The sequence below is a fragment of the Mesorhizobium sp. M7A.F.Ca.US.011.01.1.1 genome (assembly GCF_003998295.1).
Taxonomy (GTDB): domain Bacteria; phylum Pseudomonadota; class Alphaproteobacteria; order Rhizobiales; family Rhizobiaceae; genus Mesorhizobium.
Window position 1 is genome coordinate 1 of record NZ_RZRT01000005.1, and the last position, 54279, is coordinate 54279.

Sequence of the window (54279 nt, forward strand, 5' to 3'; positions counted from 1 at the left end):
CTATTCCCCTATTTCCTCACCCCATCCCCGTGACATGGCGCAGCCAGAAGGCCAGCGCGATGAAGCCGATGATGGTGGTGACGCCGGTCCAGTCGACATTGGCCTTCTTCACATCGCTGATGATCTTCACCAGCAGCATCCAGGCCACGAAGATGATCGGGAGAATGATGACTAATCTGATCATGCGACACCTCTGCGCAAAGCGATTGCACCTTCCCTAGATGTAGGAAGCAATCTAGGGCTTTTCAGGATGCCCTGCCCCGACAGCGCATGGGACATGCCGGGAAAAAATGGAGTTTTGTCTTTACTGGCGCAACAAATATGCTAACCGGAGCGCCGTGCCCTTGTAGCTCAGCTGGTAGAGCAGCGGTTTTGTAAACCGAAGGTCGGCGGTTCGATTCCGTCCGGGGGCACCAGCACAGTGCGAATGGCAGCGCCGCGCGTCCGCGTGCAACCATTGATCGCTTTCTGCATTGTTACCCGCATAACGAGCGGAGATAGCAACAATGTGGATCTTGGCGGCTGTTTGTATTGGGTTCGCGTTAGCCTTGTCTCTGGGGTGGGCTATGGGGCTTTCGAAGTAGGTGCACATAGTGATCCGCCCACTGAAGCAGTGTTCGCCTTCCAATACGCGGACTTGCTCTAATGAGAGGGGTCGCCTCCGTTCGCTGCTGTTGGGTGTTGCTGATTGAGCAGTGTCGACAGCGCCGTAATAATCTGGGGAGGAAGAATGGCTTGACGATCATCACGCTGTCTGGGACGCCTTCAGACCCCCACAAATCCGCACTATCGCCGCTGATGTAGACCACAGGTAGGCTTGAGTTGCCTCGCCTTACATGCCTGGCTATTTCCCACCCAGATTCTCCTGAGCCGAGGCGAATGTCCGTAAGGAGGCCGGCGAACTTGCTTGGATCCTCATCAAACGCCTCCACGGCGGCTTCGGCATTCGGCACTCCTACGACGAGAAAGCCAGCTTCCTGCAAAGCTGTTTCAAGGTCGAGCAGGATCAGGGGTTCGTCTTCGACGACCAGAATAGCAATGTCGCTCATGAGGCCCCCTACGTCGGCCAAAGCAACGGCGGGACAGAACTTTAGTTCCATCTAAAGGGTAACTTGGATGTGATATGGCTTGGTATGAAACCAACCTACGCCTCGCTTTTGACCCGCCTATGAACGCCATTGACACCGTGCTGAATGACCTGGAGCTAGCACGTGCCCTGCGCGCCAGCCTTGCGCATGAGAGAACCCGAATGCGTGCGCTGCTCGACGATATTGCTCATGTTCGCATGGAAGTCAGAGACGCCGCCGCAATCCGGTCTCATGTGCGTTCTTCACCCGACGACAAAAAGTTCTTACGGTTTGAAGAGGCCAGCGCGCCGTGTCTCTTCCCGCCCGCAACATAGCAACGGAGCCATTGTACGAATCGTACCCAACGGCTGGTTTGACGTTTAAATGTAGCCTCTGATCGGTTTCAGGAGGATAAATCTCCATCGCCTGCTAACTTTTTGGGCGCAGGCGACTGAGAGATAGCTGAGATGCGGTGCTCTTGCCCCAAACTGGGAGGCGAGAGCGTGGCTCAGCTTCATCAACCGCACATCCGTAATCGGCTACTGACGTCTTTGTCGCCAGATGACTTCGCGCTCATCGCGCCGCATCTCGAACCGGTCACGTTGGGGGTCCGCGAACACTTGTTCAAAGCGGAGCAGCAGATCACGCATGTAACCTTCCCGGAACGAGGGATTGCCTCGATTGTCGCCGACACCGAGGAAGGACGGTTTGAGGTAGGCATGGTCGGATCAGAGGGCCTCGCGGGAATTTCTGTCGTGCTCGGCGTCGACCGCACGCCTCACACCTGCATGGTTCAGGCTGCGGGTGAAGCATTTCGTATTGGGGCGGCCGAGTTGCAGGCGGCGATGGACCACAGCCCCACGCTGCGCGAGCTTCTTCTTCGCTTCGTGCATACCTTCATCGTGCAAGTCAGTCAGACCGCGTATGCCAATGCTGGCTACTCCATCGAGGAGCGGCTGGCGCGCTGGCTGCTTATGACCCATGATCGGCTGGAACAGGACGACATGCCTGTAACTCATGAGTTCATGAGCATCATGCTGGGCGCGCGTCGCCCCGGTGTGACCCTTGCGGTGCAGATGCTGGAGGGCGTCGGTGCGATCAAGAACACGCGTGGTCAGATCCTGCTGAAGGATCGCGCCAAGCTGGAATCGATCGCAGGACAGGCCTATGGTTATGCCGAGAGGGAATACTCGAACGTGTTCCAGTTCCCCATCAAGCGAGAGCAATGAGAGGGGCACTTGCGCTACTTCATGAACGTGCGCTGCCGGGGAAGGCTAATCCCCGACCACGAGGGCGACGAACTGGCCGATGACAGCGCCGTGCACGGCCATGCATTGGCGAACGCGCGTGATCTCGTTTTCAACACTCGCATGGACACGATGCGCAGTTGGTTCGACTGCAGCTTCGAAGTCACGGACGAGAGCGGCAGAACGGTGCTCGTGATGCCGTTCAGCGAGGTGGTTGAGGATCGGTTCTGAACTGCCACCCGCTGCCCCATTCACGGCAGCAGCGGGCGTGTCCAAGGAGGACGTGCCGGGAGGGCGGTCCCTGCCAAGCCATAACCATTAGCATTACCTGATGTTCCATCAAGTAGGCCCGGACCACTTGGGTGAGTACCGATGCGGGTCCGACCAAGGTTGCCCTTTCTTCGACCAGCAGCGCGGGGCGCGCTGCCGCTAAGAACCCCTAAATCATCGGGCAGCCCTCATGTCCCTTCATTGGTAAGCGGTCTCGGCCGCACAATGTTCAAATCAAACTTGGTTGGCAGGTCGGGTCCCGTATTGTGAATGGCGGTGGTCGTCATTCGATGGACGGGCGGGATGATTACCATCCGGACGTTTCGTTCAGGCCAGAGCGGCTTTCCGAAGATCAGGAACGCGACTGCTATCAGGACGGCGACCAACCCCGCTGCAAATGCGTTCGCAATGATCTGGCCAAGCTGCATGCGCTCTCCGTGAATGATTACCCGCCACGCCAAGCGAGCCGTGGCGGGTAATCAACGAACCGGCGATGAAGGGACGATGATCGACGGCCACGTTCCCAATGTCGAAAAGGCTGTGTTGTTTCAGGGGTCAGACCTTTGCGCCTCGGCATCGGGCTTTAGTCGGACCCAAACAAGGCCTTCGCGGTTGCGTCATTGGCAGAGGGTTGGCGTAGCAGCGTCAACGCGAAGGGCCGTCACTGATCAGCAATGACGAGCCCAGCCTCGAGACCACTTGGCGGGGGGCTAAGCCAAGCTAGCAACCAAACTTCATTTTCAGAACCAGGTTCCCTTGACCTGCAAAAATCGGAGTTTCAGTGGGGCCGCCCCCACTTCCGGGCAGAGGCGGACCGGCCGAGGCTTGGGTGCCTCGACCGGCTGCGGGCACGCTGCCGCTTTTTCCAACCCGCATTGGCAGCTCGTCGAGCTCCCGCCTCCTGTCCTGGATGACATCGCGCTAAGGGCGCCCATCCACAGCGGACCGGAACTATTGCCGAGTCCGCCGCGTTGCCGGTCATGACTGACTACAACGAAACCACAAACCCGATCCTGACCGGTTTCAAGGGCCAGTGCCCACGATGTCAGCAGGGACACCTGTTCGCAGGTTACCTGAAGCTTGCTCCACGTTGTGATGTCTGCGGGCTCGATTTTTCCTTTGCCGACCCGGCTGATGGGCCTGCATTTTTCTCAATGTCGATAGTTGCATTCCCGGCCCTTGCCTTTGCTCTTTGGCTTCAGTTGCGGTTCGAGCCACCTTTCTGGATACACATTCTCACAAGCCTGCCCCTGACCATCGGGGCATGCATATTGTTGCTTCGACCGCTTAAAGGCTGGCTCGTGTGCTCTCAATATTTCCACAAGGCAGCAGAAGGTTCGATTGACCGAGATTGGCATGCCGCTGAGGCCGACCGCCAAAGGTTGGAGCCGCACGGCAAATAGATGAGGCATTGGCCCCTGCCGCGTGATATCAATCACTCGCCCCGCAGCACGCGCCAGATATCGGCCCAATAGGCTGTGACATGCGAGGCCGGCGCCGCCGCAGCCATGCCAGTGACGCCCAAGGCCCCCAGGCCCATCAACTTCCAACGGGTGACCTCGGCAGTTACAGGCTTCACGCCCGTAATATCCCGTTGAGCTTGGTAAAGCGGATATCATGAGCGAGCGCGAATGCACGTCTTGCTTGAACAGCTTGCTCACGTCCGAATGCTCGTTAGAGACGCCGCCGCCGCGATCCGCGCCCATCTGCGCCCGGCCCTTGCGTATCAAACCGTACGTTGAATCCTTCTTGGGTCACGCGTGAGAAGAGAGTAAATAAATCCTTGCGAGGAAGGGAGGCCGCGATGGTTGAAACGCATATGGAAGTCGCACGTGCGGCTATAGAAACCAGCTTTCGGTTGCGGCACCATTCCCTGGCCGGAACTGCCTCATTTCGCCGTGATATGGATCACTCCCGGCGCGCAATCGAGGCCTCGCGCGAACTGCTCAAGCGCCTCCGCCAACGTCACCGCGATGACATGGCCCGAGGTTGGGAAGATCCGGACCCGACTCCTGCTTCCGTCTCCGCCTTCGATGCTGATATTCTTCGCTCTGCATTTCGAGCCCTGGTCAGGGATATGAGCGTGCCTGAATGTCAATGGCGCGATTTGGCTGAGAGCCTGGTCCGCGAATATGTCGGGTGCGAGCAGATCGATGTTGGCTTGTTGGATTGGATCACCCACAAGTAGTCACCAACGCAAAACAGCCCGTCCCGCCCACATTGCCGGTGACACGAAACGGGCTGCAGAAGCCGGCATGCGGTGCTTCCTGCAATCCAACTTTGTGCGCGCACGGTTGTTCCGTCAGCTTCTGCTGAAAAGCGGGTACATTCTGCTGCCGTGGCCATTCGACAGTCGCTGGTAGAGTAGACCCGCCGCTCCATTTGCGAAGCGACGGGCTCTCGCCCACCCCATACCTGTCAGAGCAATTTAGATGCCAAACTTTTTGACCCGTTATGGGGCAGCGTTTGGCGCGATGGTTCTAATGTGTGACGATCGGGTCCACGGCGAACGCCTTGCGGTCACCCATGAGTTTCTCGCCGTCATGCTTGGAGCAAGACGGCCAGGGGTTACAGTTGGGCTGCAAGTGCTGGAAGGACGTGGTCTCATCTATTCTCGACGTGGCGAAGTGCATATCAGGGACCGTAGCGGCCTTGCGGGCCGCGCAAATGGCACCTACGGCAAGCCAGAAGCCGATTACGTTCGGCTATTTGGATTATAGCGCCCCCTAAGCATGCCGGACGTAGACCACTACAATAGAGTGCTTCCAGACACCTGCGCCCCGCGCCAGCAAAACAGCCCGTCCCCCCAATTGCCGATGACACGAAACGGGCTGCGGGAGCCGCGATGCGATGCTTCCTGAAATCCAACTTTGGACGCGCACGGATGTTGCGTTAGCTTCTGCTGAAATGACGGGGTGCCGCGATACCGAAACAGTCGTCGCTCATATCCCGTGGGTCAGTACAAGGTAAATCGCCGGGACTAACATCAACCAGCCGCCCATTCCAAGAACCACCAAAATGGCCATGCGCTCTGTTCGCCTGACAAGGTCGGCGATGTTTTCCTCTTCCGGCAAGGAGACGGCGTCCACAAACCAGGGCGCATGATCATCGTTGTCATTCCCCGGTTGGTTTGCGCTGCCACTCTCATTCGATCTTTGGAGCAATGTCATTGTTATCGTTCACCAAAAAGAATCTAACCGGCCCGCTCTCGGCGCGTGAGCCGGAACGGGCCAAGGCGGAAAACTAGTTAAAATCGAAGGACGACCGAAGGACCACGTCGGCGATAGCACCGGACGCGACGGCGGCCATGCCGCCAGTAACTGCGGCAGACCCGTCTCCAGCCCCGCCGGCGGCGGTGGGGACGGTGGTGCCAGTCCCGATGGTAGACTTGCTGCACTTCTGCCTGTGCATCTTCGTCAAAGGCCTCTGTTTGTGGCGTCTCAAGTTCATCGAGGATGCCGCGCCCGGCTCCTGGAACACCCGCCATTGCGTCAGTTGGCCGGACAGCGCTTGCAAGGGCCGCTGCCCCGGCAACACCAAACATTGCAGTCAAGAAGGATCGCCGATCCATAATAAACCTCCCAAGGTGCATGAGCTAAGAAGGCGCCTAGGCTGCCGAATGAGCAGGCTCAGCGCATGGTGAAATACAGGACCCGCAGCCGCCGAAGCGGCTCACGGGTCCTATCAGCGCAGGAAGGGACGTAGCTGCGCCGATCCACGCCATATCAGCCAAGGACTATTCCCATCACCAGGAAGGTGATGGCTGTTGCGAAAATCGGTGCGAGCAACCATCGCGCCTGGCCGACACTTTTTTCCACTGTCTCTCTCCGAATTTTGAGAGACAACAACCTTTAGGCCTAAGCCGTTCCGCCTACTCCCAACGGGTAAGACCATTGCGTTTTCCAATCAGACTTTGGTCTTGCGCGGATTCAGACAGAAGCCCGTATCAGGAACGTTTGGCCTGGCGACGTGTTCGGTGGCTGGCGCGCAGCCGATCGTGCTGCCGCTAGGTTACAAGAGGAGAAAAACAATGAGGATGCACCTAAGCAGCGCCGCTGCGGCGCTGTTGCTGTTGGCCAGCGTCGGCGCGGTTGCGGCACAGGATGTGGTTATCACACCGGAACAGGACACCGTCGTGCGCGAATACGTGAAGAAGCAACCCTTGGCTTCTGTGAAGCTTCCAGGGGTGGAGTTGAATGTCGGCACGGCTCTGCCAGACACGGTCGAACTCCACGAGGTTCCCAACGTCAAATACCGCTATACTGTGGTCGACAACCGAACGGTTTTGGTGGACCCGAGCACACGCAAGATTGTGAAAGTCTACGACTGAACCATCGAACCGACACGCCCGCCGGCAGGGATGGCGGCGGGTTGAGCTCGTCAAATCGCCCCTGAATCGGACAAATAAAATGATGAGCCCTGAAGTCGAGACGTTGCAAGCCCTTGTGGCGCGCCTGGCTGATCTTCAGGCGAGAGCGCGGGCAGCACGTATAAACGAGGCCGAAATAAAGACCTCCCAAAAGCTCGCAGCCGTCACGGAGGACGGTTGCGGTCGGCCGGCTCGGGATCTGGCCGCTCAAGGTTCGACGACGACATAGTGGTGCGCGAGGTCACACCCCAATCGCCGCCATCAGAATCCGGTTCTGCCTCCGGATCGCCGCGCGTAGCTCCGGTATCTTCGTTGCGTCGTCCTTCACGAACTCGATGACATCATGTTCATGTTGTTGGAGATCAGTTCGCCTAGCCCGTGATGCTCCGAATATTCCAAGTTTGCTGTATTCTACGAGGCGCTCGCGACCTGGGTGGATGCCCCAACCCTGGTGAACGTGTTTCTTACCCTGACCGACTTGTGGACGTAAGCAGCCCAGATACCGGTTCCCACAAACGAGGCTATGGGGGCCACCAGCGCATCGCCTGCGAGCACCAGGCTCACCGGAACGCCCAGAACTGACGCAACCCAGATCGTGTCCAGGATGAAAACGACAGGGATCGCCAGCCACTGGAGCAGAAACAATTGCGGAAAGCGGTGGCTTCGCCGCAGCATCGAAACGAGCACAACCAGCTGAAGCGCCAGAAATGCCAGATTGAGAGCAAGTTCGCCATACACCGCCAGAGGGCCATTCGGGAGCGTCATGAGTTGCTGGTAGCCGTCGGCCGAATTGGCGAAGTCGGCAAGCGTGCGCAATGGCGACAAGGTCTGGCCGATCGCCAGCAGCATCAGCCAGCCGCCGATGCCTACAAGAGCCGCAGGATTCTGTGACGGCTTCGTGGCTGATCGAACAGCAAAGAAAACAGGCACGCCGATCAACAGCAGCACGATCGCCCAATGCCAGATGGAAAACGCCGCCATTTACCCCTCCCCCTATTAATGCCCCTCTAAGTTGTATCAGATTTCAAATTCAACTCAAGAGGCGAGCCTTCGTGTGAAATGGCAACTTGCCGAGCGGACGATTTCTCCTGTCTGCTCCTGACTCCCTCAAACCCCAATCGCCGCCACCAATATCCTATTCTGCCTCCGGATCGCCGCGCGCAGCTCCGGTATCTTGGCCGCGTCGCGCTTCACGAATTCGATGAACATCATGTTCATATTGTTGAAGATCAGTTCGCCGAGCGCCGCTCCGTCTATGTCCTGCCGCACAAGGCCGAGCGCTTGCAGGCGGACGATCAGGGCGCGGATCTGTCCGGTTAGAGCCCGGTCGAGCGCAGAGTAAGCCTGGCCGAACGGGCTGTCGGGCAGTTGCGTCGAGATCGCCATCGCCTGCCGCCACATCTCCTTGCTGAGGTAGTGCAGCGAGTGCTCGATATAGATGCCGATCAGCGTGTCCAGCGCATCGCCGACATTGGCCGGCGGCCTGGCGACGACGCCCTGCCCGGCATTGAGCACCTCGTTAATCTCCAGCGAGACGATGGCGCCGAGGATGTCGCCCTTGTTTTCATAGTAATTGTAGATGGTGCCGACCGAGACCTCGGCCTGGGCGGCGATCGCCTCGATCTTGGCGCCTTCATAGCCGGCCTCGCGAAACAATTCCGCGGCCGCCTCGATGATGCGTCGGTGCCGGTCTGCCTTTTGCCTTGCCCGCAATCCGCTCATGTCAGCCTCTTGCCATAAAAACAGAATTGACTCAATTTTAGAATTGGTTCAATTTTTTGCAAGAAGCCACAAAGGCAAGGGAGAACACTCGATGTCACACACAGCTAGCAATCCTCTTTCTATCCTGAAGACCCGTTTGCGCACAGCTGCCGCAGCCGCGGCGCTGCTGCTTTCGACGGGCGCGCAGGCCGCCGATCTCAACGCGCTGATCTGGTGCGATCATGCCGATCCGGCCTTGCTGCAGCCGTTCGAGGAGGCCAATGGCGTCAAGGTCAACGTCAAGGAGTTCGAGGGCACCGGCGCTGGCCTGGCCATCGTCGAACAGTCTCAGCCCGGCGACTGGGACGTGATGGTGATCGACAGCATCGACGTGCCGCGCGGCGTCGAGAAGGGCCTGTTCGAGCCATTGCCGGAAGACAAACTGCCGCTGGCCGATCTGTTTCCGCAGGTGAAGATGGACGGCTCCACCGTCGTCGGCGGCAAACGCTACGGCATCACCGAAAAGTTCGGCTACAACACGATCGGCTACAACAAGACCAAGGTCGACCCCGCCGACATGCAGTCGATGGCGGCACTCACCGGCGACAAGTACAAGGGCAAGGTCGCCATCTACGACTACTATCTGCCGGTCATCGGCATGGCCGCACTCGCCATCGGCAAGAAGACGGCCGAGCTCACCGAAGCCGACCTGCCCGCCCTCAAGGACGAGCTTCTCAAGATGAAAGCGAACGCCAAGCTGGTCGGCGAAGTGACCGCCAGCCAGACGGCGCTGGCGACCGGCGAGGTCGACATACTGGTCGGCGGCGGCGAATGGGTGACGGCGGGACTGGCCAAGGAAAACCCGGCGCTCGACTTCTCCATCCCCAAGGAGGGTGCGGTGCTGTGGTCGCAGTCGCTGGCCATGTTCAAGGATTCCAAGAACAAGGACATGGCGCTGAAGTTCATCCAGTACATTATGGGCCCGGAGGGCCAGGCGCGCCTTGCCACCTCCTCCTGCTACTGGGGCATGCCGGCCAACACCAAGGCAGCGCTGACCGACGACCAGAAGAAGATTTTGCGCTTCGACGAACAGCCGGGCTTCCTTGCCCGCGCCCAGGCCTATCCGGCGCCGAATGCCGATCTCGACAAGAAGATGCAGGACATGTGGACCGAAATGCTGCAGGCAAAATGAGCAGATCCCGCTCATGAGCACGTCGGCCAAGGAGGGAAACGCCCTACCCCGGGCGAGTTCTGCTCTGCCCCGGGCGGGCCATGCCCTGCCCTGGGCGCTGGTCACGCCGGCGCTCGGCTGGACGTTGCTGTTCTTCGTGCTGCCCTTCATCGCCATGGGGTTTTCCAGCCTGACGGCGCATGAGGGCGGCGGCTTCACGCTGTCCAATTACAGCCAGTTCTTCACCAACCCGTCCTACTGGCGGGCGATGGTGAACTCGCTGCAGGTGACCGTAATCGTCACGGTGATTTCGGTGCTGCTCGCCTACCCCTTTGCCTGGATCCTCGCCGAACAGGTGCCGGAGCGCTGGCAGCGGCTGGCGCTGATGCTGGCGGTGCTACCGTTCTGGACCTCCTATGTCGTGCGATCCTACTCCTGGCTGCTGGTGCTGGCGCAGAACGGCGTCGTCAACCGGGCGCTGACCGGCTCTGGCCTGATCAGCGAGCCGCTGCAACTCGCCAACACGCGTTTCGCCACCGTCACCGGCTTCGTGCACTTCTTCGTCATGCTGTTGACGCTGACCATCTTTGCCAACCTCAAGCAGCTCAGTCCGAGCTATCGCAAAGCCGCCGCCGATCTCGGCGCCGGGCCGGTGCGCACCTTTCTGCATGTCGTGCTGCCGCTGACCTTACCAGGCATCATGGTCGGCGCCTTCCTCACCTTCGTGCTGTGCATCGGCGACTACATCACGCCGCAGATCCTGGGCGGCAACAACGAGCTGCTGATGCCGCAGTTGGTGATGATGCAGATCGGCCGGCGCGGCGACTTTCCGCTGGCCTCGGCGCTGTCGATCATCCTGATGGCGGTGGTCACCATCGCCTACCTCGCCTGCGCCCGCTGGCTGAAGATCGAGCGGGCCTGAGATGCGCAGGATCGTCCGCATCGCCTCGTGGCTTTACGCGATCGCCGTCTACGGCTTTATCTTCCTGCCGGTGGTCGTGCTGGTGCTGTTTTCTCTGCAGGCGACGTCGTTCCCGATCCCGCCCTTCACCGGGCCATCGCTGCGCTGGTACGATGCGGTTCTTTCGGACACGCGGCTGACCTCGGCGCTGGTCAATTCGCTGCTGGTGGCGTCCATCTCCTCGCTCGCCGCCGTCACGCTCGGCTTCCTCTCCGCTTGGGGCTTTGCCCGTTTCGTCCTGCCGGGCTCCGGCCTGTTGCGCGGGCTGATCACGCTGCCGCTGACGGTCAGCTATCTCATCATCGGCATGGGGCTGCTGGTGCTGTTCAACTGGGCCGGTGTACCGAAATCCTTGCTTGCCGCCGGCATCGGCCATGTCGTGATCAACCTGCCGCTGTGCTTCGCCATCATCTACAGCCAGATGGGCGATCACCAGATCAACATCGAACGCGCCGCGCGCGACCTCGGCGCGCCGGAACGGAAGGTGCTGCTGCTGATCACCGTGCCGGTCATGGCACCTGCCATCTTCGCCAGCTTCTTCCTGTCGATGACCTTCTCCTGGGACGAGTTCGTGATCTCCTTCCTGCTCACCCGCTTCGACACCACGCTGCCGGTCGAAATCTGGAACCTCTTGCGTTCCGGCCTCAACCCGAAGACCAACGCCGTCGGCTCGCTGGTTTTCGCCGTTTCCATCGTGCTGGTCGTGCTGTTCGAATTGACATTGCTGCGCAGGAGAAAGGCATGACTGCGCCTTTGGTCGATATTCGCTCCGTCTCGCATCGCTTCGGCCAGCATACGGTGCTGAAGGACGTTTCGCTGCAGATCGAGCCCGGCAGCTACACGATCCTGCTTGGGCCCTCAGGCTCCGGCAAGACGACGCTGCTGTCCATCCTGGGCGGCTTCGTCACCCCCAGCGAAGGCAAGGTGTTCATCCGTGGCGAGGACTGCACTTCGGTACCGCCGGCCAAGCGCCCGACGACGACGGTGTTCCAGGACTATGCGCTGTTTCCGCATATGAGTGTCGGCAGCAATGTCGGCTTCGGCCTGCGCATGCAGGGTGTCGACGGCACGACGCGGGCGGCAAAGGCGCGCGAGGCGCTGGCGCTGGTCGGATTGGCCGCCGCCTTCGACAAGAAGCCGCATCAGCTCTCCGGCGGCCAGCGGCAGCGCGTGGCTCTGGCGCGGGCGCTGGTGATCGAGCCGGCGGTGCTTCTGCTCGACGAGCCGCTCGGCGCGCTCGATCTCAAATTACGCCGGCAGATGCAGGACGAGTTGAAAGCAATCCAGAAGCGCGTCGGCACCGCCTTCATCCACGTCACCCACGACCAGGAAGAAGCGATGGCGCTGGCCGACCATTGCGTGGTGATGAATGACGGGCGCATCGAGGACGAAGGTCCGCCCGAGCGCGTCTATGCACGGCCGGCGACGCGCTTTTCCGCCACCTTCATGGGCGAAAGCACGATCCTCCCCGGCACGGTCACGGAGGCGAAGGAAAGGACAAGCACCGTCGCCACGCCCGTCGGGCCGATCTCGCTGCCCGGCGCCTTGCCGGTGGGTTCCGCCGTTGCGCTGGCCATACGGCCGGAACATCTTGCCCTCGGCGCGGCCGCTGGCAGTGTAAAGCTCGGCACGGCCGAGGTGAGCGACGTCGTCTTCCAGGGCAGCTTCAAGCGCGTGCTTGCCGTCTCCGTCGAAGACCCCTCGCTTCACTTCATCGCCAGGCTGCCCGCGACAGCCACCGCCCGGCCGGGCGACACAGTTGCCGTTTCGTGCGATACCGACCAGATCATTCTGCTGACGGATTGAAATGGGCACGCTCGCAGTCATCGAGGCACCAGACTGGTACGAGACCATCCGCATGAGCGATGGCGTGACCTTGATCCACGAGCCATGGATAAAACCGTTCTTCCGCTGCAACATGTGGCATGTGCGCGGTCGCGACCGCGACCTTCTCTTCGACACCGGCCTCGGCCATTTCAGCCTCCGGCGTCACGTGCCGCTGGTGAGCGAGCGCAAGCTGATTTGCGTCGCCAGCCACACGCATTTCGACCATATCGGCTGCCACCACGAATTTCCCGACCGCTGCGTGCACGCGGCCGAGGCCGACATCCTCGCCGATCCGCGCAACGAATGGACCGCCGCCGGCACCTATGCGACCGACGAGATGTTCGATCGCATGCCGCAAGGCTGGGACACGGCGCGCTACGGCATTTTGCCCGCACCGGCCGGCCGTTTGCTCAACCATGGCGATATCGTCGATCTCGGCGACCGGGCCTTCGAGGTGATCCACACGCCCGGCCATTCGCCCGGCGGCATCGCGCTCTACGAAAACAGGACGGGCATCCTGTTATCCGGCGACATTATCTATGACGGCCCGCTGATCGACGATGTCTACCACTCGGTTGTCGAAGACTATGTCGCCACGCTGCTGCGTATGCGCGACCTCGATGTCTCGGTCGTGCATGGCGGCCATTTCCCCAGCTTCGGCAAGGTGCGCTACCGCCAGCTTGTCGACGAGTATCTGGCGCAGAAGCGGCAGGCCGGCTGCCATCTGCGGCAGCCCTGAAAGCGGCTAGCGCATCAGTTCGAAATGCCGCGGGAACGCCTGATGCAGCAGAAGCAGCATGGTCTTGCGCAGCACGTTGGTGTCACGGCTGGACGGATTGAGATGATCCCAATACCAGGCGCCATGAACCAGATAATTCAGGCTCTCCGACAGCGTGTCGATGTCGACGCCGGTATAACCGCCGCTGCGCGAAATCTCGATCAGCAGCTCGCGCGCCTCGGCGGTGTAGGCGAGATCGCTCGGAAGGCCGATCTCGTTGTAGATCTGCATGCTCTTGCGGTCGCTGGAGAACACGACAAAGACCGAAACCCATTTCGGGTGCTGGCGGGCGAAACGTTGCGCGCAATCGACCGCGCCCAGGGCCCGCTCAACCGGAGACAGGCCGGGCGCCCGCACCAACGTCACCCACAGCTCGTCATAGCGATCGCTGAGATACTGCAGGACGGCGCGAAACAGGTTCTCCTTGCTGCGAAAATGGAAGACGACCAGGGCATTGGACGAGCCGACATGTTCGGCGATGCGCTGCATGGTGACGCTTGCCAGCCCCTCCTCCGCGATGAGCTCGATGGTGGCGTCGATGATCCGCTGCACGCTGGCTTCGCCGCGCTCGCGCCGACGGTCCTTGGGCGGCGCGGCATCGTTTGCCGCACTTCCATTCTTCGCCATTGCGCCTTTGCGTTTTGCCGCCGCGGCCTTTTGTTGCGCCATCTTCGTCCAGTTCCTTTCGGACCTTCTGGCGGCGATCACCGGCGCCGCCACGGATCCGTCTATTCGAGATGTCCGGCGCCGGCTCACCACAACCGAGACCGCGGATCAAGCACCGGTGCGGCAAGGGCCGCAGCGCCCTGCTATAGCGACGGACGCGTTTCGGCGTTTGTGTACCACTGCCCCTTGGCCGTCTCATAGGCCATGGCCGCCCGGAAAACATCGGCATCGCAATAGGTGCGGCCGACGATCTGGATGCCTGTCGGCACGCCGCTTGCCGCCCGGCCCGAAGGGATGGACAGGACCGGACAACGGCTCATCATGTTGAACGGCGTCGTCATCACCCATCCCAATGACGGGTTCACCTGCTTGCCGTTGATCTCGACCGTACCCGTGGTCTGATCGAACTCCGCCGGCACGGAGGGAAGCGCATTGGTCGGGCAGACCAGCACATCATAGGTCTCCAGCAGCGGCCCCAGCGTCTGGTACATCCTGGCCGCCACTTCCAGTGTTCCGACAAAGTCCGTCGCCCTCGACCTTTGCCCGTCCTCGGCGAACTGCCTGGCATAGCTCGTCATGTCCTTGCCGTGCTTCTTGAGCAGCTGCGACAGCGAGGCGCCGAACAGATGCTCCAGATAGGCCATGCCCGCCCTGAGCACGTCGTCGCCCCAGCCCAGATCGACTTCCTCGACCGTGGCGCCGAGCGAGCGGAACACCTCGCAGGCGGCAAGCGTGTTCTTGCGCACATCGGCGTCCACTTCGAAAGAACCGAGGTCCATCGAGAAAGCAATCTTCCAGCCCTTGATCGGCTTGTAGTCGCTGGGCAGGCGCAGTTTGGGGCGCAGCGTGGCGATGTCGAGCGGGCTTGGCCCGGCCATCACGTTCTGCAGCAGGATCGCATCCCCGACGTTTCGTGCCAAAGGTCCGGTGTGGCAGTAGAAATCGAGGTTAAACGGCGGCTCGTCCGGATTGCGCCCGTAAGGCGGCTTGAAGCCGACCAGACCGCAGGCCGACGCGGGAATGCGGATCGACCCGGCAATGTCCGAACCGGTGGCGATCGACGACGTGCCGGACGCCAGCGTTGCCGCGGCACCACCCGACGAACCGCCGGGTGTGAAATCCGGGTTCCACGGATTGCGCGTCACGCCCCAGCGTTTCGACCAGGTATAGCCGGCGCAGCTGAATTCAGGCGTCGCCGTGCGGGCATGGACAATGCCTCCGGCCTTAATGATGCGCTCGTTCATCGTCGAGGTATGGCCACCGATGGCATCCCCGGACAGCAGCGAGCCGTGCGAGGTCGGCTTGCCCTTGATGTAGCTCTCGTCCTTGATGCCGATCGGCAGCCCCTCGAGCGCCCCGGTCCGGGCGCCCCTGGCGTATTTCGCCTCGGCCTTCCCAGCCAGATCCATCGCCTCGTCGAAATGCGTGAAGGTGAAGCAGTTGATCGTCGGCTTGGTTGCCTCGGCGCGGCGGATGGTGGCCTGCATCAGTTCGACGGGCGAAAGCTTCTTCGCCTTGAACAGCCGCAGCGCCTCGCTGGCCGGCATGTAGCAAAGGTCGAGATCGGTCATGGAAGTCTCCTGCGATCTGCGCATCGCGTTTGGCATGGACGGGAGATGACCGCGCCGCGTGCAGCGGCGCGGAGAACGCGGGTCAGGTCATTTCTGCAGGTCGGTCCAGATCTTCGTGTAGAGCGCCTGCACATCCGGCGGGCAGGCCTGCATGAACTGGCCCTTGGCGGCAAACTCAGCGGGGATGTTCACTTCCGGCGCGGTCTTCATGTCGTCGGGCATGAAGGCTTCCGAGCCCTTGATGCCGTTCGAATAACGCGCAAAGGCTGAGATCAGTGCCGCATTCTGTGGATCCATGATGAAATTCTGGAACAGCTTGGCGTTGTCGACATTCTTGGCGTCCTTGAGGACAGCAACATTGTCCATCCAGATCGGATAGCCTTCCTTGGGATAGCCATAGACGATTTTGTCGTTCTCAAGCCGCTCGCGCAGCGATATGCCGTTCCAGTTGACGCCCGCGGCGATGTCGCCCCTGCCCAGGCCATCGACAGCCGCATAGTCGAGCGAAAGCCATTTCGCCTTCGCCTCCACCAGCTTGTCGTGCACCTTTTTCAGCATCTGCATGTCGCTGCTGCAATATTTGCCACCCTCGTAAGCAATGGCGAGGAACATGATGTCACCCATTTCGGGTACAACATTGATCTTGCCGACGAGTTCGGGGGGTGGGTCGAGGAAGATCGCCGATGTGTTCGGGTCGCCGGCATAAACCGACTTGTTCACCGAAATGCCGGTCGTGCCCCACTGCCATGGAACGGTATATTTGCGGCCTGGATCGAATGGAACATCGACCCACCTGGGATCGACGTTCTTGAAGTTTTCCATCTTGTTGGGATCGGTCTCCAAGAGCAGACCTTCGCTGATCCAGACCGGCACGACGCTCGCCGAGGGCACGACGATGTCATAGCCGGAGGCGCCCTGCCGGACCTTGGCCAAGGCGGTATCGTTGGAGTCATAATCGGTGACGGTGACCTTGACCTTGTAGGTCTCCTCGAACTTCTTGATCAGGTCGGGGCTGGTGTAGTTGCCCCAATTGTAGATGTTGAGCTCGCCGTCGGCACGGGCCACGCCCGTGACAGTCAGCAGCGACAGGCCGATGGCCGTCGCGGTCAGTTTCCAGTTCATGCTGCATGCTCCCATTGTTGGGACCGGCGGCGTTACGGCCCCAAGTCCGTTTCCTGCTGACGAAAAGATGGCCGCGACAACGCCGATCGACGGCACGAGAAAGGCCGTCGACATCGCACTCGCGGCATGCGGCGCGCCGGCAACGGCAAGCCGCATCGCGGTCGAGATATTCCCCTCTTCATGGTGGCCATTCACCGGCTGGCGCCGGCTGTCCAACTCAATTCTCGACCTCAGGAGTAACTATTACTAAACATACAGTCAATATCTTTCCGCGGATGCGGCCATGACTCGCCGATTGATGCGCATGCGGGTGACCAGTGGGCAGCTAGGAAGAACCTTGGCCGCGACGCTGGGCCGTCACGCCGTTGAGGACGCAATGCCCGCGGTCGCAATTCGCTGGCGGAACCAATCGAAAGCGAGAGCCTTCACGACGGGATGTGCGGCGGCCGACCGGCCTCTGCTTTTAAGAGAGAAACTGCCGCGCGATGTCGCGCACCGAAGCGGCCGCCAATGCTCCCCGTCATCGCGAAGATGATCAGGACATTTCAGGGCTACAGCGCCCTTTGCGGGCATGGCGCTCCGGCTGCATCGCCACAGCGCGACGCCGTGGGCTGCGGCCGGAAGCTCGTCTCTTCGGACTGGCGCACCAGTTCGGCAAAGAGCAGCGCGAAGCTTCCCAGCATCAGAAAGACGATGATCAGGCGTGTTACCGGCAATATGTCGGCCTCAACTGGCTAGCCCCCACGCCACCCATCCACTGCCGGCTAACATGACCGATCCGGCTTTACGAGACTTTAAGGCCGGTCTTAACCATCACATTCGCGTAGCCTTTGACATGATACGCGAACGGCAAGTCCGCATCCGCCGACCGGCATGGCCGTACCATCCGGGATGGAGTTGCCATCCGGGATGGAGTTGCCATCCGGGATGACAGCTCCCTTTGCAGACGTACCCCGCCCATGCTACCCCGGCGCTGGCGCGGCCCTGCCGCTGCCAATCGGTCGTCATCGGGGAGCCATGAGCAAAGCCGCCAGCCGCATCGCCTTCGTCTCGTCCGACACCGCTGACGCCAAGACGGCGCTGGAAAGCCTGTCGGCGCGCTATGGCCAGTCTTCCGTCGAGGAGGCCGGGATCGTCGTTGCCCTTGGGGGTGACGGCTTCCTGCTGCAGACCCTGCGCGACACGATGGGGACCGGCAAGAAGGTCTACGGGATGAACCGTGGCACCATCGGCTTCCTGATGAACGAGTATCGTTCCGGTGGCCTGACGGAGCGTCTCGAAGCCGCTGTCGCCGAAACGATCCGCCCGCTGGAGATGCTGGCCGTGACCTCGGAAGGCGAAACGATTTCGGCACTGGCGATCAACGAAGTGGCGCTGTGGCGTCAATCGTACCAGACGGCCAAGATCCGCATCACCGTCGACGAACAGGTCCGGCTTGAGGAACTGAACTGCGACGGCGTCATGATCGCAACCCCGGCCGGGTCCACCGCCTACAATCTTTCGGCGCACGGACCGATCCTGCCGCTCGACGCGCCGCTGCTGGCGCTGACCCCAGTCAGCCCGTTTCGCCCGCGCCGATGGCGCGGCGCGCTGCTCTCCAACAAGGCCACCGTGCGCTTCGACATCCGCGAGCCGGAAAAGCGGCCGGTGAACGCCGCCGCTGACCATACCGAGGTCAAGGCCGTGACCTCGGTAACGGTGCGAGAATCACCCACGGCGACAGCAACGTTGCTGTTCGATCCCAATCATTCCTGGAACGAGCGTATTCTCGCCGAACAGTTCCGCTATTGAGCCGGCGCTGCGACCGACAGGTCGATTAAGCATCCCGATTAAGGTTACAACTTCACAATCGTGCCATTGCTGCCCGTTTCTGTTGACAAATCGAGGGCTTGCTCCTAATTGCAATACCAATCTTGCAGGCGCGTGGCGCTTGCCGCGACAGACGCCATTAGACGCCGTTGCGCTTCCCCGAACCAGCCAAAGACAACAACACTTGTCCTCAGACACCACGACCGCTCAAGAAGCGTTGACCTTCGCAGACCTCGGCCTGTCGCCGAAGGTCCTTTCCGCAGTCACCGACGCCGGCTATATCCAGCCGACGCCGATCCAGGCTGGTGCGATCCCGCACGCCTTGCTCGGCAAGGACATTTTGGGCATCGCCCAGACCGGCACTGGCAAGACGGCTTCCTTCGTGCTGCCGATGCTGACCCGCCTCGAAAACGGTCGGGCCCGCGCCCGTATGCCGCGCACGCTGATCCTGGAGCCGACGCGCGAGCTCGCCGCGCAGGTCGAAGAGAATTTCATCCGCTACGGCAAAAACCACAAGCTCAACATCGCGCTCTTGATCGGCGGTGTCTCATTCGACGAACAGAACAAGAAGCTGGAGCGCGGCGTCGACGTGCTGATCGCGACGCCCGGCCGCCTGCTCGATCACCGCGAGCGCGGCAAGCTGTTGCTCAACGGCGTCGAGATCCTCGTCATCGACGAAGCGGACCGCATGCTTGACATGGGCTTCATCCCCGATATCGAGCGCATCTGCGAGATGATCCCGTTCACCAGGCAGACGCTGTTCTTCTCGGCAACGATGCCGCCGGAAATCACCAAGCTGACCGAGAAATTCCTGCACGCGCCGGTGCGCGTCGAGGTCTCGAAGGCAGCATCCGCCGCCACCAACATCATCCAGCGGCTGGTCAAGTCCGGCTCCAAGCCATGGGACAAGCGCGAGACGCTGCGCAATCTGATCAAGGCCGAAGACGCGGAGCTGAAGAACGCCATCATCTTCTGCAACCGCAAGGTTGAAGTGGCGGAGCTGTTTCGCTCGCTGCTGAAATATGATTTCGACGCCGGTGCGCTGCATGGTGACATGGACCAGCGCGCGCGCATGCAGATGCTGGCCAATTTCCGCGACGGCAAGCTGCGCTACCTCGTCGCTTCCGACGTCGCCGCGCGCGGCTTGGACATCCCCGATGTCAGCCACGTCTTCAACTATGACGTGCCGATCCACGCCGAGGACTATGTCCACCGTATCGGCCGTACCGGCCGCGCCGGACGCTCCGGAAAATCCTTCACCATCGCGACCAAATCGGACACCAAATACATCGACGCCATCGAGCGGCTGATCGGCAACAAGATCGAATGGCATGACGGCGACTTGTCGACGGTGGTTGCCAGCGAAGGCGGCGAGGATGATGCTCCGCGCCGTGGCAAGGGCGCACCGCGCCGCGCCGGCCGCAAGGACGACGATCGCGGCAGGGAAAAGGGCGGCGAGCGCAAACCGCGCGAACGCCACGCCAAGCGCAGCGAAGACACGGCACCGGAAACAGCCCGCGAGGATCAGCCGGTGGCCGAGGCCGCAGCCGCCGACGTCGGCGAACGGCGCTCGCGCAAGGAAGCGATCCGTTCGGAAAACACCGAGCGCAAATCATCCGATCGCAATGAACAGCGCGCACCGGAACGCGGCGACACGAGGCCGCAGCGCGACAACAGCCGCCCTGCCCGCCAACGACACCAGGAAGACAACGATTCCACCGTCGGCTTCGGCGATGACATGCCGGCCTTCATGCGGATCGTCGCCAAGGTCTGATTCCCGACCGCTTCAAAGGCAAGCCAGCCATCCGGCTTGTCTTCTCGGCAAAGGTTCCTGCCTGGCTCGCCCGTTACATCGGCCCAGGCATCATCTTGGTCGGCTTTTCCAGCATCGGAAACTCGGCCTTGTTGCATTTCACGTTCGGATTCGTCGGACTGAACATGCCGTTCGGATTGTCCCCGAGCCAGGCATGAAGGTCGTAGTGGACGAACTCTTTCGGGATGAGAGGGTAGTGCCCCTCCATAGGCCCCATGAAGGTTTGGCCAAACAGCTTCGGGGGCTCCTTGATGTCCGGCGTCAGAGGCACCAGCCATTCCACGCCCACCAGCCGCAAGCCCTTCTTGGTCGGTTCGTAGATCAGCACATTGGGGTGCATCGGGTCGAGCTTCTGGCCGACACTCGGGACATTGACGAAGTGGATACCCATGGCGCCCTTCGGGTAGTCCATCGCACCCGCTATCTTTTCTCCGCTGTAGTAGACGCAGCCGACCGTCGACAGATAGAGGTCGCGGACGGCGACGGTGTAATCCTCATATTTGGCGAGCGATTTTTTCAAGGCTTCGATGTCGGCCTTGTTGGCGTCCTCGGCCCGAGCCGAAGCAACGTTCAGCCACGCGCCCACCAAACCTGTCAAAACGAGGACGCCGCAGCGCCCAAGGCTGGCTGTTCTTGTCATGCATTCCTCCCAGATTTCTGATCTGGCCGTGCAAGACCGAGGCGGAAAAATGCTGATTGCGCGGCCAGTGACACCGCCTCATCCCCTCAGGAACAGCGATGATGCTATTCCTTTCCATAGCTGCGGGAAAGCTATATTTTAGCAATAGCTAATCCAACAACGCCAATATCCGTGCAAACAAAAACGGCCCCCCATGGGAGCCGTTTCGCATTGGTTTGCCGTGCAAATCAGGTGAGCGGCGACAGCTGGATCTCGACGCGGCGGTTCTGGGCGCGGCCTTCGGACGTGGCATTGGATGCGACCGGGCGCGTCTTGCCGAAGCCGGTGACTGCGAAGCGGCGCTGATCCACGCCCTGACCGGACAGATAGTTCGCGACCGCCAGAGCACGACGCTGCGACAGATCGAAATTGTGCTGGTCGCCACCGGTCGAATCGGTGTGGCCGAACACGTCGACCGTGGTCTGCTTGAACTTCTTCAGCACCAGCGCGACAGAGTTCAGGACCTGGTAGAAGCCGGGCTTCACTGCATCCTGATCCGAGTTGAAGGTGATGTCGGACGGCATATTGAGAATGATCTGGTCGCCGCTGCGGGTGACGCTGACACCGGTGCCCTCGAGCTGCCGGCGCAGTTCGGCCTCGTTCTGGTCCATGGTGGCGCCGATGGCGCCGCCGGCCAGCGCGCCGATGCCGGCGCCGATCAGTGCGTTGCGGCGGTCATTGCCGCCGGCAAGCAGGCCAAGGCTGGCGCCCGCCAGGGCGCCAAGGCCGGCGCCGGCCGCCGTGTTGGAAATCTTCTGGTCGCCCGTATACGGATCAGTGGTGGTACAGGCGCTCACGAGCACAGCCGTCGCCACGACGACGAGCACAGTCTTTTTCATAGGATGGTCCCTCTCCAAGTCACGCCTTGCGGTGGCGCCAAATCAGCCCTTCCCGCGACTTGTACCACGAATTGCGGCGAAAAGCGGAACGGCAAAAGCGCCGCTCACGGCTTTTCCCAAGGGACCAATACGCGGTTGTGGCACCGTATCGCCGTGCCGCAATCGTTTGGATCAGGCTACCAGAGGTTCTTGCCGTCTATGACAACAACTTCGACCTTGTCGAGATCGAAATCGTCGAACAGCCGCGCGTTGACGCTGATCTTGGGATTGTCGAAATCCGGCTCGCCGGTCGACCAGTCCGGCGTTTCGGTAAAGGTTCCGCAGCCGCAGGTGGCGCAAAAACCGTGCTTTACGGTTTTCGATCCCCAGCGGTAGAAAGAGACGTTCTCCATCGGGCTGGTGAGCTTGAATTGCGAAGGCACGTAGTAGGCCCAGAGCGAGCCGCGCTTCGAGCAGAAAGAACAAGTGCATTGCGTCACCGTCTGCGGTGCCTGCGAAACCTCGAATGTCGTCGCCTTGCAATGACAGCTTGCCTTGATGGTCATCAACGAACTCCTCCTGTCGCCCGCCACCTTGTGCGGCAAAAGCAGCATAACGAGGTGCTCCTGACAACTGTCTGTCAGCAGGCATCACCCGAACCGCGCAAACCCGGCCTGCGGCCCCGGTCACACGCGACCGCGGACGTCCGACCGCCGTCCTGTCGTCAATAAGAACGCGGCGGCACGAACAGGCAGATTGTCTTGCCGGCGTCGAGGCCCGCCTGGTGCGCGCACCAATGGAACTCGCCGTCCGGGCTGTCCTTGACACGCTTGTCGGTCATTGGAACGATCTCACCCGTTCCGGCGATGACATAGCCCTCGGGTTTCTCCAGCACTTCGCCTGTATGGGTCGTGCGACAATCATAGTTGGCGCAGCATGCGAACGGATAACTCCAGCCCTGTGGCTTTGCCGCCGTGGGCGTGGCGTCATGCGCGAAGGCAGGTGCCGTCAGCATTGCCATCGCGCCGATCGCGAACAGGGAAAACAAAAGTCGGCCAGCCGGTTGAACGGCATTGGCCGATCTGAGTGTGGCAGCAGACATGACGCGTTCCTTTCAAACGAGCTCAAGCGTTTCGCTTGCCCGTTCCCGGAACGTATCTTCCCAGTGGCCGGATCGTTGGGTCGCAGATATGCCGCGTCCGGCCATAAATGCTTTTTCTCTCCCAGCCCTTGGATGCTGGGCTGATTCCTTGGTCGGCGCAAGACGATGCATTCCCGACATCGTTCTATGGACGTCAGGTATCCGCTACCGCCGACGAGATGAGGCCAAGGTCAATTCCCGGCAAACGGGCGTCGGATAAACGGAATAGGCCCGCTGTGGTTCCAGCCTACTGCTGGTCAGAGCCGGCAATCACGTGCTCTTGATACTGCGGCAGGTCATCGGTGATGGTGAACCAGCCCGCCTTCGAACCGACGAAGATGTGCGCGGTCGGGCGGATGGATGGGTCGTCGACGAGGGTTCCCATGGCGACATGGACGTAGGCCCCGTCGCGCACGAGCGAATAAAGCAAGGAGCCGCACCGGCCACAATGCGCGTTATGGCCGCTTTCGTCGCCGAAGATCAGGAGCTTGTCCTCGCCTTCGGTGAGGACAAGCTTTTCACGCTCGATACCGGCGAAAGGCTTGAAGGCCGAACCGGTGGTGCGCCGGCAGTCCGAACAATGGCAATTCGCGGCATAGATGAATTCGTCAGTGACCTCGTAGTGAACCGCACCGCAGAAGCACTTTCCGGTGAGCTTGCTCGGCAACACACTCCTCCGTCGCTGTGGTGCGCAGGGGTATGTTCAGATTGAGGTCAGCTAACCTCACCTGAACATGGACATATCCTAATCCAGGTCTGCTACGGCTTCGCCCGCGCCGCCCTCGATGCGCTGCGACAACGAGGCTTCCATGAAATCGTCGAGGTCGCCATCGAGCACGCTCGACGGGCTGGTGCTCTCGACGCCGGTGCGGAGATCCTTCACCAACTGGTAGGGCTGCAGCACATAGGAGCGGATCTGGTGACCCCAGCCTATATCGCTTTTCGACGCTTCGGTGGCGTTTGCAACCGCCTCGCGCTTTTTCAGCTCTTCCTCGTAAAGGCGCGAGCGCAGCATCTCCCAGGCCTTGGCCTTGTTCTTGTGCTGCGAACGTTCAGCCTGGCATGCGACCGCGATGCCGGTGGCCAGATGCGTGATGCGCACCGCCGAATCGGTGGTGTTGACGTGCTGGCCGCCCGAGCCTGACGAGCGATAAGTGTCGATGCGGACATCGGATTCGGAGACGTCGATCTCGATCGTGTCGTCGATGACCGGATAGACCCAGACGCTGGCGAAGGACGTATGCCGGCGCGCATTGCTGTCATAGGGCGAGATACGCACCAGGCGATGAACGCCCGATTCCGTCTTCATCCAGCCATAGGCATTGTGGCCTTTGATCATCAACGTTGCGGACTTGATGCCGGCCTCTTCGCCGTCATGCATTTCCAGCACTTCGACCTTGAAGCGACGGCGCTCGGCCCAGCGCGTGTACATGCGCAGCAGCATCGAGGCCCAGTCCTGGCTTTCGGTACCGCCGGCGCCGGCATGGATTTCGAGATAGGTGTCGTTGGAGTCTGCTTCACCCGACAGCAACGTCTCGACCTGGCGGGCCTTCGCTTCGCCTTGCATCGAGCGGATCGCGGCTTCCGCCTCGGCGATCACGCCCTCGTCGCCCTCTTCCTCGCCGAGCTCGATCAGGCCGATATTGTCTTCCAGCGCCTGCGTCAGACCTTTCACCGAGGCGATGCCCTCTTCGAGGCCCTGGCGCTCGCGCATCAGCTTCTGCGCTTCCAGCGGCTCGTTCCAGAGGCTGGCGTCCTCGGCGCGCACATTGAGGTATTCAAGCCGCTTTATGGCCTGATCCCAGTCAAAGATGCCTCCTCAGCAGGGTTATCGCCTGCCTGATCTCGTCGACAATATTCTGCGTTTCCGCGCGCATGGCTGGCTGTTCTGTCCTGTTTGCTGAAGTCGGTTGGCGCGATACATAGGCAGGCCGCCGCCGGCTGTAAAGCAAAATGGGCTGGCGCCAAGGCCAGCCCATCCGCTCATGAAAATCATCAGTAGAGGCCGCCGCCGCCGGACTGGATGGCCTGGTTGGCCTGCGGCGACAACGCGCCCCCCGTGGCATTGGAGCCGTCGGCGCCCATGCCGATCACCCAGTAGCTGTCGGCGGGACCGGTACCCGGCTTGAAGGCTTCGATGATGGTGCCAGGATCACCCGATGCGGCACGCATGCCGGTCTTGCGGTTGATGGCGACAAGATTCATGCCTTCGGGCACCTTGAAGTCCACATTGGGCGTGCCGTCCAGCGCCACCCGCATGAAGTCCTTGAAGATCGGGGCCGCGAGACCACCACCGGTGGCGCCATGGCCGAGGCCGCGCGGCGTGTCGTAGCCCATGTAGAGGCCGACGACGAGGTTGGGCGTGTAACCGATGAACCAAGCGTCCTTTTCGTCGTTGGTCGTTCCGGTCTTGCCGGCGATGTGACGGCCGAGTTCATTGATGGTGGCGCCGGTGCCGCGTTGCACGACACCTTCCATCATCGAGGTGATCTGGTAGGCCGTCATCGGATCGAGCACCTGCTCGGAATTGTCGACGAGTTCCGGCTCCGGCTGGTTCTGCCATTCGGGCGCATTGCAGCCCTGGCAGCCACGTTCGTCCTGCTTGAACACCGTCTTGCCGTAGCGGTCCTGGATGCGGTCGATGAGCGATGGTTTGATCGATTTTCCGCCGTTGGCCATGATCGAATAGGCCGACACCATGCGCATCACGGTGGTTTCGCCGGACCCCAGCGCCATCGGCAGATAGGGTGCCAGATGGTCGTAGACACCGAAGCGCTCGGCATATTCGACGACCAGCTTCATGCCCATGTCATTGGCAAGCCGCACCGTCATCAGGTTGCGCGACTTCTCGATGCCGGAGCGCAGGGTCGCCGGACCGGCGACGGTGCCGTCGTAATTCTTCGGCGTCCAGCTCGTGTTACCGCTCTGGATCGTGATCGGCCCGTCCATGATCACCGAAGCCGGCGTATAGCCATTGTCGAGTGCGGCCGAATAGACGATCGGCTTGAACGAGGAGCCCGGCTGGCGCATGGCTTGCGTGGCGCGGTTGAATTCGGACTGCGCATAGGAGAAGCCGCCGACCATGGCCAGCACGCGGCCGGTGTGCGGGTCCATGGCGATCAGGCCGCCTTCCACTTCGGGCACCTGGCGCAGGCTGTAGGCGCCATCGGCACCATCGTTTTTCTGCACGAAGATGACGTCGCCCGGCTTCAGCACCTCCGCCGGCGACTTGGCCTTGACGGTCTTGCCGGCAACCACATGGCGCATGGCGAAACCCATGTCCTCCTTGCTGATGGTGCCTTCGACGCGCTCCTTGACGATCTCGCCCGACGCCTGCCGTGCGGGCTGCAGGCCGATCGACAGCCCGGTCGCCGAACTGTCGAGCACGACGGCGAGCGACCATTCGGGGACATCCTCCAGCCCCTTGACGGCGCCAAGCGGCACGCCCCAGTCGCCCGACACGTCGATCGATGTCACCGGCCCGCGATAGCCGCGCAGCGTGTCGTATTTCATCAACCCGTTCTGCATCGATTTGCGGGCAATGAGCTGGATCTTCGGATCGAGCGTGGTGCGGACGGAGAGACCGCCTTCGTAGAGCGCGTTCTCGCCGTAGCGGGCGATGATCTGGCGGCGCACCTCTTCGGTGAAGTACTCGCCGGCGAACAGATAGGTGCCGCTGCGGCGCGGCGTCACGCCCAGCGGCTCGGCCTTGGCCTTGTTGCCTTCCTCACGCGTGACGTAGCCGTTCTCGACCATCTGGTCGATGACCCAGTTGCGGCGCTCGATCGCGCGATCGGCATGCTTGAAAGGGTGGTAGTTGTTCGGCCCCTTGGGCAGCGAGGCCAGGTAGGAGGCCTCGGCCACGGACAGTTCGTTGACCGACTTGTCGAAATAGGTCAGCGCCGCACCGGCGACGCCATAGGCGCCGAAGCCGAAGAAGATTTCGTTGAGGTAGAGCTCGAGGATGCGATCCTTGGGATAGGCCTGCTCGATGCGGAAGGCGAGGATCATCTCCTTGATCTTGCGCTCGTAGGTCTGGTCCGAGGACAACAGGAAGTTCTTCGCCACCTGCTGGGTGATCGTCGAGGCACCGACCTGACGCCGGCCCGAGCCGAGATTCTGCAGGTTGACGATGATGGCTCGGCCAAGGCCGGTCACATCGATGCCTGGGTGGTTGTAGAAATTCTTGTCTTCGGCCGACAGGAAGGCCGCCTTGACGCGGTCCGGTATGGCCTGGATCGGCAAATACAGGCGCCGTTCGCGCGCATATTCGGCCATCAGCGCGCCGTCCGACGCATGGATGCGGGTGGTCACCGGCGGCTCGTATTTGGCCAGCACCTCGTAATCGGGCAGATCCTTCGACAAATGGCCGATATAGATGGCAACGCCCGCCGCGACCAGAAGGGCCAGCGTCGTGCCGATGCCGAAAAAATAGCCAATGAGACGAATCATACCCGCTCCAGTCCTTGGTTCGGGAATTTCCTAAACGAAGCCGCCTTTCGCGCAAGCTTTCGAGCCGGTCCCAATCCGTAATCGAAAACCCTTGTCGCCGCCATGTGGACAAAATACGGCAATGCCTGATTTCGCGGTCGCGAGCCGGAAATAAAAGCATTGGGGTGTTGTCGTCGCGCAACGCCGCCTCTGGTTGCAGGCGCCGCCGGTCATGTCAACCTCCGGTTCCCGGTCCGGCCTTGGCCGACGCGAACAGCGCGACGGCGTTGGTTATGCTCTGGGCCGCCTTGCCGCGCCAGTCGGCGTTGAGCAACTGCGCCTCGTCCTTGGCGTTCGAGAGATAACCGAGTTCGACCAGCACTGACGGCACGTCGGGTGCCTTGAGCACCTTGAAGCCCGCAGAACGCTGCGGATTGTTGATCAGGCCGACGCTGGTCGACAGCTGGCCGACCAGCGTGTGGGCGAAACTCATCGAGAAATTGTGCGTTTCGCGGCGGATCAGGTCGATCAGGATGTCGGTGACTTCCTTGTTGTCGTTCTTGATTTCCATGCCGGCGAATTGGTCGGAGAGGTTTTCTCGGTCGGCAAGCGCCTGCGCCTCGGGATCCGAAGCCTTGTCGGAGACGGTGTAGACAGTGGCACCGCGAATGCCTTTGACGCTGATCGTGTCGGCATGGATCGAAATAAGCAGGTCGGCCTCATGCTGACGGGCAATGCGCACGCGATCGTCCAGACGCAGGAATTCGTCTGTGTCGCGCGTCATGAACACATCATAATTGCCGACGGCTGCGAGTTTGTCGCGCAGCTCCGTGGCGAAGGCCAGCGTGACATTCTTCTCGATGGTGCCGTTCAGGCCCTCGGCACCGCCGTCGATGCCGCCATGGCCGGGATCGATGACGACGGTGAACCGATGGCCGGGATTTGAGACCGGTCCGGTGCCGACCCGCCCTCCCTTGTCGGTCGAAACGGTCGATCCGGTGGTCAGCGCCTGATTGGCCAGCGCCAGGTCGAACTCGCGCTCGGATGCCGCCGACATGTCGATGGCAAGGCGGTAGCCGGTGCCGTCCTCGTTCTTGAGCACATCGAGCTTGTCGACGGCGAACGGTCCCTTGCCGGTGAGGATCAGCCGCGAAACACCCTCGCCAAGTGCGCCCAGGCGCACGCCCTTGACCAAGCCCCGCGCCTTCAAATCCTTGGCATCAACAGCGAATCTCGTATTCGCGAGATCGATGACAAGACGGTTGGGACCGCGCAGCAGGAACCATTTGATATCGGGTTCGCGATCGAAATCCATGACGATGCGCATCTTGGTGGCATCGCCGGCCATCTTGTAGCCTTTTGCCACCAGCGAAGCGTCGGCGGCATTGGCAGTCGAAGAGAAGGCAGAACAGATTGCCAGCAGCAGCAAGAGGCAGAAAGCGGCCAGGATCCGGCCGCCGACACGACATCCCTTGTCTGTGAAGTCCGCCAATCCCATCTCTCTTCCAGTCGCTCCCGGTTTGGCGCCCGGCGCCCGGTCATTTCGTCCATATGCCGGTCAGGCCGCGAACTCGATTAACGATTGGTATCCAGAGAAGGTTAACCAAGCCTTTTCATGCAAGGGCCGCAAGCCTGGCTTACGCTACGGAACGGCTTTTTGCCGGCATCGGAAATCGGGGTTGCCTTCCATCCCGCCAAATCATAAAAGCGATGGTGGATCACTGCAATCCTGGAACCGCCCTCCTCCGCAGCTTCTTGCTACAGGGTCAGATGTAAAGGCGGCTCCTTTCGCTTCAGGCGAAAAGGGTTCAGGTGATCGCGACGAATTTCGCAGGCGTGCTCCCGTGGCGGGGGAATCGCCTGCGTGAGGAAAACGGCCGGGTTTGTTCCCGCGCCGGCTCTGTATGAGCAAACAAGCTGGTCCGGTTCATCCGGGCTTTGGTTCAAAAGGTTCTGTTGGTGACGATGGCTTCAAGCGCAATCATGGAAAGGTCCGCATCAAACCGCGCCATTGTGGCTGCGGGCGGCACCGCCATGGCGCTCAAGCGGCGGCCGACGGACGTTCAAATATCCGGCACCCACATTCCAGACACGCAGCAGCAGGCTTTGCCTCGCAAGCTGCGGCTGACGGCTGCCGGGGGGAAACGAAATAATGCCCAACAAAATGCTGATAGACGCCTCCCACCCGGAGGAAACACGCGTTGTCGTCGTACGCGGTAACCGTATTGAAGAATTCGACTTTGAATCCCAGGACAAGAAGCAGCTCAAAGGAAACATCTACCTAGCCCGCGTAACGCGCGTAGAGCCCTCCCTTCAGGCAGCCTTTGTCGAATATGGCGGCAACCGTCACGGTTTTCTCGCCTTCAGTGAAATTCACCCCGACTACTACCAGATCCCGGTCGCCGATCGTCAGGCACTGCTGCGCGCGGAAGCGCAGGAGGCAGAGGACGAAGAGAACGAGGACGGCGACGGCGATGACCGTCAGAGCCGCGATCGCGGACGGCGCGGCCGCCGGCGCGGCGGAAAGCCCCGCGACCGGGGTGAGCACAAGCGCGATGCAGCCGATTCCGGCGAGGCAAGCGACGCTGCCGACGAGGCGGAAGAAGGCGCCGACGCTGGTTTCGAGGAGATCTCGCACACGTCCGAGATCATCGAACATGCGGCCGATACGTCCGAACATACCGATGCGTCCGGACATGGCGAGGATTCCGCCGAGCAGGATGAAGGCGTAACCCGCGAAGGCGGCCCGACGTCGATCGCCGCCTCGGTCGAGGCCGATGTGATTTCCGAAGCCGTTCCGCAGGCCGAACAAGGCAGCGAAGCGACCTCCGGCGACAATGATCGCGGCATGCTGGAAGAAGTGCAGTCCTCGCATCCGGACGATCACGAGGTCGAATCGGTCGGCGCCGAGGACGCGCTGGAAGAAGTGCGCAACCGCCGCAAGCCGGTGCGCCGCCAGTACAAGATCCAGGAAGTGATCAAGCGCCGGCAGATCCTCTTGGTGCAGGTCGTCAAGGAAGAGCGCGGCAACAAGGGTGCGGCACTGACCACCTACCTGTCGCTTGCCGGCCGCTATTCGGTGCTGATGCCGAACACGGCGCGTGGCGGCGGCATTTCGCGCAAGATCACCAGCGCGGTCGACCGCAAGCGCCTGAAGGAGGTCGTTGCCGATCTCGAAGTGCCGCAGGGCATGGGCGTGATCCTGCGCACCGCCGGCGAGAGCCGCACCAAGGCCGAGATCAAGCGCGATTACGAATATCTGATGCGGCTTTGGGAAAATGTCCGCAATCTCACCTTGCAGTCCACGGCCCCTGCCCTGGTCTATGAGGAAGGCAGCCTCATCAAGCGCTCGGTGCGCGACCTCTACAACAAGGATATCGACGAGATTCTTGTCTCCGGCGAGGAAGGCTATCGCGAAGCCAAGGACTTCATGCGTATGCTGATGCCGAGCCACGCCAAGGTGGTTCAGCCGTTCCGCGACACGACGCCGATCTTTGTACGCAACGGCATCGAGGCACAGCTAGACCGCATGCTGCAGCCGCAGGTGACGCTGAAGAGCGGCGGCTACATCATCATCAACCAGACCGAGGCGCTGGTTGCCATCGATGTCAATTCGGGCCGCTCCACCAAGGAGCACTCGATCGAGGACACCGCGCTCCACACCAATCTGGAAGCGGCCGAGGAAGTCGCGCGTCAACTCAGGCTGCGCGATCTCGCCGGCCTGATCGTCATCGACTTCATCGACATGGAGGAGAACCGCAACAACCGCTCCGTCGAGAAACGGTTGAAGGATCACCTCAAGAACGATCGTGCGCGCATCCAGGTCGGCCGCATCTCGCATTTCGGCCTGATGGAGATGTCCCGCCAGCGCATCCGCGCCAGCGTGCTGGAATCGACCATGAAGCCCTGCCCGCATTGCGGCGGCACCGGCCATGTGCGCTCCGATTCGTCGGTCGCGCTGATGGTGGTGCGGGCGATCGAGGAATTCCTGCTCAAGGATTCGCGCAGCCACATCACGGTACGGACGCCGGCGGCGACCGCACTCTACGTGCTCAATCACAAGCGCGGCACGCTGGTGGAACTCGAAAGCCGCTTCGGGCTGACGATCACCGTCGAGGCCGACGATTCGGTCGGTGCGCAGCACTATGCGATCTTCCGCGGCGCGCTGGCTGAAAAGCCGGAAGGCTTTGTCGAGGCGCGCAGCTTCCCGGCCTATGTCGAGCCGGAAGAGCCCGAGGACGAGATTGTCGTCGTCGAGGAAGACGACGAGGCGCCGGTGCAGGCCGAACAGCCACGCCAGCAGCCGCAGCAACAACCCCGACCTGCTGCCGCCGGTGGCGAGGAAGGCGAAGGCCGCGACCGCAAGCGCCGCAAGCGCCGGCGTCGGCGTGGCGGCAAGGATCGCGATCGCGAACATGGCGCCCCGGCGGACGGTGCTTCCGTCTCGGCTCCGGCCGGCGAGTTTTCGGACCCAGACTCGGCCGCCAGCGACGGCGACACGGAAACGGACGACAACGCCCCTGTTGGTGTTGCCGAAACGTCCGAGACAGTTGAGGCTTCGGACGAAGGCCAAGGCAAAAAGCGCCGGCGCGGCAAGCGCGGCGGCAAGCGCAACCGCCGCGAAGACGGTGAAGGCGAAGCCGAGGCGAGTGCTGGCGAAGCAGCCGACGCGTCCGAAGGCGAAGTCTCGGCAACCGAGGTGATCGCCAGCGAGCCGGTCGTTGCTGCACCAGCCGAAGAGCCGGCGGCGCTTGCTCCGGCCAATGACGACGCGCCGAGCACGGAGAAGCCGAAGAAGCCACGTCGTGCCGCCAAGCCGAAGAAGGCCGCGGCCGAAATCGTCGCCGAAGAGCCGGCTGCCGAGGCGGAAGCACAGGTCGAGACGCCGGCCACTGCGTCCGACGAGGCGGTGGCTGTCGAGAAGGCGCCGAAGGCCCGCCCGTCGCGGCGCAAGCCGGCGGCGGTGAATGCGCCGGTCGAGCCGGTGGTGTCTTCGACCGTAGCGGAAGAACCCGCGGCCAAGGCTGAGGACAAGACCGAGGACAAGCCGAAACGCGGCGGATGGTGGCAGCGGAAGGGCTTTTTCTAAGCCTTTCAATCGCGTGAGCTAGTTCTTTGACAAAAAAATCCCGCGCCGTCTCGAAGACGGTGCGGGATTTTCTTATCTGGCGTTATGCCGGATCGCGAAAGGCTAAAACGCTTCTTTGATTCCAAGCATGTCGTTGTCCCAAAACCGCTGCGCACTTTTGGGCGACATGCATCACGGCGCGAAGATCGACCAGTTCATCATCCTGGCCAGCTTTTCCAGCGCGATCGACCCCAGCTTGGAGTTGCCGTTGGCATTGAGGCCCGGCGACCAGACGGCAAGCGACGCCACGCCCGGCACGATGCCCAATATGCCGCCGCCGACGCCGCTCTTGCCGGGAATGCCGACGCGGAAGGCGAAATCGCCGGAGCCGTCATAGTGACCGCAGGTCAGCATCATCGCGCCGATGCGGCGTGCCCGCTCGGCCGACACCACGGAATGCCCGGTCGCCGGGTTCTTGCCGCCATTGGCGAGGAAGCGGCCGGCGAGCGCAAGTTGCCGGCAACTCATGGCGATGGCGCAGTGGTGGAAGTAGACGCCCAGCGCCAGCTCCGGCGCATGATGTAGATTGCCGGAGGATTTCATGTAGTTGGCAAGCGCGAAGTTGCGGTAGCCGGTGGCCCGTTCGGACGCCGCGACCTCCCGGTCGATAATGATCGTCTCGTCATCGGCCAGGAACTGAATGAAGCGCAGGATCTCGCCGATCGCTTCGCGCGGCTGGTGGCCGGCAAGCAGGATATCGGAAATGACGATGGCGCCGGCATTGATGAACGGGTTGCGCGGAATGCCGTTCTCATGCTCGAGCTGCACGATCGAGTTGAATGGATTGCCTGACGGTTCGCGCCCGACCCGCTGCCACAGCGCGTCGCCGACATTGCCGAGCGCCAGTGTCAGGGTGAACACTTTCGAGATGCTCTGGATAGAAAAGGCCTGGTCGGCATCGCCGGCCATCAGCACGCGGCCGTCATTGGTGACCGCTGCGATGCCGAATTTCTTCGGATCGACCTTGCCCAGCTGCGGAATGTAGGAAGCGACGTCACCGCGATCGGTGCGATCGGCCATTTCGGCTGCGACTTCGGCCAATGCCTGTTCAAGTTCCGGCATGTTGCTACCTCAACCAGCGTTCGATGCGCGTTATTGCCTCGACCATGTCGTCGTGGCTGCCGGCGTAGGAGAAACGCATGGTCCGATGCCCAGCCTGAGTGTCGAAGTCGCGGCCGGGCGTTGCCGCCACATGCGCCTCAGCCAGCATCTTGCGTGCGAAGGCCATGCTGTCATTGGTATGCCTGGTGACGTCACAGAAGGCATAGAAGGCGCCGTCCATGGGCGCTGCCAGCGGAAAGCCGAGTTCCGGCAGGCGTTTCATCAAAAGCTCGCGATTCCAGGCGTAGCGGCCTTTTACCGCCTCCAGCTCCTCGGTCGCCCTGAACGCTTCGATCGCGGCGATCTGCGACAGTTCCGGCGGCGAGATGTAGAGGCTCTGGGCGACGCGCTCGACCGGCCGCACCAGCTCTTGCGGCAGCACCATCCAGCCGATGCGCCAGCCCGTCATGCAGTAATATTTGGAGAAGGAGTTGATCACCGTCACGTCGCCGCCATAGGCCAGCGCCGTGGTGTCGGGGGCGGCATAGGCCAGCCGGTGATAGATTTCGTCGGAGATGACGGCGATGCCGAGGTCTTGCGCCGTCCTCACCAGAACCGCCAGTTCATCGGCCGGTATGACCGCGCCGGTTGGATTGGCGGGGCTGGCGAAGAGAACGCCTTTCAGCGGCTTTTCACGATGCGCGGTCTCGAGATGGCCGGCATGCAGGTAGGCGGCGTCGCCGAGCTCGATCTCGACCACCTCGATGCCGAGTGCGGCCATGATGTTGCGATAGGCAGGATAACCGGGTGCCGCGATGGCGACCCGGTCGCCCCCATCGAACATCGCCAGGAAGGCAAGGTTGAAGGCGGCCGACGATCCAGTGGTCACCGCGATCCGGCTGGGCTCGATATCAAGCCCGTAGTGATCGGCGTAGTGTCCGGCGATCGCCTTGCGCAAACCTGCCAGTCCCAGCGCGTCGGTGTAGCCGATGCGCCCATCCTGCAGCGCCTTGGCGGCTGCGGCGCGAACCAGAACCGGTGCGGGATCGGAGGGTTGGCCGACGGCCATCGAAACAACCGGCACGCCCTGGGACTTCAGCCGGTTCGCCTCTGCCAGAATGTCCATCGCATGGAAGGGCTCGACTTTGCCACGGCGTGAGAGCGAAACGACCATTTAACCAGTATTCCCGATGACTGACGGCGCCAGGCACTGGCGCATGTGCCGCACAAATGCCCGATTGATGTGAGGATCACAAGTTGAGGAAGTTTCCGGCGCCGACTTTTCATCTTTCGCCCGCTCGTCTACCAGTGGAGCCATCATGTTGAGCCGACCCAGATCGACGATTGCCCAGGCAGCGCGCGTCTTCGCGACGCTTTCGCTTGGCGTTGCCGTTGCAATGGCGAGCTCGGTCGGTGCCTTCGCCCAGAACGTGCCGGTGGTGCGCGACGCCGAGATAGAGGCGCTGGTGCGCGATTACGCGCGGCCGATCTTCAGGGCGGCCGGCCTGGCGAATGACGGCATCGACATCGTGCTGGTCAACGACCAGAGTTTCAACGCCTTCGTCACCGGGCGCCGGCTGTTCATCAACACCGGCGCGCTGATGACGGCTGAAACGCCCAACGAGATCATCGGCGTCATCGCGCACGAAGCCGGCCATATCGCCGGCGGCCACCAGCAGAAGCTGCGCGACCAGCTTGAACGAGCCAAGACGATGGCCGTTATCGCGACATTGCTTGGCGCCGGCGCCATTGTCGCCGGTGCCACAACCAGCAGCCGCGGTCTCGCCGGCGCTGGCATGGGCGTGGCCGCTGGCGGCGGTGAGATGGCACAGCGCAGCATCCTCGCCTACCAGCGCACCGAGGAGATGACGGCCGACCGCTCGGCGATCACCTATCTCAACGCCACCGGCCAGTCCGGCATGGGCATGCTGAAGACATTCCGCCGCTTCCAGACCGCACTGTCGCTTTCGGGCGCCCAGGTCGATCCGTATCGGATCAGCCATCCGATGCCGCAGGACCGCATCGCCAATCTCGAAGTGCTGGTGAAACAGGACCCCAATGTCGACAGGCCGGACCCGCCCGCGCTGCAGCAGCGCCATGACATGATGCGGGTGAAGATCGCCGTCTACATGGAAGGCCAGGCGGCCGCGTCCCGGCTGATGCGAAAGATGCAAGGAACCCTCGCCGCGCAGTACGGCGACGCCCAGTCGACCTACCTGTTCGGCAACATCGCCGCCGCTCTCGCCAAGACCAATGCACTGATCAAAGCGCAGCCGAAAAATGCCTACTTCCAGGAACTGCGCGGCGACATCCTGATGAAAGCAAACAAACCCAAGGAAGCTGCGGACGCTTACGCCAAGGCGGTCAGCCTCGATTCGGCTCGGTCCGGTCTGCTGCCGGTGTCCGTGGGTCAGGCGCTGATGGCCGTCGGCACGCCCGACTCCCTCAAAAAAGCCGTCGTGCAGATCAACAATGGCCTCGGTCGCGACAAGGAAAATTCAGCCGGATATCGCTATCTGGCACAGGCCTATGGCGAGTTGGGCGACATACCGGGCGCTGAACTTGCCACCGCCGAAAGCCATTTCTATTCCGGCAACTACAAGGATGCGAAGATTTTCGCCATGCGGGCGCAGCAGCAGATGAAACGCGGCGAGCCGCGCTGGCTTCGCGCCCAGGATATCATAAACTACAGGCCATCAACCAAGATCAAGTGAACCTTCCGGTCGCGCGCCACGACATAGCCAGACCGGAAAACAGGTAGAAGGAACAGGAACGATGAAAAAGGCACTGCTCATGGGCACCACGGGGGTTGCGGTCGCCCTGGCCATGCTGGCTTTCGGATTCGTTGCCGGAAACCCGCAGATCGCCAAGGCCGGTACCGCGCAGCCGGTCGAGACCGCGGCGGCTGATACCAAGATCGACCGCACCGAAGTCGAAGGCATCATCCGCGACTATTTGTTGAAAAACCCGGAAGTTCTCCTGGAGGTTCAGGACGCGCTTGAGGCCAAGCAGAAGGAAGAGCAGCGCATCGCTCATCTCGGCGTGATCAAGAATGCCAAGGACCAGATCTTCAACTCCGCCTTCGACGGCGTCGTCGGCAATCCGAACGGCAAGGTCACCATCGTCGAGTTCTACGACTACAATTGCGGCTTCTGCAAACGCGCCATCGACGACATGCAGGCGCTGACCAAGACCGATCCGGACCTGCGTTTCGTGCTCAAGGAATTCCCCATCCTCGGACCGGATTCGCAGAAGGCGAGCGTGGTCTCGATGGCCTTCCACCTGATGCACCCGGAAAAGTACGGCGAGTTCCACAATGCGTTGCTCGGCGGCCAGGGGCGCGCCACCGAGGCGGCGGCCATGAAGGTCGCGCTATCGCTCGGTGCCGACGAAGCGGCGCTGCGCGAGAAGATGAAGGACCCGACAATCAACGAGGCCCTCGCCAAGACCTACGATCTTGCCAACAAGCTGGCGATCACCGGAACGCCGTCCTATGTCGTCGGCAACGAGGTGGTGTTCGGGGCGCTCGGGCAGGAAGTGCTGGCTGAAAAGATCGAGGCGGCGAAAGCCGCGCTCTGATCTTGCTCGCCAGCTATTTCTCACGGGCACATTTCCGCCTGTTGTGGACAGTGAAAGAACGCACTTGCGCTCTTTCCGCGGGCGGCTATGCCCATTATAGAGGGCCCAGCGCGCCGGCTTGATGACGGCGCCGGGAAAGGTCGGCTTTTTGAAAACGGTTTTCGTCCTGAACGGTCCCAATCTCAACGCGCTCGGCAAGCGCGAGCCGGGCATCTATGGCGGCAAGACGCTTGCCGCGATCGCCGACGACTGCAAGCAGGCAGGCACGGCGCTGGGGTTCGAGATCGATTTCCGCCAGTCGAACCATGAGGGCGACCTTGTCGACTGGATTCAGGAAGCCGGCGACAAGGCTGTCGGCATCGTCATCAATCCGGGCGCCTACAGCCACACCTCGATTGCCATCCACGACGCCATCCGCGCCGTCGCACCGTTGCCGGTGGCCGAAGTTCATCTTTCCAACATCCATGCGCGGGAACCATTCCGCCACGTCTCCATGGTCGCGCCGGTCGCCGTCGGCATGATCTGTGGCTTTGGGCCGCTCGGCTATACGCTGGCGCTACAGGCGCTGGCCGCACGCCTATGACCGGCCAACAAACAGAAGGCTCGAAAATGTCGATAAAGAAGACCGGTGTTGACCAGCAACTGATCCGCGATCTGGCGGGCATACTGAACGACACCAACCTCACCGAGATCGAGGTTGAACTGGGCGACCTGAAGGTGCGCGTCTCGCGGCAGGCGCCGGCTGTTCATGCAATCGCAGCGCCGCAGCAGGCCTATGCGCCGGCAGCAGCGCAAGCTGCCTCCGTAGCTCTGCCCGTTGTGGCAGATATTTCCAAGAACGCAGTCACCTCGCCGATGGTCGGCACGGCCTACCTGGCGCCGTCGCCGGACGCCAAGGCATTCATCGAAGTCGGCCAGAAGGTCAAGGAAGGCCAGACGCTGCTGATCATTGAAGCAATGAAGACGATGAACCAGATCCCCTCGCCACGCGCCGGCACGGTGACCGCGATCCTTTTCGAGGATTCGCAGCCGGTCGAATATGGCATGCCGCTCGTCGTGATCGAGTAGAGCGGGCCTGATGTTTCAGAAGATCCTCATCGCCAATCGCGGCGAAATCGCCCTCCGGGTGCTGCGCGCCTGCAAGGAACTCGGCATCCAGACGGTGGTGGTGCATTCGACCGCCGATGCGGACGCCATGCATGTGCGGCTCGCGGACGAGAGCGTCTGCATCGGTCCGCCGCCATCGCGCGACAGCTATCTCAACATCCATCAGATCGTTGCGGCCTGCGAAATCACCGGCGCCGACGCCGTGCATCCGGGCTACGGCTTCCTGTCGGAGAACGCCAAGTTCGCCGACATACTGGCCGCGCACAACATCACCTTCATCGGCCCGTCCGGCGACCACATCCGCATCATGGGCGACAAGATCGAGGCCAAGCGAACCGCCAAGCGCCTCGGCATTCCGGTTGTGCCCGGTTCGGACGGCGCCGTCACCGACCAGAAGGAAGCCAGGCGCATTGCCTCCGAAATCGGCTATCCCGTGATCATCAAGGCATCGGCCGGCGGTGGCGGGCGCGGTATGAAGGTAGCCCTCACCGAGGCTGACCTGGAGATCGCCCTGCAGACGGCGAGCACCGAAGCCGGTGCCGCCTTCGGCGACGATGCCGTTTATATTGAAAAATATCTGGAAAAGCCGCGCCATATCGAAGTCCAGGTGTTTGGTGACGGCTTTGGCCGCGGCGTGCATTTCGGCGAGCGCGACTGTTCCTTGCAGCGCCGCCACCAGAAGGTCTGGGAAGAGGCGCCCTCTCCCGCCCTCAATGCCGAAGAGCGCGCCCGCATCGGCGGCATCTGCGCCAAGGCGATCGCCGACCTCGGCTATTCCGGCGCCGGCACCATCGAATTCCTCTACGAGAATGGCGAGTTCTATTTCATCGAGATGAACACGCGCCTGCAGGTCGAGCATCCGGTGACGGAAGCGATCACCGGCATCGACCTTGTGCACGAGCAGATCCGCGTCGCCTCCGGCGGCGGCCTCTCGGTGAAGCAGGAGGACATCAAGTTCAACGGCCACGCCATCGAATGCCGCATCAACGCCGAGGACCCGCGCACCTTCACCCCCTCGCCGGGCACGATCACCCATTTCCACACACCGGGCGGCCTGGGCATCCGTGTCGATTCCGGCGTCTATTCCGGCTACAAGATCCCGCCCTACTATGACAGTCTGATCGGCAAGCTGATCGTGCATGGGCGTAACCGCGTCGAGTGCATGATGCGCCTGCGCCGCGCCCTGGACGAGTTCGTCGTCGACGGCATCAAGACGACGTTGCCGCTGTTTCGCGATCTCGTCGGCAATGCCGACATTGCCAATGGCGATTATGACATCCACTGGCTGGAAAAATACCTGGCCAAGGAAGACTAGCGCGGAGACGCGATGACCCGCCCCTACGCGCCCGGCTATCGCATCCCCACCGACCTTCTGCTCAAGGCCTACGCCTCGGGCGTCTTCCCGATGGCCGAAAGTGCCGGCGACCCGGAGGTGTTCTGGGTGCGGCCGGAGACGCGCGGCATCATTCCGCTCGATGGTTTTCACGCGCCGAAAAGCCTCAGGAAAACGATCAGGAAGAACCCCTTCGACATCCGTTTCGATTTCGATTTCGAAGCGACCATCGACGGCTGCGCCGAAAAGCGCGTGGAACGGCGCTCGACCTGGATCAATGCGCCGATCCGCGAAGCCTATGTCGAGTTGCATCGGATAGGCCATTGTCATTCGGTCGAGGCGTGGCGCGAGGACCGGCTGGTCGGTGGCCTCTATGGCGTGTCGCTCGGCCGGGTGTTTTTTGGCGAGAGCATGTTCGCCAGGGAGACGGACGCTTCCAAGACCTGCCTTTTCTATCTCGTGGAGCGCTTGAAGGCACGCGGCTTCGCGCTGCTCGATACGCAGTTCACCACCGAACACCTCAAGCGCTTCGGCGCCGTCGACGTGCCGCGCGGCAAATATGAAAAGATGCTGGCCGACGCGCTGAAGGGCGAGGCCGTATTCTATCCCTGACGCCCAATTCATCCCTGAAGATTGAGCCTACTTCCCGGTGGCGGCTTCCAATGGCGTCTGCGAATGGAACATCATCTTCCAGCCGTTGACGCGATGGACATAGCCGGTGCTGACCAGCGCGGCGTAAGGTTCGCCGTTCTCGCGTGTCGCATGCGCCTCGTAGGTCAGCATGATGATGTCGCTGCCCGGCTCGATAATACCCTTGAGGTCGATTTTCAGGTCGCGCCAGCGGTTGGGCTTGGTTGCGGTCTTGGCGAGATCCGCATTGTCCATCGCCTGTGCCATCTGCGGAAACGCCACCAGGCATTCGGTGTCGGCATTGGCCGCATAGTAGGCCGCGTCGCCCGTCCAGAATCCCTTTTCGAGTTCCAGCAACTCTGCCTTGCCGGCCGTGATCCGCTTGCTGTCTGACATCGGAAGATCCTCCCTGCGCATAAATGCGCGCTCATCCGTGCCCCAACGTATGGTGGCAAGGACGGTTCCGGAGGATCAGTTGGTGTCGGTCGTATCGGGGTCCGAAGCGTCCGGCTCCGTCACGCCAGGCTCTGTCACGTCCGGAGCGGTCGCGGCTTTCGGTTTGGCCGCGGCGGGCTTGGGCACCTCGGCTTTGGTCGACTCTGCCTCGGGCGCCGGCACATCCGACTTCTGCTTGCAAGCCTTCAGCCAGACGTCATAGACGGCATGCTCGACGGCATTGAGGCCGGGGCTTTCGGCAAACATCCAGCCGGTGAAGATGCGGCGGATCTTGCGGTCCAGCGTGATCTCGTCGACCTCGACGAAGGAATCGGTCTTCGGCTCTTCGGTCTGCGGCCGTGAATAGCAGACGCGCGGCGTCACCTGCAAAGCACCGAACTGCACCGTCTCGTCGATATAGACATCGAAGGTGATGATGCGGCCGGTGATCTTGTCGATACCGGCAAACTCGGCAACGGCATTGGTAACCCGGTCCGCTCCCGCGGGCGGCGCCGGCGCGGGTGCCGCGGGCTCAGGCGAAGCGGCGAAGGCCACGGTGCTGACGGCAAGACCGGCGGCTAGCGCCAGACTGGCCGATATTGAGTAAGAAAAGCTCATGCAAAGATACCGGTGGTTCGCGCCCGGGTGATTCTGTCGATCGCCAAGGCTAGTCGCCGTTTTCTGATCAGCAAGCAGCTAAACACCAATTGTGGCGATAAAGGACCGGCTTGCACCCTGTCGCTACGACCCGGGTGTCCAGGCATCGTAGTCGCCGGTGACCTGCGGGCGGTGCTGATTGGTCAGCACCGAGCCCTTTGGGTGATAAGCCGCCGGGCTGCCGGTCAGATTGGGCTGATGCGGCTTCTGCCAGTCGCGCGGCTTGTAGTCCTCGCTGGACGGCGCGACGTCGACGCGGTGGTGCATCCAGCCGTGCCAGCCGGGCGGTATCGCCGAAGCTTCCGAATAGTTGCGGTAGATGACCCAACGGCGCGTGCGGCCTTCCGAATCGATCCCGCCTTCGTAGTAGAAATTGCCGGTCTCGTCCTGGCCGACCTTCTTGCCGTACCGCCAAGTATGCAGGCGGGTTCCTATCGTCTGGCTGTTCCACCAGGTGAAAAACTGCGTAAGGAAAGTCTTCATTTCAAAACCCTCGCGCCGGCAGCGCCTGTTTTCCTGCTTATGGCGTTAGGCCTTGCCGAAGGCAAGGCTTTTGCCACGGCGTGCGCGCAAATGGCTTGCCGGAAACCCGACACAAGCCTGTGATTTTTCCGGGCGACAGGATGGGCGCTTGCCAAGCCTTTGCGGTATTTCTAAAGCTCTGCGCGCCATGCGGGGTATCCAACCCGGCTGCAGGCCGAAGAGGTGACGATTGGCCACGGAATTGCCGACCACCGACATTCGCATCAGCGCCGAGGCGATTCGCCACCGCAAGGGCGGCACGCCGATCGTTTGCCTGACCGCCTATACCTATCCCATCGCCCGTCTGCTCGATCACCATGTCGACCTGCTTCTGGTCGGCGACAGTGTCGCCATGGTCCTGCATGGCCACAAGACGACGCTGGGCGCCTCGCTGGAGATGATGATCGCACATGGGCAAGCCGTGATGCGCGGCTCGGCAAATGCCTGCGTCGTCGTCGACCTGCCGGCCGGCAGCTATGAGGCAACGGCAGCGCAAGCCGTCGCTTCGGCGCGACGCGTCGTCGACGAAACCGGCTGCCAGGCGGTGAAGCTCGAAGGCGGCCTCGACATGACCAGCCAGATCGCGGCCATCGTCGCCGCCGGCATTCCGGTTATGGGTCACATCGGCCTGCAGCCGCAATCGATCGAAAAAGACGGCGGCTACAAGATCAAGGGCCGCACCGAGGAGGCTGTTGCGGCATTGCTTGGCGATGCGCTTGCGGTTGAAAGCGCCGGCGCATTCTCGGTGGTCATCGAAGGCACGGTCGAGACGGTCGCCGCCGATATCACCCGCCGCCTCGCCATTCCAACCATCGGCATCGGTGCCAGCGGCGACTGCGATGGCCAGATCCTGGTCATCGACGACATGGTTGGGCTGACCGTCGATCGCGTGCCGAAATTCGTCAAGGAATACGCCGATCTGCGCAGCGTGATCTCGCATGCCGCAAAGAGCTATGCAGCAGACGTGCGAAACCGGACATTCCCGGGCCCCGGCCATGTCTTTTCGGCGACAAAGAACAGGGATGACGCATGAGACAACCCGTGGTCGTCGACAGCGTTGCCGCACTTCGCGCGCAAATCCATGATTGGCGGCGCGATGGCCTTCGTGTCGCCATGGTGCCGACCATGGGTGCACTGCATGACGGACACATCTCGCTGGTCAGGATCGCGCTCCAAAAAGCCGAGCGCTGCGTCGTGTCGATCTTCGTCAACCCGACACAGTTCGCGCCGAGCGAAGACCTCGACAAGTACCCGCGCCAGCTCGCGCGCGACCTCGACCGGCTGGGCGTCGCAAAGGCCGACCTTGCCTTCACACCGACGGTTGGCGAGATGTATCCTGCCGGCTTCGCCACCAAAATCTCGGTCGGTGGCCCCTCCGCCGGGCTCGAATCGGACTTTCGGCCGACCTTTTTCGACGGCGTCGCGACCGTGGTGGCAAAGCTCCTGCTGCAGGCAACGCCCGACTGTGCAGTCTTCGGCGAGAAGGATTACCAGCAACTTTGCGTGGTGAGGCAACTCTGCCGCGACCTCGACCTGCCTGTCGAGATCATCGGCGCGCCGACGATCCGCGACGCGCATGGTCTCGCCATGTCGTCACGCAACGCCTATCTCGATGAGGCCGAACTGAAGATCGCCCGCCAACTCAACGTGATATTGCGCAATACGGCTGCGGCCCTGGCGGCAGGCGCCGGCCAGAGCGACGCAACAGAAGAGGCCAGCCGCGCCCTCATCGCCGCCGGTTTTCAAAAAGTCGACTATGTCGAGGCACGCCAAAGCCTGACGCTTGCGCCATGGCGCCGAAACCGCGAAGGGCGTCTTCTCGCGGCAGCATGGCTCGGCAAGACCAGGCTGATCGACAATGTGGGCGTTCCCGCTGCCTAGCGAAGGCTCGATCCTCCGCGGCGGATTGCTGTCGCGCCTAGCTCTCGCTCTTTTGTCCGCCGGCCCTGACGATCAGGTGTCCCGCCACGGTCCCAACCACCCCGGCAAGGGCTTTCACCAATGCATCGATGAGGCGTGCATGGCGACCGGGATCAATGAGCTGAAGCAGTTCCAGCATGCCGGCGGTCACAGCCACGAAGATCACGACCTGATACAGTCGGTTGGGAAAGCCGATCGCCAGGGCGAAGCCCAGCAGGACATAAGCCAAGGCACGCTCGACATTCGCTTCAGCGAGGTGCGGCCGCATCTGGATCGGCGACAAGGTCGCGAAAATGATGATGGCGAGCAGCGCCAGCGCTGTAATGCGGGACAGTTTGGTCATGCCCTTGCATATCCGTCGTGAGCCGGCACAGCAAACGCCGCGATGACGCATGGCTTGATCGCTCTATTCATCCGGTGGTCTATCCCAGCGACTTCGCGAAACTCAGCGTCGTCGGCCTTGAGGTATCACGGGACTCCTCCGCGGCACTGACAGGCAAGAACCCTTTTGACCGATAGAAGGCGATGGCACCGGCATTGGCTTCCTCGACCTCGACGCGCAGCGTTCGCGCTTCCGGGAAACTGGCTTCGACCTCGTCGAGCAGTGCTTGCCCGATCCCCCGCCGCTGGCAGTCCGGATGGACGTAGAGCTGGTTCAACAGGATGATTTTCGCATCGGCGGTGGCGGCGGCGAAAGCCATGCCGCCGATCCGCTTGCCGTCATCGGCCACCAGGAATTCCGAGTTGGGCCGCGTCAGCCGCGAGCGGAGCGAAGCGATCGAGTGCCATTCGTCGGTGATCTCGGTGACTTTGGCAGCGCCATAAATGGTGTCATAGGTCGCATGCCAGGTTTCCACCAGCAGCGTCCGCACAGCGGCAAGGTCGCGTTCACCTGCGGTGCGGACGAACACGGCGCTACTCGATGCCCAGCTTGGCCTTGACGAGGTCGTTGACGGCTTGCGGGTTGGCCTTGCCGCCGGTCGCCTTCATTACTTGGCCGACGAACCAGCCGGCCATGCTCGGCTTGGCGCGCGCCTGTTCGACCTTGTCAGGGTTGGCGGCGATAACGTCGTCGACGGCCTTCTCGATGGCGCCGGTGTCGGTGACCTGCTTCATGCCACGGCTCTCGACCAGCTGCCGCGGATCGCCGCCCTCGTTCCAGACGATCTCGAACAGGTCCTTGGCGATCTTGCCGGAAATGGTGCCATCCTTGATCAGGTCGATGACCGCTCCGAGCTGGTCGGGCGAAACCGGAGCATTTTCAATGTCCTTGCCCGCCTTGTTCAGTTGTCCCAGCAGATCGTTGATGACCCAATTGGCGGCAAGCTTGCCGTCGCGGCCGGCGGCCACCTTTTCGAAATAGTCGGCGATCGGCTTTTCCGAAACCAGGATCGAGGCGTCATAGACGGACAGGCCGAGCGACGCGATCAGCCGCGCCTTCTTGTCGTCCGGCAGTTCCGGCAATTCCTTGGCCAGCGCATCGACATAGGCCTGGTCGAATTCCAGCGGCAAAAGGTCGGGATCGGGGAAGTAGCGGTAATCATGCGCCTCTTCCTTGGAGCGCATCGAGCGCGTCTCGCCCTTGACGGCGTCGAACAGCCGCGTCTCCTGATCGATCTTGCCGCCATCCTCGAGGATGGCGATCTGCCTGCGCGCCTCGTAGTCGATGGCCTGGCCGATGAAGCGGATCGAGTTGACGTTCTTGATCTCGCAACGCGTGCCGAACTCGCCGCCCGGCTTGCGCACCGAAACGTTGACGTCGGCGCGCATCGAACCTTCGTCCATGTTGCCGTCGCAGGTGCCGAGATAGCGGACGATGGTGCGCAGCTTGGTGACATAAGCCTTGGCTTCGTCGGCCGAGCGCATGTCCGGCTTGGAGACGATCTCCATCAGCGCCACGCCGGAGCGGTTGAGATCGACATAGGACATGGTCGCATGCTGGTCGTGCATCGACTTGCCGGCATCCTGCTCCAGATGCAGCCGCTCGATGCCGACCTCGATGTCCTCGAATTCGCCCTGGCGGTCCGGGCCGACCGAAACGATGACCGTGCCCTCGCCGACGATCGGCTGCTTGAACTGCGAGATCTGGTAGCCCTGCGGCAGGTCGGGATAAAAGTAGTTCTTCCGATCGAAGACCGACTTGTGGTTGATCTGCGCCTTCAGCCCCAGGCCGGTACGGATCGCCTGCTTGACGCATTCCTCGTTGATGACCGGCAGCATGCCCGGCATCGCCGCATCGACCAGGCTGACATTGGCGTTAGGCGGCGCGCCGAAGGCCGTCGAGGCGCCCGAAAACAGCTTTGCTTCCGAAGTGACCTGCGCATGGACCTCGAGGCCGATGATGATCTCCCAGTCGCCGGTTGCGCCGGGGATCAGGCGTTTTGCGTCAGGAGTACGGGTGTCGATAAGGGACATGGCGGCCTGCGAATTGCGGTGACTGATTTCACGTTTGAACGTGAATTTCACGTCGAACGTGAAGTCATTCGCTAGTGCAAACCGCCAAAAGAGACAAGCGTAAAGCCGCGAACTGGCGTTTTCCGCCTTCTCGGCGGCAAGTTCCGCCGGTCGGTTCTCCGGCCGGCGGTTCGCCTAACCGCTCAGGCGGTGGCGATGTAGGCCCTGATCTCGTCGGCCTCGCGCTCGACATCCTCGATCCGGCGCTTGACCACGTCGCCGATGGACACGATGCCATCGAGCATGCCGTCCTTCTCCACCGGCAGATGGCGGAAGCGGCCCCGGGTCATGATCTCCATCACCTCGTTGACGGTATGGTTTTCGTTGCAGATCTTCACCTTCGGCGTCATCGCCGAACGCACGGCGATATCCAGCGCGGCTCCACCTTCGCGGGCGACGACCCGCACGATGTCGCGCTCTGACAGGATGCCGACGATTTTGCGATCGCCATTGGTGATGACCAGCGCACCGATCTTGTGCTCTGCCAGGATGCGGATGGCTTCGCTCAGCTTTTCGTTCGGCCCGAGCGTCAACACGTCATGGCCTTTTCTCTCGAGAATTGCCTTAACCGTCATGGCGTCCTCCTCTGCTTTGCCTGCCGGTTCCTGCCCTGACCGGCCTTCACGTAAGAGTGAACATCGTGCGCCGTGATCGGTTGCATTTCAAGTGCGGTGGTCGGTCGTCTCCCATTCAGGCGCCAGCCATCGCCTGTCGAACCAACGCAAGCCGAAGAAGCCCGCGACAAAGCCGCCAATATGGGCCTCCCAGGCGATCTGACCATCTACCCCTGGGGCAAACCCGAGCAGGCCGGTGGCGAGATTGATGACCATCCACATGGCGAGGAAGATCACGACGCCGCGCAAGCGCAATACGAATGCGATCGGCAGCACAGGGCCGGCGAAGGCGGCTTTGCCGGCCGAACGGTCGGTGCGGAAGCCAAAACGCGCCGCAGCCCCCATCATGCCGGAGATCGCGCCAGAAGCGCCGACAAGCGGCGCTTCACCATAGGGATGCACCGCCCAGAAAAGCGCGACCGAAGCCAACCCGGTTGCGGCAAAGAAAAGCGCGAACCACAGCGTTCCCAGACGGTTTGCCAATGGTGAACCAAACGCGGCGAGCCACACCATGTTGATGGCGATATGGGCAAAGCCGCCATGCATGAAGGCGTAGGTGAAGGGCCGCGAAAACAGGAACCAGTCGAAGCCGTATTGCCCGGTGTAGAGAACGGGGATGAAGGCCCCGTCATACAGCAATGTCATCTGCTGAGATTGGCTCAACACATATTGCTGCAACAGATAGAGGGCGACGCAGATGCCGATCACCGCCAGCACGACGGGCGGCAGGTTGAACACCGGCTCGCGCCGGGGCTCGGGCGCGCCCTCGACCGGGTCGACTTCCGAGGGAGTTGCCGGTTCACTCATCTGAAATTGCACTCACTGCGGGATTCGGGGTTCGAGCATCTAGATCACCGCGGACCGAACCGCAAACCGCGAATCGCCGCGGCGCGAATCAAAAAAGAAGCCGTTCAAGGTTTCCCCTGAACGGCTGGTCGAGCCCCCTGCTCCCCTAAAACTCTGACTGAAGTGCTGCCGATCGTCGCGAAACGACCGCTTCTGGAGTGGTTTTTTTGTGCCACGGGGCTCGCTTCGATGCAACGTAAACCACTTGTTAACCTTAACAGCCCCGACCCGTGAACAAGTGTTAACGACGCTGGCACGCTTCCTGCTCCGCAACGCATGTAGGTCATCGGAGGGCGCCCTTCTGTTCACCGATGGGACATCAGACGACAGAATGCGCGGAGCAGCATAGCATGAACCAGAATGGATCGATCACGCTGTTCCAATATTGGAATCGCCTGCGTGACGGACGCCCTGCCCCGAAGCGTTCGGAGGTCGAACCGGCCGACATCAAGTCGCTGCTGGCCGACACCTTTATCCTGGAACGTGACACGCGCGGACAGGCCGTATTCCGGCTGGCCGGCACGAGGCTTTGCGCCTGCTACGGCCGCGAACTCAAGGGGTTTTCCTTTCCATCGCTGTGGCGCGAGAAGGATCAGCGGCTCGTCTCGCGCCTGATCCATGGCGTCTTCGAGCAGAAGTCGGTCGTGCTCATCAGCTATGAGGGTTTTAGCCGCAACGGGCGCTCCAACAAGTTCGAACTGCTTGCCCTGCCGCTTGACGGCGGCGTCGAAAATCCACGCTGCCTGGGCGTCATCAGCGCCGTGGAGAAGCCCTTCTGGCTGGGCGCCGACCCGATCACCGATGCGTTGATCGATTCGATCCGCGTCATCGATCCGGAGAAGGAGCTCCTGAACAATCGCCCGGCGATCGATGTTCCCTCGCTCGTTCCCGATGAACTTGGGGCACCCGAGACGATCTCGGCGCTCGGCCGGGCGCGCCGCATCCGTCATCTTGTCGTCTTCGATGGCGGGCGCGAGGAATAGTCCGCAATCTCGCGGTTTGATGCATGTCGCCTAAAACTGCGCAGCGGTTTTGGGGCAACGACATGCATAAAAAGGAAAACCCTGAAGCGCCCGCTTTTCCCCTTTGTTAACCCGCTTTGTTGTACTTCTCAGATGAAGTTCCTCGCATCGACGCGCGGGATGCCAAACGGGGTGTAGGCAGTCATGAGGTCAGCGGCGGTCGACTATGCGCCGTCCCAAGCTGAAAGGCGTAACTTTCAGCGCGTCCGGGTCAAGATTTACGGGCGCTTCATGCTGGAAGACCGCACCGAGCACCCCTGCCAGGTCGTCGACATGTCACCGGGCAATGTCGCGTTTCGCACTGATCGCATCGGCATGCCCGGCGAAAAAGTCATCGCCTACATCGATCATATCGGCCGCATCGAAGGTGTCGTCACGCGCACCTTGCAGGACGGCTTCGCGATGACCGTCATCGCGTCGGATCGCAAGAAGGACAAGCTGGCCGCGCAATTGACTTGGCTCGCCAACAAGCATGAACTCGACCTGCCGGAAGATCGGCGCCACGAGCGCGTCGCACCGCGCAATCCGACCAGCGTGCTGCAGCTCACCGACGGCCGCCAGTACCAGTGCCGTATCATCGACCTTTCGCTCTCCGGCGCCGCGGTCGAGATCGACGTCAAACCGGCGATCGGCATCCAGGTCATGCTTGGCACCATGCGCGGGCAGGTCGTCCGCCATTTCGAGGACGGCGTCGCCATCGAATTCGCTGTGATCCAGCGCCCCGAAACGCTCGATTCCGAATTCAACACGCCACGCACCTGAGCAGGCCCGACAGCGACACTCCAGGAACCGGCCCTTGTGGCCGGTTTTTTGTTTTCGACGGCATGCTTAGGCCACTCTTGGCGGGGGCTTGGAGCCCTCCGCGCGCCGAGATTGGCGCCTCAAGGTCCAAACGAATTAATACTCAAATGATTCAAATTTTACGCTTATTCTACTGGAGTTTTACTCAATATCTACTTCGAGCTTTTGCGTCAAATAAATCCACATGTGGCAATGTCTCCTTCGAACGGGGAGACTACAACAATGAAGAAAACGAGGGGCAAGCTGTTGCTGGTGGCAATGGCGATGCAGCTTTCCGCTTGGGGATCAGCATATGCCGCGGGACCGACCTATATGCACACCGGCGGACGCACCACCCAGCCTGTTGGCCATTATGAGTTCTGCCAGCGCATTCCTGGCGAATGCAGCGAACGGACCCCGAAGGGTGCGCCGGTCGAACTGACCCGCAAATTGTGGGCGACGATCGTCAACATCAACAATTCGGTCAACACCCGGATCAAGCCACGCACCGACATGGAAAACTACGGTGTCGAGGAATATTGGGCCTATCCGGCCAATGGCTATGGCGATTGCGAGGATTACGCGCTGGAAAAGCGCCGCGAGTTGATGGATGCGGGCGTGCCCGCCGGCAATCTGCTGATGACGGTGGCGCGCCAGCCGAATGGCGACGGCCACGCGGTGCTGACCGTGCGCACCAGCCTGGGCGAATTCATCCTCGACAATCTGGAGACCAAGGTCCTGTCCTGGACGGACACCGACTACACCTATCTCAAGCGCCAGTCGGACCAGAATTCCGGCGTTTGGGTGACGATCAACGACGGCCGCTCCGACGCGGTCGCCAGCGTCCGCTAAAACAGAGATCAAGCGCGCCGCGTGAGTGCGAGGCGCTTCAGGAGAAACCCGGTCGAGTCCCCACCCTCCCCGTCCCCAACGACCGGGTGAAAGGAGCCGGCCCCGTCCCCGGGCCGGCTCCGCCATTTCTGGCGGAGGCTCTTTGAAATCGCGATCGATGTCACGATTCCAATAGCTTGGGTTTCTGTTTGTCGCACACCTCTGCTAAAACTGTGAAGTAGCGGAACCGCAGCTCGCACTGGTTTCGCCAGCTAGAATTCGAAACTCAAGAACGCGCCAGCCACAGGAAGTGTCGCATGCCGACCGAACCTCGATCGCCGCGCCTCGCGGTTCTTATCGACGCCGACAACGCTTCTGCCAAGATTGTCGACGGCCTGTTCGAGGAGATCGCGAAGATCGGCGAAGCCAGCGTCCGCCGCATCTACGGTGACTTCTCAAACGCCCGATCGAAGGCATGGGCGGACGTCTTGTCGAAGCATGCAATCATCCCGCAGCAGCAGTTCGCCTACACCACTGGGAAGAACGCTTCCGATATCACCCTGGTGATCGATGCTATGGACCTACTCCATAGCGGTCGTTTCGACGGTTTCTGTCTGGTTTCTTCCGACAGCGACTTCACCCGGCTTGCCGCCCGCATTCGCGAACAGGGTGTCGATGTATTCGGGCTCGGCGAGCAGAAGACACCGGAGAGTTTTCGGCAGGCATGCCGCCGTTTCATCTACACCGAAAATCTTCTACGTGGCGTGGCCAACATTCAAGATACCGCGCCTGCAGCCAAGCCGCTTCAATCGTCCAGCGCTGCGATGCCCATACTCAAGAAAGTCATTGGTCAGATGGACAGTGAGGATGGTTGGGTATTGCTCGGCACATTTGGAAAGCAGCTGTCAAACCTGTTTTCAGATTTTGACCCTCGCACCTACGGCTTCAGCAAACTGAGCGATCTGGTGAGGAGTACGGATGCATTTGAAATCGAAACCCCTAAGGGTGGAGGCATGCGAATACGGACCAAGCCTACGGCAGGGAAGAAAGCAAAAAACAAAGCCGCGTAGCGGTGGCCAGGGGACCACATATCCCAACGAGCGCATCAGAACGTCGCAACCACCTTTCCGCCGGCAGCAGATCGAGGCACTATAGGCCGTCAGTTTCGCCTTCTGGATCACGGCGATGTTGGAAATCCCGGAAGATCGATGCGAGCGCCATCGCCTGTTCAAGGCGATCGACGATGCCTTCAAGGCCGGCGACTTCGAGGGCCTCGGCCTGGCGTTGGGCGGCTCGCCCCGCTGGTTCGATGAGCGCATGCCGTTTGAACTCGGCCTCGGGCACCCACTGGAATATGCGATCTATTGGAGCCCCGTCGGTTTCATCTCGACCTTGCTGGATGCTGGCTCGGATCCGAATTACGGGGATCACGGCGGGTTTCCGTCCATCATTGCGGCGCTGTCCACCGACCGGGCCGACAGGCTGGACATCGTGCGGGTATTGATCGACGGCGGCGCCGACCCCAACATGCGGGGCGTGAACGATTGGACGCCGCTTCACTATTCGGTGGCAATCCGCAGCGTCGATGCGATCCGCCTGCTTTTGGTGGCGGGCGCCGACCCGGTACTCGAAACCCGCATCGATGATTACAGGACGGCCGTGGAAGAGGCCGAAATTGCCGGTTTTGAAGCAGGTGCTTCATTGCTGCACGATGCGATGGCCGGGCGTGGTTCCAACGGTGAGTTGGGCCGCGATAAAGACGGTCGGCGACAGGAATAGGCCAAACCGGCCTCAGACCTTCTTCAACCCCGCCTTGAAGCGCTTGCCGTTGGCGACATAATGCGCCGCCGAGCCGCGCAACCTTGCCACGGCCGCGTCGTCCAGCACCCTGATCGCCTTGGCAGGCGAACCGACGATCAGCGAATTATCCGGGAATTCCTTGCCTTCGGTGACCAGCGCACCGGCGCCGACCAGAGAATTCCTGCCGATTTTCGCGCCGTTCAGCACGATGGCGCCCATGCCGATCAGGCTGTTATCGCCGATCGTGCAGCCATGCAGCAAGGCGCGGTGGCCGATCGTGCAGCCCTCCCCGATCGTCAGCGGGAAGCCGGGATCGGTGTGCATCACCGTATGTTCCTGCACATTGGTGTCGGCACCGATGACGATAGGCTCGTTGTCGCCGCGGATGACGGCGCCGAACCAGAAGCCGGCATTGCGTCCGACCCTGACGTCGCCGATCAGCGTCGCATCGGGCGCGATCCAGTTCGAGTCGGCATCGGCGAAGCTGGGCTCTGTTCCATCGATCGCATAAAGCGGCATTTCTGGTCTCCGAATCGTCTCAGCCTGGCAGCTCGGACCCTAGGAGACGGACCGTCCATGAGGCAATGGCAAGCACGACGACGCCCAGCGCCAAGGTCCACGCAATTGCCGTGCAGCCGCAGGACATCAGCGCCAACGTTGAAATGCGGCGCTGACGCCGGGCATCGATGGCATCGTTGACCAGCATGAAGGGTCCGGCACAGGCCGTGGCGAGCAGCGAGCGCAAGACATGTGACGGCGACACATAGGGTTCGGTGAAGGCGACCTTGCGGCCCGACACCAGTTCCATGGCCGATCCGGCCAGCCCGCAGGCCGTCAACCCGACGGCAAAAGCAAAGAGTGTGAGTTCCAGCGGTCCCATCTTAACTTTCCATTTACCATGAAATTGCACAGTCGTTCCATGCCGGCTGCAAGAGCCGTGCCGTGCGATGTGTGCCGCCCAGGGACACTGGAGGCGGACGGGCGGCCCGAGATCCGAGGACTGAGATGAAGCAGGCAGCGCTCGCCAACGAACTCACCGTGGTCGATTCCAGGCTGATGAAGCGGGTGCTCTACGGATTCGCGGTGCTGGCCCTGCTTTCGGCAGCGATCAGCCTTGCCGGCAAATGGTTTGGCCATTCGATCGCCATGGCCGGATACACCGACGACGCAACGGTGCACCAGGTGGTGATCGGCAACAATGTCATCACGGTCCCAGCCAACGCCATCCGTTTCGCCCAGGCCCGGCGCGACGGCATCGCCTCGCGGCTCGACCTCTATCTGCGCTATCCCCGGATGGACGGCTACAGCGAGCCGGCGCGCAACGATTTCAACCACACGGGCACAGTCAAGAACATCGTCTTTCTGTCCTTCGAACAGCAGATGATGTCGCGTGACATGAGTGGCCGCTTCGCGCCGATCTACAGCGCGTTGATCACCCGACCCGGCATTGTCGGGCCTGGTGGCACGATGATTTATGGTTTTAACGAGAAATCAGGCTATCTGAACGAGGTTCTGGTTGTCGGCAATCGCCCCGGCAAGGAGCCGTTCGTGGCCCGTTGCCTGAGCGGACCGAGTGCCGACCAATCGCTGGCGCCTTGCGAGCGCGACATTCAGGTCGGCGACGAGCTCAGCCTCACCTATCGCTTCCCAAGGGAGTTTCTGGGCGATTGGCAGGCGCTCGACGCGGCAATCGCCACTGAAGCCACGCGCGTCCTGAAAACAGGACATTAAGAAAGCCTCGGAAGGTCCGGCCGGCCGCATTCGAGGCGGAGCCGGCCGAGCGCAAAATCGCTGGCTCAGGCCAGATCGATGTCGAGGATCGCCATCGAGAAATTGTAATCGCCGTCGTCCTCGTCCTTGAAGACGATGCCGAGGAATTCGTCGCCGACATAGACCTCGGCCGAATCGTCCTTGCGCGGCCGCGCCTTGACCTCGAGCTTGGGGTTCTGGAAGACGCGCTTGAAATAGGCGTCCAGCTTTCTGATTTCGTCCGGCTTCAACAGTCTTCTCCGATCATCGGGCTTGCTCGTTTGAACGCGCTTCTGGCACGTCGACAATGGCCATGTAAAGGCAAGCGGCCTGATTAAGGTCTGTTGATATTCACGTGAGGCCGGCCTGCAAATGGCGGTTTCCTGCGCT

The 54279-nt window shown here is 61.6% G+C and carries 62 protein-coding genes and 1 tRNA gene; 31 read left to right on the forward strand and 32 right to left on the reverse strand.

Going from position 1 to position 54279, the window contains the following annotated elements; translation table 11 throughout:
• Positions 1–16: 16 nt before the first annotated feature.
• Positions 17–184 (reverse strand): hypothetical protein, encoded by a 168-nt coding sequence (locus EOA13_RS08445; RefSeq protein ID WP_127268088.1) that lies wholly within the window; start codon positions 182–184, stop codon positions 17–19.
• A gap of 156 nt (positions 185–340) precedes the next feature.
• On the opposite strand from EOA13_RS08445, the gene EOA13_RS08450 reads away from it, so the two are divergent.
• Positions 341–416: transfer RNA gene (locus EOA13_RS08450), tRNA-Thr, on the forward strand.
• 126 nt (positions 417–542) lie between these two features.
• On the opposite strand, the gene EOA13_RS08455 is transcribed toward EOA13_RS08450, so the two are convergent.
• Positions 543–1100 carry a response regulator gene (locus EOA13_RS08455; protein ID WP_348629749.1) on the reverse strand — a complete coding sequence of 186 codons (558 nt, stop codon included), beginning with the start codon at positions 1098–1100 and terminating at the stop codon, positions 543–545.
• A gap of 23 nt (positions 1101–1123) precedes the next feature.
• Here EOA13_RS08455 and EOA13_RS08460 point away from each other — a divergent pair, with 23 nt between their 5' ends.
• The 3 genes from EOA13_RS08460 to EOA13_RS08470 all read left to right on the forward strand — a co-directional run bounded on the left by EOA13_RS08460 (position 1124) and on the right by EOA13_RS08470 (position 2545).
• A complete protein-coding gene (locus tag EOA13_RS08460; protein ID WP_127291329.1) occupies positions 1124–1402 on the forward strand; it encodes a hypothetical protein in 279 nt (92 codons plus the stop codon).
• Positions 1403–1570: 168 nt separating this feature from the next.
• Positions 1571–2296 (forward strand): Crp/Fnr family transcriptional regulator, encoded by a 726-nt coding sequence (locus EOA13_RS08465; RefSeq protein WP_127291332.1) that lies wholly within the window; start codon positions 1571–1573, stop codon positions 2294–2296.
• Between the two features lie 9 nt (positions 2297–2305).
• Positions 2306–2545, forward strand: coding sequence for a hypothetical protein (locus EOA13_RS08470; RefSeq protein WP_127291335.1), 240 nt, complete (start codon positions 2306–2308; stop codon positions 2543–2545).
• 227 nt (positions 2546–2772) lie between these two features.
• Here EOA13_RS08470 and EOA13_RS08475 read toward each other — a convergent pair whose 3' ends face one another.
• Positions 2773–3012, reverse strand: coding sequence for a hypothetical protein (locus EOA13_RS08475; protein ID WP_127291337.1), 240 nt, complete (start codon positions 3010–3012; stop codon positions 2773–2775).
• 552 nt (positions 3013–3564) lie between these two features.
• On the opposite strand from EOA13_RS08475, the gene EOA13_RS08480 reads away from it, so the two are divergent.
• Positions 3565–3987, forward strand: a complete 423-nt coding sequence (locus tag EOA13_RS08480) for a DUF983 domain-containing protein (protein WP_127291340.1) — start codon at positions 3565–3567, stop codon at positions 3985–3987.
• Between the two features lie 32 nt (positions 3988–4019).
• Here EOA13_RS08480 and EOA13_RS08485 read toward each other — a convergent pair whose 3' ends face one another.
• Positions 4020–4172: a DUF1515 family protein gene (locus EOA13_RS08485; protein ID WP_281040867.1), complete on the reverse strand. Its 153-nt coding sequence runs from the start codon at positions 4170–4172 to the stop codon at positions 4020–4022.
• Positions 4173–4388: 216 nt separating this feature from the next.
• Between EOA13_RS08485 and EOA13_RS08490 the strand changes: the two genes are divergently transcribed.
• Together EOA13_RS08490 and EOA13_RS08495 are read left to right on the forward strand one after the other, a co-directional pair.
• Complete coding sequence (locus EOA13_RS08490; protein WP_127291343.1) at positions 4389–4772, forward strand: hypothetical protein; 384 nt, start codon at positions 4389–4391, stop codon at positions 4770–4772.
• 355 nt (positions 4773–5127) lie between these two features.
• Complete coding sequence (locus EOA13_RS08495; protein ID WP_348629752.1) at positions 5128–5304, forward strand: hypothetical protein; 177 nt, start codon at positions 5128–5130, stop codon at positions 5302–5304.
• Between the two features lie 222 nt (positions 5305–5526).
• On the opposite strand, the gene EOA13_RS08500 is transcribed toward EOA13_RS08495, so the two are convergent.
• A complete protein-coding gene (locus EOA13_RS08500; protein ID WP_127291346.1) occupies positions 5527–5754 on the reverse strand; it encodes a hypothetical protein in 228 nt (75 codons plus the stop codon).
• Positions 5755–6614: 860 nt separating this feature from the next.
• Here EOA13_RS08500 and EOA13_RS08510 point away from each other — a divergent pair.
• Positions 6615–6914 (forward strand): DUF1236 domain-containing protein, encoded by a 300-nt coding sequence (locus EOA13_RS08510; protein ID WP_013531386.1) that lies wholly within the window; start codon positions 6615–6617, stop codon positions 6912–6914.
• 450 nt (positions 6915–7364) lie between these two features.
• Here the strand turns inward: EOA13_RS08510 and EOA13_RS08525 are convergent, their stop codons facing one another.
• Entirely contained in the window at positions 7365–7934 is a 570-nt protein-coding gene (locus EOA13_RS08525) for a DUF2569 family protein (RefSeq protein ID WP_127291351.1), read from the reverse strand.
• A 126-nt stretch (positions 7935–8060) separates the two neighbouring features.
• Entirely contained in the window at positions 8061–8675 is a 615-nt protein-coding gene (locus tag EOA13_RS08530; protein WP_127291354.1) for a TetR/AcrR family transcriptional regulator, read from the reverse strand.
• Positions 8676–8766: 91 nt separating this feature from the next.
• Here EOA13_RS08530 and EOA13_RS08535 point away from each other — a divergent pair, with 91 nt between their 5' ends.
• From EOA13_RS08535 to EOA13_RS08555, 5 genes are read left to right on the forward strand one after another with little or no spacing between them, the layout of a single operon-like run.
• Positions 8767–9846 (forward strand): spermidine/putrescine ABC transporter substrate-binding protein, encoded by a 1080-nt coding sequence (locus EOA13_RS08535; RefSeq protein ID WP_127291357.1) that lies wholly within the window; start codon positions 8767–8769, stop codon positions 9844–9846.
• Positions 9847–9859: 13 nt separating this feature from the next.
• Positions 9860–10747: an ABC transporter permease gene (locus EOA13_RS08540; protein ID WP_127291359.1), complete on the forward strand. Its 888-nt coding sequence runs from the start codon at positions 9860–9862 to the stop codon at positions 10745–10747.
• 1 nt (position 10748) lies between these two features.
• The gene (locus tag EOA13_RS08545; protein WP_127291362.1) at positions 10749–11531 is read left to right on the forward strand and encodes an ABC transporter permease; all 783 of its coding nucleotides are present in this window, start codon (positions 10749–10751) and stop codon (positions 11529–11531) included.
• A complete protein-coding gene (locus EOA13_RS08550) occupies positions 11528–12592 on the forward strand; it encodes an ABC transporter ATP-binding protein (RefSeq protein WP_127291364.1) in 1065 nt (354 codons plus the stop codon). The genes EOA13_RS08545 and EOA13_RS08550 overlap by 4 nt, the downstream gene beginning before the upstream one ends.
• 1 nt (position 12593) lies before the next feature.
• On the forward strand, positions 12594–13352 hold the full coding sequence (locus EOA13_RS08555; RefSeq protein ID WP_127291367.1) for an MBL fold metallo-hydrolase: 759 nt from the start codon (positions 12594–12596) through the stop codon (positions 13350–13352).
• A 6-nt stretch (positions 13353–13358) separates the two neighbouring features.
• Here EOA13_RS08555 and EOA13_RS08560 read toward each other — a convergent pair whose 3' ends face one another.
• The 3 genes from EOA13_RS08560 to EOA13_RS08570 form a co-directional block, all read right to left on the reverse strand.
• Positions 13359–14060 (reverse strand): TetR/AcrR family transcriptional regulator, encoded by a 702-nt coding sequence (locus EOA13_RS08560; protein ID WP_127260211.1) that lies wholly within the window; start codon positions 14058–14060, stop codon positions 13359–13361.
• Between the two features lie 140 nt (positions 14061–14200).
• Entirely contained in the window at positions 14201–15628 is a 1428-nt protein-coding gene (locus tag EOA13_RS08565) for an amidase (RefSeq protein WP_127291370.1), read from the reverse strand.
• Between the two features lie 87 nt (positions 15629–15715).
• A complete protein-coding gene (locus EOA13_RS08570; protein ID WP_127291373.1) occupies positions 15716–16750 on the reverse strand; it encodes an extracellular solute-binding protein in 1035 nt (344 codons plus the stop codon).
• A 67-nt stretch (positions 16751–16817) separates the two neighbouring features.
• On the opposite strand from EOA13_RS08570, the gene EOA13_RS08575 reads away from it, so the two are divergent.
• Positions 16818–17000 (forward strand): hypothetical protein, encoded by a 183-nt coding sequence (locus tag EOA13_RS08575; protein ID WP_127291376.1) that lies wholly within the window; start codon positions 16818–16820, stop codon positions 16998–17000.
• A 301-nt stretch (positions 17001–17301) separates the two neighbouring features.
• On the opposite strand, the gene EOA13_RS37855 is transcribed toward EOA13_RS08575, so the two are convergent.
• Positions 17302–17466, reverse strand: a complete 165-nt coding sequence (locus tag EOA13_RS37855; protein WP_164748845.1) for a hypothetical protein — start codon at positions 17464–17466, stop codon at positions 17302–17304.
• Positions 17467–17767: 301 nt separating this feature from the next.
• Here EOA13_RS37855 and EOA13_RS08580 point away from each other — a divergent pair, with 301 nt between their 5' ends.
• Positions 17768–18541, forward strand: coding sequence for an NAD kinase (locus EOA13_RS08580; RefSeq protein WP_023812117.1), 774 nt, complete (start codon positions 17768–17770; stop codon positions 18539–18541).
• A gap of 202 nt (positions 18542–18743) precedes the next feature.
• Positions 18744–20333 carry a DEAD/DEAH box helicase gene (locus tag EOA13_RS08585; RefSeq protein ID WP_164780027.1) on the forward strand — a complete coding sequence of 530 codons (1590 nt, stop codon included), beginning with the start codon at positions 18744–18746 and terminating at the stop codon, positions 20331–20333.
• Between the two features lie 73 nt (positions 20334–20406).
• Here EOA13_RS08585 and EOA13_RS08590 read toward each other — a convergent pair whose 3' ends face one another.
• The 8 genes from EOA13_RS08590 to EOA13_RS08625 all read right to left on the reverse strand — a co-directional run bounded on the left by EOA13_RS08590 (position 20407) and on the right by EOA13_RS08625 (position 28939).
• On the reverse strand, positions 20407–21012 hold the full coding sequence (locus EOA13_RS08590) for a hypothetical protein (protein ID WP_127291379.1): 606 nt from the start codon (positions 21010–21012) through the stop codon (positions 20407–20409).
• 227 nt (positions 21013–21239) lie between these two features.
• Entirely contained in the window at positions 21240–21890 is a 651-nt protein-coding gene (locus tag EOA13_RS08595) for an OmpA family protein (RefSeq protein WP_023812120.1), read from the reverse strand.
• 176 nt (positions 21891–22066) lie between these two features.
• A complete protein-coding gene (locus EOA13_RS08600) occupies positions 22067–22435 on the reverse strand; it encodes a GFA family protein (protein WP_023812121.1) in 369 nt (122 codons plus the stop codon).
• Between the two features lie 158 nt (positions 22436–22593).
• Complete coding sequence (locus EOA13_RS08605) at positions 22594–22971, reverse strand: hypothetical protein (RefSeq protein WP_023812122.1); 378 nt, start codon at positions 22969–22971, stop codon at positions 22594–22596.
• 286 nt (positions 22972–23257) lie between these two features.
• On the reverse strand, positions 23258–23677 hold the full coding sequence (locus EOA13_RS08610) for a GFA family protein (RefSeq protein WP_127291381.1): 420 nt from the start codon (positions 23675–23677) through the stop codon (positions 23258–23260).
• A 78-nt stretch (positions 23678–23755) separates the two neighbouring features.
• Positions 23756–24887, reverse strand: a protein-coding gene (prfB, locus tag EOA13_RS08615; protein ID WP_127291384.1) for a peptide chain release factor 2 whose coding sequence is annotated in 2 segments (ribosomal slippage) — positions 23756–24820 and positions 24822–24887 — 1131 coding nt in all. Because the reading frame shifts where the segments join, the coding sequence is not laid out codon by codon here.
• A gap of 118 nt (positions 24888–25005) precedes the next feature.
• Positions 25006–27462, reverse strand: a complete 2457-nt coding sequence (locus EOA13_RS08620; protein ID WP_127291386.1) for a penicillin-binding protein 1A — start codon at positions 27460–27462, stop codon at positions 25006–25008.
• A 214-nt stretch (positions 27463–27676) separates the two neighbouring features.
• Complete coding sequence (locus tag EOA13_RS08625; protein ID WP_127291389.1) at positions 27677–28939, reverse strand: N-acetylmuramoyl-L-alanine amidase; 1263 nt, start codon at positions 28937–28939, stop codon at positions 27677–27679.
• A 654-nt stretch (positions 28940–29593) separates the two neighbouring features.
• Between EOA13_RS08625 and EOA13_RS08630 the strand changes: the two genes are divergently transcribed.
• Positions 29594–32530 carry a ribonuclease E/G gene (locus EOA13_RS08630; RefSeq protein ID WP_127291392.1) on the forward strand — a complete coding sequence of 979 codons (2937 nt, stop codon included), beginning with the start codon at positions 29594–29596 and terminating at the stop codon, positions 32528–32530.
• 171 nt (positions 32531–32701) lie between these two features.
• On the opposite strand, the gene EOA13_RS08635 is transcribed toward EOA13_RS08630, so the two are convergent.
• On the reverse strand, positions 32702–33631 hold the full coding sequence (locus EOA13_RS08635) for a glutaminase (RefSeq protein WP_127291394.1): 930 nt from the start codon (positions 33629–33631) through the stop codon (positions 32702–32704).
• 4 nt (positions 33632–33635) lie between these two features.
• The gene (locus tag EOA13_RS08640; protein ID WP_127291397.1) at positions 33636–34784 is read right to left on the reverse strand and encodes an aminotransferase class I/II-fold pyridoxal phosphate-dependent enzyme; all 1149 of its coding nucleotides are present in this window, start codon (positions 34782–34784) and stop codon (positions 33636–33638) included.
• Between the two features lie 145 nt (positions 34785–34929).
• On the opposite strand from EOA13_RS08640, the gene EOA13_RS08645 reads away from it, so the two are divergent.
• The 6 genes from EOA13_RS08645 (at position 34930) to aat (ending at position 40241) form a co-directional block, all read left to right on the forward strand.
• Positions 34930–36324: a M48 family metalloprotease gene (locus EOA13_RS08645; RefSeq protein ID WP_127291400.1), complete on the forward strand. Its 1395-nt coding sequence runs from the start codon at positions 34930–34932 to the stop codon at positions 36322–36324.
• A gap of 61 nt (positions 36325–36385) precedes the next feature.
• Positions 36386–37189, forward strand: coding sequence for a DsbA family protein (locus tag EOA13_RS08650; protein ID WP_127291403.1), 804 nt, complete (start codon positions 36386–36388; stop codon positions 37187–37189).
• A 148-nt stretch (positions 37190–37337) separates the two neighbouring features.
• On the forward strand, positions 37338–37772 hold the full coding sequence (aroQ, locus tag EOA13_RS08655; RefSeq protein ID WP_013531359.1) for a type II 3-dehydroquinate dehydratase: 435 nt from the start codon (positions 37338–37340) through the stop codon (positions 37770–37772).
• A 26-nt stretch (positions 37773–37798) separates the two neighbouring features.
• Entirely contained in the window at positions 37799–38257 is a 459-nt protein-coding gene (gene accB / locus EOA13_RS08660; protein ID WP_023812132.1) for an acetyl-CoA carboxylase biotin carboxyl carrier protein, read from the forward strand.
• Between the two features lie 10 nt (positions 38258–38267).
• The gene (gene accC, locus EOA13_RS08665) at positions 38268–39611 is read left to right on the forward strand and encodes an acetyl-CoA carboxylase biotin carboxylase subunit (RefSeq protein WP_127291406.1); all 1344 of its coding nucleotides are present in this window, start codon (positions 38268–38270) and stop codon (positions 39609–39611) included.
• A gap of 12 nt (positions 39612–39623) precedes the next feature.
• A complete protein-coding gene (gene aat / locus EOA13_RS08670; protein WP_127269232.1) occupies positions 39624–40241 on the forward strand; it encodes a leucyl/phenylalanyl-tRNA--protein transferase in 618 nt (205 codons plus the stop codon).
• 27 nt (positions 40242–40268) lie between these two features.
• Here the strand turns inward: aat and EOA13_RS08675 are convergent, their stop codons facing one another.
• From EOA13_RS08675 to EOA13_RS08685, 3 genes are all read right to left on the reverse strand, one after another.
• Positions 40269–40655 (reverse strand): hypothetical protein, encoded by a 387-nt coding sequence (locus tag EOA13_RS08675; RefSeq protein WP_127291408.1) that lies wholly within the window; start codon positions 40653–40655, stop codon positions 40269–40271.
• Between the two features lie 75 nt (positions 40656–40730).
• Positions 40731–41312 (reverse strand): DUF2155 domain-containing protein, encoded by a 582-nt coding sequence (locus EOA13_RS08680; protein WP_127291411.1) that lies wholly within the window; start codon positions 41310–41312, stop codon positions 40731–40733.
• A gap of 123 nt (positions 41313–41435) precedes the next feature.
• The gene (locus tag EOA13_RS08685; RefSeq protein WP_127291413.1) at positions 41436–41834 is read right to left on the reverse strand and encodes an NADH:ubiquinone oxidoreductase subunit NDUFA12; all 399 of its coding nucleotides are present in this window, start codon (positions 41832–41834) and stop codon (positions 41436–41438) included.
• Between the two features lie 229 nt (positions 41835–42063).
• Here EOA13_RS08685 and panB point away from each other — a divergent pair, with 229 nt between their 5' ends.
• Both panB and panC read left to right on the forward strand, forming a co-directional pair.
• On the forward strand, positions 42064–42906 hold the full coding sequence (gene panB, locus EOA13_RS08690) for a 3-methyl-2-oxobutanoate hydroxymethyltransferase (protein ID WP_127291416.1): 843 nt from the start codon (positions 42064–42066) through the stop codon (positions 42904–42906).
• On the forward strand, positions 42903–43754 hold the full coding sequence (gene panC, locus EOA13_RS08695) for a pantoate--beta-alanine ligase (protein ID WP_127291418.1): 852 nt from the start codon (positions 42903–42905) through the stop codon (positions 43752–43754). The genes panB and panC overlap by 4 nt, the downstream gene beginning before the upstream one ends.
• Before the next feature lie 37 nt (positions 43755–43791).
• Here the strand turns inward: panC and EOA13_RS08700 are convergent, their stop codons facing one another.
• The 5 genes from EOA13_RS08700 to EOA13_RS08720 form a co-directional block, all read right to left on the reverse strand.
• Complete coding sequence (locus EOA13_RS08700; RefSeq protein WP_164780028.1) at positions 43792–44136, reverse strand: hypothetical protein; 345 nt, start codon at positions 44134–44136, stop codon at positions 43792–43794.
• Between the two features lie 79 nt (positions 44137–44215).
• Complete coding sequence (locus EOA13_RS08705) at positions 44216–44704, reverse strand: GNAT family N-acetyltransferase (protein WP_127291421.1); 489 nt, start codon at positions 44702–44704, stop codon at positions 44216–44218.
• Positions 44705–44708: 4 nt separating this feature from the next.
• Complete coding sequence (gene gatB / locus EOA13_RS08710; protein WP_127291423.1) at positions 44709–46208, reverse strand: Asp-tRNA(Asn)/Glu-tRNA(Gln) amidotransferase subunit GatB; 1500 nt, start codon at positions 46206–46208, stop codon at positions 44709–44711.
• A gap of 182 nt (positions 46209–46390) precedes the next feature.
• Positions 46391–46822, reverse strand: coding sequence for a CBS domain-containing protein (locus EOA13_RS08715; RefSeq protein WP_023812142.1), 432 nt, complete (start codon positions 46820–46822; stop codon positions 46391–46393).
• An 87-nt stretch (positions 46823–46909) separates the two neighbouring features.
• On the reverse strand, positions 46910–47668 hold the full coding sequence (locus EOA13_RS08720) for a rhomboid family intramembrane serine protease (protein WP_127291426.1): 759 nt from the start codon (positions 47666–47668) through the stop codon (positions 46910–46912).
• Between the two features lie 389 nt (positions 47669–48057).
• Here EOA13_RS08720 and EOA13_RS08725 point away from each other — a divergent pair, with 389 nt between their 5' ends.
• From EOA13_RS08725 to EOA13_RS08745, 5 genes are all read left to right on the forward strand, one after another.
• Positions 48058–48690: a PAS domain-containing protein gene (locus EOA13_RS08725; protein ID WP_023812148.1), complete on the forward strand. Its 633-nt coding sequence runs from the start codon at positions 48058–48060 to the stop codon at positions 48688–48690.
• A 183-nt stretch (positions 48691–48873) separates the two neighbouring features.
• Positions 48874–49491: a PilZ domain-containing protein gene (locus EOA13_RS08730; protein WP_127291429.1), complete on the forward strand. Its 618-nt coding sequence runs from the start codon at positions 48874–48876 to the stop codon at positions 49489–49491.
• 261 nt (positions 49492–49752) lie between these two features.
• Entirely contained in the window at positions 49753–50361 is a 609-nt protein-coding gene (locus tag EOA13_RS08735; RefSeq protein WP_127291432.1) for a transglutaminase-like cysteine peptidase, read from the forward strand.
• 296 nt (positions 50362–50657) lie between these two features.
• A complete protein-coding gene (locus tag EOA13_RS08740; RefSeq protein WP_127291434.1) occupies positions 50658–51410 on the forward strand; it encodes an NYN domain-containing protein in 753 nt (250 codons plus the stop codon).
• Between the two features lie 115 nt (positions 51411–51525).
• Positions 51526–52119 (forward strand): ankyrin repeat domain-containing protein, encoded by a 594-nt coding sequence (locus EOA13_RS08745; RefSeq protein ID WP_127291437.1) that lies wholly within the window; start codon positions 51526–51528, stop codon positions 52117–52119.
• Between the two features lie 12 nt (positions 52120–52131).
• On the opposite strand, the gene EOA13_RS08750 is transcribed toward EOA13_RS08745, so the two are convergent.
• Together EOA13_RS08750 and EOA13_RS08755 are read right to left on the reverse strand one after the other, a co-directional pair.
• Positions 52132–52659, reverse strand: coding sequence for a gamma carbonic anhydrase family protein (locus tag EOA13_RS08750; RefSeq protein ID WP_127291439.1), 528 nt, complete (start codon positions 52657–52659; stop codon positions 52132–52134).
• Between the two features lie 19 nt (positions 52660–52678).
• The gene (locus EOA13_RS08755; protein ID WP_127291442.1) at positions 52679–53020 is read right to left on the reverse strand and encodes a hypothetical protein; all 342 of its coding nucleotides are present in this window, start codon (positions 53018–53020) and stop codon (positions 52679–52681) included.
• 125 nt (positions 53021–53145) lie between these two features.
• Between EOA13_RS08755 and EOA13_RS08760 the strand changes: the two genes are divergently transcribed.
• Positions 53146–53871 (forward strand): hypothetical protein, encoded by a 726-nt coding sequence (locus tag EOA13_RS08760; protein WP_127291445.1) that lies wholly within the window; start codon positions 53146–53148, stop codon positions 53869–53871.
• Between the two features lie 65 nt (positions 53872–53936).
• Here EOA13_RS08760 and EOA13_RS08765 read toward each other — a convergent pair whose 3' ends face one another.
• Entirely contained in the window at positions 53937–54140 is a 204-nt protein-coding gene (locus EOA13_RS08765) for a DUF3126 family protein (protein WP_013531334.1), read from the reverse strand.
• Between the last annotated feature and the right edge of the window lie 139 nt (positions 54141–54279).

Excerpts from the sequence above, each read along its gene's own strand:
- EOA13_RS08445 (WP_127268088.1), bottom strand. The coding sequence starts at position 184 with ATGATCAGATTAGTCATCATTCTCCCGATCATCTTCGTGGCCTGGATG.
- EOA13_RS08455 (WP_348629749.1), bottom strand. The coding sequence starts at position 1,100 with ATGGAACTAAAGTTCTGTCCCGCCGTTGCTTTGGCCGACGTAGGGGGC.
- EOA13_RS08460 (WP_127291329.1), top strand. The coding sequence starts at position 1,124 with ATGGCTTGGTATGAAACCAACCTACGCCTCGCTTTTGACCCGCCTATG.
- EOA13_RS08475 (WP_127291337.1), bottom strand. The coding sequence starts at position 3,012 with ATGCAGCTTGGCCAGATCATTGCGAACGCATTTGCAGCGGGGTTGGTC.
- EOA13_RS08480 (WP_127291340.1), top strand. The coding sequence starts at position 3,565 with ATGACTGACTACAACGAAACCACAAACCCGATCCTGACCGGTTTCAAG.
- EOA13_RS08490 (WP_127291343.1), top strand. The coding sequence starts at position 4,389 with ATGGTTGAAACGCATATGGAAGTCGCACGTGCGGCTATAGAAACCAGC.
- EOA13_RS08495 (WP_348629752.1), top strand. The coding sequence starts at position 5,128 with ATGCTTGGAGCAAGACGGCCAGGGGTTACAGTTGGGCTGCAAGTGCTG.
- EOA13_RS08500 (WP_127291346.1), bottom strand. The coding sequence starts at position 5,754 with ATGACATTGCTCCAAAGATCGAATGAGAGTGGCAGCGCAAACCAACCG.
- EOA13_RS08510 (WP_013531386.1), top strand. The coding sequence starts at position 6,615 with ATGAGGATGCACCTAAGCAGCGCCGCTGCGGCGCTGTTGCTGTTGGCC.
- EOA13_RS08525 (WP_127291351.1), bottom strand. The coding sequence starts at position 7,934 with ATGGCGGCGTTTTCCATCTGGCATTGGGCGATCGTGCTGCTGTTGATC.
- EOA13_RS08530 (WP_127291354.1), bottom strand. The coding sequence starts at position 8,675 with ATGAGCGGATTGCGGGCAAGGCAAAAGGCAGACCGGCACCGACGCATC.
- EOA13_RS08535 (WP_127291357.1), top strand. The coding sequence starts at position 8,767 with ATGTCACACACAGCTAGCAATCCTCTTTCTATCCTGAAGACCCGTTTG.
- EOA13_RS08540 (WP_127291359.1), top strand. The coding sequence starts at position 9,860 with ATGAGCACGTCGGCCAAGGAGGGAAACGCCCTACCCCGGGCGAGTTCT.
- EOA13_RS08545 (WP_127291362.1), top strand. The coding sequence starts at position 10,749 with ATGCGCAGGATCGTCCGCATCGCCTCGTGGCTTTACGCGATCGCCGTC.
- EOA13_RS08550 (WP_127291364.1), top strand. The coding sequence starts at position 11,528 with ATGACTGCGCCTTTGGTCGATATTCGCTCCGTCTCGCATCGCTTCGGC.
- EOA13_RS08555 (WP_127291367.1), top strand. The coding sequence starts at position 12,594 with ATGGGCACGCTCGCAGTCATCGAGGCACCAGACTGGTACGAGACCATC.
- EOA13_RS08560 (WP_127260211.1), bottom strand. The coding sequence starts at position 14,060 with ATGGCGCAACAAAAGGCCGCGGCGGCAAAACGCAAAGGCGCAATGGCG.
- EOA13_RS08565 (WP_127291370.1), bottom strand. The coding sequence starts at position 15,628 with ATGACCGATCTCGACCTTTGCTACATGCCGGCCAGCGAGGCGCTGCGG.
- EOA13_RS08570 (WP_127291373.1), bottom strand. The coding sequence starts at position 16,750 with ATGAACTGGAAACTGACCGCGACGGCCATCGGCCTGTCGCTGCTGACT.
- EOA13_RS08575 (WP_127291376.1), top strand. The coding sequence starts at position 16,818 with ATGGCCGCGACAACGCCGATCGACGGCACGAGAAAGGCCGTCGACATC.
- EOA13_RS08580 (WP_023812117.1), top strand. The coding sequence starts at position 17,768 with ATGAGCAAAGCCGCCAGCCGCATCGCCTTCGTCTCGTCCGACACCGCT.
- EOA13_RS08590 (WP_127291379.1), bottom strand. The coding sequence starts at position 21,012 with ATGACAAGAACAGCCAGCCTTGGGCGCTGCGGCGTCCTCGTTTTGACA.
- EOA13_RS08595 (WP_023812120.1), bottom strand. The coding sequence starts at position 21,890 with ATGAAAAAGACTGTGCTCGTCGTCGTGGCGACGGCTGTGCTCGTGAGC.
- EOA13_RS08600 (WP_023812121.1), bottom strand. The coding sequence starts at position 22,435 with ATGACCATCAAGGCAAGCTGTCATTGCAAGGCGACGACATTCGAGGTT.
- EOA13_RS08605 (WP_023812122.1), bottom strand. The coding sequence starts at position 22,971 with ATGTCTGCTGCCACACTCAGATCGGCCAATGCCGTTCAACCGGCTGGC.
- EOA13_RS08620 (WP_127291386.1), bottom strand. The coding sequence starts at position 27,462 with ATGATTCGTCTCATTGGCTATTTTTTCGGCATCGGCACGACGCTGGCC.
- EOA13_RS08625 (WP_127291389.1), bottom strand. The coding sequence starts at position 28,939 with ATGGGATTGGCGGACTTCACAGACAAGGGATGTCGTGTCGGCGGCCGG.
- EOA13_RS08630 (WP_127291392.1), top strand. The coding sequence starts at position 29,594 with ATGCCCAACAAAATGCTGATAGACGCCTCCCACCCGGAGGAAACACGC.
- EOA13_RS08635 (WP_127291394.1), bottom strand. The coding sequence starts at position 33,631 with ATGCCGGAACTTGAACAGGCATTGGCCGAAGTCGCAGCCGAAATGGCC.
- EOA13_RS08640 (WP_127291397.1), bottom strand. The coding sequence starts at position 34,784 with ATGGTCGTTTCGCTCTCACGCCGTGGCAAAGTCGAGCCCTTCCATGCG.
- EOA13_RS08645 (WP_127291400.1), top strand. The coding sequence starts at position 34,930 with ATGTTGAGCCGACCCAGATCGACGATTGCCCAGGCAGCGCGCGTCTTC.
- EOA13_RS08650 (WP_127291403.1), top strand. The coding sequence starts at position 36,386 with ATGAAAAAGGCACTGCTCATGGGCACCACGGGGGTTGCGGTCGCCCTG.
- accB (WP_023812132.1), top strand. The coding sequence starts at position 37,799 with ATGTCGATAAAGAAGACCGGTGTTGACCAGCAACTGATCCGCGATCTG.
- accC (WP_127291406.1), top strand. The coding sequence starts at position 38,268 with ATGTTTCAGAAGATCCTCATCGCCAATCGCGGCGAAATCGCCCTCCGG.
- aat (WP_127269232.1), top strand. The coding sequence starts at position 39,624 with ATGACCCGCCCCTACGCGCCCGGCTATCGCATCCCCACCGACCTTCTG.
- EOA13_RS08675 (WP_127291408.1), bottom strand. The coding sequence starts at position 40,655 with ATGTCAGACAGCAAGCGGATCACGGCCGGCAAGGCAGAGTTGCTGGAA.
- EOA13_RS08680 (WP_127291411.1), bottom strand. The coding sequence starts at position 41,312 with ATGAGCTTTTCTTACTCAATATCGGCCAGTCTGGCGCTAGCCGCCGGT.
- EOA13_RS08685 (WP_127291413.1), bottom strand. The coding sequence starts at position 41,834 with ATGAAGACTTTCCTTACGCAGTTTTTCACCTGGTGGAACAGCCAGACG.
- panC (WP_127291418.1), top strand. The coding sequence starts at position 42,903 with ATGAGACAACCCGTGGTCGTCGACAGCGTTGCCGCACTTCGCGCGCAA.
- EOA13_RS08700 (WP_164780028.1), bottom strand. The coding sequence starts at position 44,136 with ATGACCAAACTGTCCCGCATTACAGCGCTGGCGCTGCTCGCCATCATC.
- gatB (WP_127291423.1), bottom strand. The coding sequence starts at position 46,208 with ATGTCCCTTATCGACACCCGTACTCCTGACGCAAAACGCCTGATCCCC.
- EOA13_RS08715 (WP_023812142.1), bottom strand. The coding sequence starts at position 46,822 with ATGACGGTTAAGGCAATTCTCGAGAGAAAAGGCCATGACGTGTTGACG.
- EOA13_RS08720 (WP_127291426.1), bottom strand. The coding sequence starts at position 47,668 with ATGAGTGAACCGGCAACTCCCTCGGAAGTCGACCCGGTCGAGGGCGCG.
- EOA13_RS08725 (WP_023812148.1), top strand. The coding sequence starts at position 48,058 with ATGAACCAGAATGGATCGATCACGCTGTTCCAATATTGGAATCGCCTG.
- EOA13_RS08730 (WP_127291429.1), top strand. The coding sequence starts at position 48,874 with ATGAGGTCAGCGGCGGTCGACTATGCGCCGTCCCAAGCTGAAAGGCGT.
- EOA13_RS08735 (WP_127291432.1), top strand. The coding sequence starts at position 49,753 with ATGAAGAAAACGAGGGGCAAGCTGTTGCTGGTGGCAATGGCGATGCAG.
- EOA13_RS08740 (WP_127291434.1), top strand. The coding sequence starts at position 50,658 with ATGCCGACCGAACCTCGATCGCCGCGCCTCGCGGTTCTTATCGACGCC.
- EOA13_RS08745 (WP_127291437.1), top strand. The coding sequence starts at position 51,526 with ATGTTGGAAATCCCGGAAGATCGATGCGAGCGCCATCGCCTGTTCAAG.
- EOA13_RS08750 (WP_127291439.1), bottom strand. The coding sequence starts at position 52,659 with ATGCCGCTTTATGCGATCGATGGAACAGAGCCCAGCTTCGCCGATGCC.
- EOA13_RS08755 (WP_127291442.1), bottom strand. The coding sequence starts at position 53,020 with ATGGGACCGCTGGAACTCACACTCTTTGCTTTTGCCGTCGGGTTGACG.
- EOA13_RS08760 (WP_127291445.1), top strand. The coding sequence starts at position 53,146 with ATGAAGCAGGCAGCGCTCGCCAACGAACTCACCGTGGTCGATTCCAGG.